The organism is Streptomyces sp. NPDC057654 (assembly GCF_042800135.1).
GTDB lineage: Bacteria > Actinomycetota > Actinomycetes > Streptomycetales > Streptomycetaceae > Streptomyces.
The window spans coordinates 1-57671 of record NZ_JBHVHQ010000002.1; the positions used below are offsets into that span (position 1 = coordinate 1).

Genomic DNA, 57671 nt, shown 5'->3' on the forward strand with positions numbered 1-57671 from the left:
GGGCGGCGCCCCTCGCGCTGTCCGGACGTCAGTCGTCCTGGCGGGCCGGGTGGCGCGGGCCCTGTCCCGGGGGCGGGGTGAGCGTGGACCGGTACGTACCGGAGTCGCTCTCGTCGAGTGGGGTCTCCAGGGTGAGTCCGGCGGCGGCCATGCGGTCGTACTCGGCGAGGATCAGGTCCTTGGTGCGGTAGGTGCCGTGGGCCGCCTCGTCTTTGCGCTTCACGATGGGGAAGGTGTCGAGGATGTACGACACGTCGTCGCGAGTGATGCCGTAGAGGTGGAAGAAGAGGGCGTCTAGTTCGACGCGGATGATGGTGCGACGGTCCTCATCCCAGCGGAAGGGGATGCCGGTGTCGCCGATGTCCCGGGCAAAGGCCGTCATGTCAGTAGTTGTGTAGGTGAGTTCGAGGATGCGAGGAGTCAGAGAGCCAACGTGTTTAGCGATAATTTCTGGGGCGATGAAGGGCAGTTGTTCGAATAGGAAGTTGCTCAGGTTGGTGCCGCCGAGCTTCTGCCGCAGCACGTAGTCGAGAGCCATTGAGATGCTGTTGCTGTAGAGCAAGGGAGAGTGCTTGTAGTCCCGAGGTAGCAGGATGCTCCCGGAGTGTCCGAGGCCCGCACGAGGGAAGACGCAGGCAATTGCGGTGCGTTCATCTGATGCGCGGCAAATCTTTCGAAAGCCCAGCACCCAGCCCTGCTTCCACTCCTTTGCGACCAAGCGGCTGCGTACGCCCAGTGCCACGATGGGCTTGCCCTCCTCGTCGAGTACATCTGTGGGGACGTCTTGTTCCGGTACCCAGTAGCGGGGTCGGACAATAGATTCGGGGTCCTGCTTCTCTGCGAGGGGTAGGTCATGGATATCGCCCTCGTCTGTGAACGTCGCCCACCTGTGGTCGTAGTGGTGGAGCATCTTCGCTTCGTACAGCGGTAGTAGCCGCGCCTCTCCGTGGACCAGCACGTTTCCATCCAGTCGCCAGCCATCCGCGAGCATCGAGTCGAGGGTTTCGCCGTCGGCGGCGGAAGGACGGAAGAGATGGGAGTCGTGGGACATGTCGAACATGCGCAGGAACGACACGCCCCATGGGTCTCCGTTCGCCTTGTCCGACTCCTTGAGGAGGACCGGAACCCGGCGGTAGATGCCGAGGGTGATCTCGGCGTCGCGGCGGGTACGGAAGACCGGGCAGGTTCCGGTGTTGGGGTTGAGGAGGGTGATCTCCTCGGGGGTGAGGGTGAAGACCTTGTCGTGGGTCTCCAGCTCCGCCGGGTCATGGACGAAGAAGGCGAATCGGGCGGCTGGTTCACGCAGTGAGCGGCCTGCGAGGGACAGTACGCAGAACTTGAACGAGCGGTGTACGCCAGGGAAGAGCGGCTGTGCGTTCTCGAAGTCGAACAGCGCCACCAGCGATCCCGCCGACACCAAGTCCTTGAAGAAATACTGCGTCCGTGCGTCTGTCGCGATGCCCGTTGGCACGATGACACCGGTACGCCCCCGGACACCGGTCAGGATGCGGTCGGCCTCGGCGAACAGCGCGTACAGGTTGAGATTGCCCTGCCCCGTCAGGGGATAGCGACCGGAGATGCGCAGGTAGTGGCTCTCGCCGTACACGCGGCGCTTGGCGGCCTCGTACTCGTTGAACAGCCCGACGGTGTCGAGGTCGTCCCCGAGCGCCTGGATCTTCTTCTTCCGGGCCGCCGTGTTGTTGGTCGCCGCGATGCCCGGCGCGCGTACTGCGAAGAACTCCGTCTCGGGGAAGTTGATGCTGTCCCACGGCGGATTCCCCACCACCGCGTCGAATCCTCCGGCCCACCCTGTCGCCGGATCGACCCCCGCCCCCGACTCTGGAACGGCGAACACCTCCGGGAACTCCAGGTGCCAGTGGAAGAACCGGTACTGCTCGCTCAGGGCGAGCACCTCCGTCAGCGTCGCGTCGTTCACCCCCGCCGTGTCCCCGGCGAGCAGGCTCCGTACGACGTCGTGCGTCGGCGCCTCCGGCGCGCCCGTGTGCTTCGGCCAGACGAAGGCGGCACACCACGCGTCCGCCGTCTCACGGTCGCGCGTGTACGCGGCGGAGCTCACGTAAGCCTCGTACGCCGCCTCTTGAGCATGGACCTCAACCAGATCCTCGGCCGGCGCATGGGTGATCCGGCTGAGCTGCGCCGCGAGCCGCGCATTGCTCGGCACCGTGACCTCGGACTCGGCGAACAGATCGCCCTGGCCGCCGCGTTGGGCCTTGTTGCGCTTCTTGAGCGCGGCCGCGTACTTCTTGTCGTCGCCCTCGATCGCGTCGAACGCCTCGTCGGGGACGCCGCCCGCGAGGAGTGACGGCGTCGTACCGAGCAGTGCGTTGCCGTACCGCACATGCGCGTCCAGGAACCCCAGCGCCTTCCCCGGCTCCATCGCCTCCAGCCATAGCGACACCTTCGCCAGCTCCACCGCCATGGGGTTGAGGTCGACGCCGTAGATGCACCGCGCCACGACCTCCCGCAGTGCGTGCCGTACCGCGTCCACCGTCGGCTCCGGGTTGTGCTCGCGTACCGCCGCGACCCGCTTCGCGATCCGTCGCGCCGAGGCAACCAGGAAGTGCCCGGAACCACAGGCCGGGTCGCACACTGTCAGGCCCAACAACTCCTCGACGATGTCGTCCGCCGGGTCGGGGCGTCCACCCGCCGAGGCCCGCTGCTCGCCGCGCTTGACCGCGTCGTCGATGACCGGGTCGAGGGTCGTGTCGAGCAGGCACTCGATCAGCGACGACGGGGTGTAGTAACTGCCCGTCGTCTTACGGCTGTTGCCCGCCACCTCGACCAGTTCGAACGACCGGTCCGCCGCCGAGTGCTTCGGCTCCAGTTCGAGGAGTGACTCGTACACCGAGCCGAGCTCCTCCGCGTCCAGGTGCCGGTAGTCGACGGCCCGCCACCGCCGCGCTCCCGGGTCATGAACCTGAGCCAGGTACCCGACGGCCTTGAGCAGCGCCTCGTTGGAGAGCCTCAGTCCCTCCAGCGGCGCGTCCGCCTCCGTACGCGAGAAGAGCCCGCCGAGACCGGGCAGCCCCAGTTCGGGCCGCCCGCCCTCCGTACCCAGCGCGTCGAGTACGAGCCGCAGCGCCTCGTACTGGTCACCGTGCGCCGTGCCCTGGCGCCGCCGGGCCCGTCTGCGCAGCCGGCCCGAGGAGAAGTACTGGGCGTACGCCTCCCGAGCCCGGTCGTCCGCCGCCGGGTCGAGGAGCGCGTCCCGGTCCTCGGCGACGAAGACGAAAAGGAGCCGGTAGACGAGCCGGAGGAGCGCCTTCTGCAGCGCCTTCGGGTCGGTGTCCTCGCGCAGCCGCCCGTTCTCCGGGTGCCGCAGGAACCCCGTACCGAGCACCGTCAACGCCTGCTGGACGCCGAGCCGCAGCTGGTCCAGTGCACGCGCACCGGAGGTGACGGCCTCCGTCCGCCACTTCTCCAGCCAGCACCCGGAGGGCGCCGCCCCCTCCGCCACCTCGAACCGCGACGCGTGCAGCACGCAGTACAACAGCACGAAGTCGCTGAACAGCTCCCCGTCGAAGATCGCCTCCAGGTCGAACTCGACGTACGCGGCCGTCGCGAACGACGACGAGTCGCGCAGCAGCCGCAGCGTCCGTCCGTTGGTGAGGACGGCCCACAGGTGCGCCTCGGTCCGGTTGAGGCAGTCCTGGACCAGGGACTGCGGCGGCACCTGCCCGGCGGCCGGCCGCTTGTCCGGTTCCTGGTTCCAGGGGATCAGGTGGAGCAGCGCGGGCCCGTGCCGGTGTGAGATGCGGAACCGGGTCTCGGTGTCGGAATCGGCGCGGATTCCGTCCGGGCCGACCTCCGTCAGCGCCCCGAAGTCCAGCTTGCGGAAGAGCTGGGAGAGCCAGTCGGAGGAGGCCCGGCCCGTCGGGTCGGCGGCGGGCGCACCGGTCTTGGGATCGGCGGGCAGCACGGCGCGCAGTTCGCGCCAGAGCGGCTTGAGGTACTCCCAGGCGCGCTCGGCCTCGTCGCGGACGGCGACCGAGCCCGGCAAACCGTAATCGGCGGACTTGGTGCCCGGCAGGTTCCGCGCCTCGGCGATACGGACGAGCATGTCGCCGGGGAGCAGCCCGCCGACGGTGGTGACGGCGGTGAAGACCGGTGCGGTGCGGGTGGCGGCGGACATCAGGCTTCGGCTCCGGTCACGAGAGGGGCGGATACGGTGGCGGGCTGCTGCGGCAGGTACACGTACACGCCGAGGACGTCGGCGGGCTCCTGCGGTACGACCTTCAGGCCGCGGACGATCTCGGCACGGTCGCTGGTGTCGGCCTTCCGTACCCGCCGGTGCGAGGCGTCGAGGTCGGCGGCGAGGGCGACACCGTACTCGGCGATGTGGCCGGACAGTTCGGGGAGTCCGTCCAGGGTGCGGGTGATCTGGTTGCGTGCCAGCTGCTCGTGGGTGTTGGCGGCGGCCCGCGCGCCCAGGAGCGCCGACGCCGCGTCGTCGTCGAGCCAGCGGGCCCGGGACGGCAGGCCCTCGAAGGCGAGGAGCCGGGCGTCCTCGGCGACGATCTGCCGCTCCCCGGTGCGGGACGGCAGCGTCAGGTGGAAGCGGTAGCGGACCAGGAGCAGGGTGGTGCGGATGGTGACCGCGTCCGTGGTGACGACGCCGCAGCGGCGGGCCGGGCGCGGGCCCGGAGTGTTCGCGTCGAGGGCCGAGTCGAGGACGTACGAGGCGAGCGCGCCGACCGCCGGGTCGGTGCGGACCAGGGCCGCCTCGCCGCGCCCGATCGCCGGGCTGGTACGGAACGGGATCTCCCGGTCCTCCTCCACGATCCGCCCGCCGAGCACCGCCGCGAGACCGTCGCGCACTCCGGCCGGCGTACCGCCGACCTGCGCGGCGAAGTCGCCGGAGCCGTCGCGGGGGTCGCGGACCTGGGCGTCGAGGTCGCGCAGCGCCTCCAGGACGAAGTCGCGGACCTCCCCGGAGCCGCCGAGCGCGGCCCGTACGGCGGTGACTTCGCGGGCCACCTGCTCCGGGTGGATGGCGCGCTGCGCGTACTTCGAACGGGAGGTCCGCTCGCGCTCGGCGGCCGAGTTCCACTCCCGTTCCATCCGGTCGAATGACTCCTGGTGGCTGTCGAGGTCGAAGAGGCCCTCCTGGGTGCCCTGCCTGCCGTGCAGCAGCAGCCATTCGACCACCGCGTCGGTGACGCCCGAAGCCGTCTCGTCCGGGACGGAGACTGAGATGCCGAGGTCCTTCTTGATCTGCCGGTGCTTGGCGAAGAGGACTTCGAGAACTTTGCCGTCGATGCCGTTGTCCTCGCCGAACATGGTGATCACGCGGACCTGGTCGCGCTTCTGCCCGTACCGGTCGACGCGGCCTTCCCGCTGGTCGTGCCGGGTCGGGTTCCACGCCAGGTCGTAGTGGATCACCGCGTCGAAGGCGTGCTGGAGGTTGACGCCCTCGGAGAGGCAGTCGGTGGCGATCAGGACGCGTCGGACAGCCGGGTCGTCGGCGTCCTCGGCGGCCAGCTTCTCGATGCGCTCCAGGCGCTGCTGCGGGGAGAGCGTGCCGGTGACGGCGGCGATCCGCGTCTTCGTCCCCAGCTTCTTCTCCAGGTGTGTCGCCAGGTACTCGGCGGTGGGGATGTAGCGGCAGAAGACGATCGGGCTGTAGCCGTCCGCGATCAGCGACTTGAGATGCGCGGTCAGCGCCTTGAGCTTGGCGTCGGACGCCGGACCGTACAACTCGGCCGCACGTGAGGCGAGTTCACGCAGTCGCGGGTCACCCTGCTCGCTCTCCGCCGCGCCCGGCGCGACGTCCATGCCCTCCAGCCGGTCACTGTCCGAGGAGTCACGGGTCAGCGGCGCACCGAGGGCGTCCGCCTCGACGGCGGTCCGGGCGGCGGCGGACTCGGAACGGGTTTCCAGGGTGCGGGCCGCGGCGGCCGGCGAGGACACCATGGACCGGAGCAGCGCGATCACCGACCACCAGGCGATCCGGGCCTCCCGCTTGCCCTGGCGACCGGCGGTCTCCACCCGGTCCGCGGCGTAGGCGATCGCGTCGTCGAGCAGCGCTCGGTAGACGGGTGTCAGCTTGTACGGCTCGTCCTTGGTCCACCGGTCGGAGGGGAACGCGGTCCGCTCGACGAGGGAGTCGTCGGCGAGACCGTCCTCCTTGGTGAGGTACTGGCGCACGTCGGCCCGCTTACGGGCGACGAAGTGCTCGGCGAGCCGGGCCCGGCCCGCCGGGCTCTCCAGATCGACCGTGGCCAGGTCGGGGCGGACGAGACCGAGCAGGTTGCGGAACGCGGACTCCTTGCCGGAGTGCGGGGTGGCCGTGAGCAGCAGCAGATGCCGGTCCTCGTCAGCGGCGATCCGCCTCAGCAGCTCGTAGCGGAGCTGGCTGGTGGACGAGGAGGCCGGGCCCTGCGCGTCGTCGGCCGCGACGCACGTGTGCGCCTCGTCCACCACCACCAGGTCCGGACAGTTCCGTACGAAGTCCTCGCGGTGCCGCGTCGACTTGATGAAGTCCGTCGAGATGATCGTGAACGGGTGCCGGTCGAAGAGCGACTGCCCCAGCTCCAGGCCGCGCTCCAGACGCGACACGGTGGAGGCGAGGACCAGCTCGGCGTCGATGCCGAACTTCTCCCGCAGCTCCCCCTGCCACTGCTCGGCGAGTGAGGGGGAGCAGAGCACCGCGAGGCGGCTCGCCTCGCCCTGCGCGAGGAGCTCCTTGACGATCAGGCCGGCCTCGACGGTCTTGCCGATACCGACGTCGTCCGAGATCAGCAACCGTACGGTGCGCTGCCGCAGTGCCATGAGCAGCGGTACCAGCTGGTAGGCGCGCGGCTCCACGGCGATCGACGCCAGCGCGCGGAAGGGCCCGGCCCCGGAACGGAAACCGATCCGCAGCGCGGTCCGCAGCAGGCCGGCCGCCCGCTGGTCACCCAGGTCGGACGGGCTCGGCGCCGCGAACTGGGCGCACCGCACCTCCTCGAAGGCGGGAAAGACCGCCGTGACGTCGTCCTCGCCGCCACCCAGCGGGCGCAGCACCAGCATGCCGGAGGCGCTCTCGGGGAGCACCACCCATTCCCGGCCGCGGGCGTTCACCAGCGAACCAGCCGTGTACGTGGGGCTCATGGGTCTCTCAGTTCCTTAGAGGGCGGTGTGGTGGTGGGGACGGGTGGGGCCGGGGCGATGAGCGTAAGGATCGGCGGGGACAATGTCACGGTCAACGGGTCTGGAAATACATCGCGTTGTCGTCCGCCACGGCGTCCCAGTCGGATCCGGCCCGGAAGCGCAGCACGTCCCAGCCCGCCTCCTCCAGGCGGTAGCCGGCCTCGCGGTCCCGGGTGGAATCGGCGCCGTGGTCGGGAAGGTCGACGAAGACCGCGAGTTGGGCACCGTCCATACGGAACACCAGATCCGGCTTGGCGGCGGCCTCCGGAACCAGGACGTCGACCTCGTCCGGCAGCCGGTAGCCCTTGGCCTTCAACCAGCCGAGGAGATCACCCGAGGCGATCAGGGCTTCGAGGTCGGCCTCCAGCGGAGTGGGCGCGGCGGGGCCATCGGTGCCGGTCAGGGCGGGGCCGCCGGACCCGGTCGCGGCGGGTGCTGCCAGCCGGTGGAACTGCTCGCTCCGGGACTCTCCCCGGTCCTCGCGTTCGGTCTGCGAGCCCATGAGGCGCAGCAGCAGCGGGCGGGCCGCGTGGCGGCTCAGCAGGCGGTGGTGGGTCTGGTTTCCGTACGTCAGGAGACAGGCGTAGCAGCCGCGGGCGCACTCCTCGCCGCCCTCCGGACCGCCCAGGTCCTCGCCGGTGTCCGGGTCGAAGTGGCAGATCTCCAGGGCCGCGCGGGCCGCCTTCGCCAGCGCCCCTCGTTCCTGGCGCAGCCGGCGCAGCACACCGGCCCCGCCCTCCGCGGCCTCGGTGAAGAGCAGCCGGCGGCGCGGTCCCTCGGGCGGCGGCAGGAGTTCGGCCGTCAGCTCGGAATCCTCCAGCTCGAAGGCGGCCTCGATGCCCCGCTCCAGGGCGTACAGGACGGAGAACGCGACCGGCTCGGGCAGCGGCTCGTCCAGCGTCGCCACCAGGATGTTCCGCCGGTCCTCCACGTACGGCAGGACCCGCTTCCGGCGGCGCTTCTCGTTGCCGTCCTCGTCGACCACCGGCATCCCAGTGCCCTCCACGGCGTCCGCCGCGGCCCGGTCGTTGAGCCAGCGGCCGTCGCCCAGGTCCAGCCAGTAGCCGTCCTGCACGTCCTCCTTGTCGCGGACCCGGCCCAGGTTGGTGATCCGGACCGTGGCCGAATCGCCGTAGTCGAGCGCGAGGACGGCGGCTCCTTCTCCGTCCGTCACCTGTGAGGTGAGACGGCCCTTGCGGACCCCGTGGTCCTGGAAGGCGTACGAGGTCTCCAGCCGGAAACCGGCCCGGCGCCGCTCCTCCTCGTCGGAGGAGATCCGCTCGCGGGGGGTGGTGTACACGGTGTGGAGATGGATCAGGCCGGTGCGCTTCCCGGTCAGCTCCGTACGGCACATCGCGCAGCGGTCGAGGCCGGGACGGACCGGGTGGTGGTAACCGCAGGTGTCGCAGCGGCGTGCCTCCGCCGTCGCCAGATCGCCGGAGGCGTCCGGCGGCAGCTGGATCCGGGTCACCTGGTAGCGGGCGCCCTCGTGGTAGATCAGCGCACCCGGACCGAACTCGCGGATCGCCAGGAACCGTGGCCGCTGAAGATAGTCGCCGTCGGCGTTGCGCCGGTTGCCCGAACGCGGGATGTACGCGGCCAACGGCAGGCGCGGGAAGCTGTAGCCGGGGAGGAAGCCCTCGGAGGCCAGATAGCGGTAAGGGTTGAAGTCGCTCATCACCGACTTGTTGTCGGTTGAGCGGTTGAGCAGCAGATTGGTCTGTGTCTCGGCCTCCCGGCGGCGGGTGCGGGCGCGGCCCTGCTCGCCCTGGCTGAGCGTGTGGTCCACCACCCGCTTGTTCTGCTCGTACTGGTCGAGCACGGCGGCCCGGAACAGCTCACGCCACCGGTCGAAGGACTCGTCGAACCTGTCCGCGGCCCGCTCGACACGGTCCTCGATCCACTCGTCGTACCACCAGGTCGTGTCCTGGAAGTCCGAGATCAACGGCGCGAGCACGCTGTGCGCGGCGGTGACCGCGCGGCGCCGGGCCCCCTCGTCGAGCGACCTGTCACGGATGTGCGTGTGCAGCGGCAGCGCCATCCGGGGATCGGGCCGGTCCCCGCTCTCCGGGTCGTACGCCACGTCGACGACGTCAGGTACGGCCGTACCGAGCTTCATCTCGGTCTCCGCCAGCCAGATGCTCTGGACGTGCGAGCGGACCAGGTCCTCGTTGGCGAGATCGAGGCGGGGCGGCGCGACCTGGCCGGAGACCATCGCCTCGGAGCGGCGGAAGTAGTACTGGTCGTGGCTGTTGCCCGTCGCGCAGTACGTGGTCACCAGCGCCGGCTGCCCCGAACGGCCCGCACGGCCGGAACGCTGGGCGTAGTTGGCCGGGGTCGGCGGCACGTTGCGCATCATCACCGCGTTGAGCGAGGAGATGTCGACGCCCAGCTCCATCGTCGGCGAGCAGTAGAGCAGCGGCAGTTCGGCCGTGCGGAACTCCTCCTCACGCAGCAGCCGATCCTCCGGCGGCACCTGCGCGGTGTGCTCGCGGGCGTAGAGCCCCGCCAGCTCGGTTGCGGCGTCGCGGTACAGATCGCGGAAGAAGGGGTTGACGCGCGGCCCTTCGCCGTGGCTGTAGGTGCGGGTCAGCGGGTCGATCGCTCCCGTCTCCCCGGTACCGGCCCGCCACACGATCGCGGCGGCCGACACCCGGTACCCGGTGCGCTTCTCCGTCGAACGCCGACGGAACGCCGGCCCCGAACGCTCCGGGGCCGCCTCCACCTCGCGCACCAGGTCGGCGTCGCGGAGCACGGTGAGCAGGGTCTCGATCACCCCCTGCACATCGTCCTGCGGGGCCTCACGCAGTGCGGGGATGTTCCGGCGCAGATACTTGCCGAACTTCCCGCGCGGCGACAGGAACAGAGCGGTCCGTTCCATACCGGGCTTGGAACCGTACGGGTAGGCCGTGCCGACATTCGGCTTGTCGCTCTCACTGAGGACCCAGGGGCCCGTCAGCCGCTCCTCGCTGGCGCCCTTCAGCGCGTCGAAGTCGTCCCGGAAGTACTGCACATCGATGGCCAGGCCCCGACGGAGGAAGTCCAGGAGGGTGCGGGCGATCTCGGCACGCAACTCGGCGTCGATCTCGCGGAGCACCGGGTGTGCCGATTCCCAGCGCTCGGCGCGGGCAGCCACCCAATCCAGGTCTTCGTAGTCGATGCGCAGCAGGCCCGTCTGCTCCAGGTTGGGCATGGTGATCCGCCAGCCGCGCTCCAAGTCGCGGTAGAGACGGTAGCCGACGACGTCCCGGAAGGTCTTCGTCGCCCGGCGCTCCATGGACGGCGGCTGGTCGGCGACACCGGTGTACTCGCGTGGTGCAAGGCCCATCACCTCTGTCACCGCCAGAGTCAGATCGTCGTGGCGCACACCTTCCTCACCGGAGCGCACGACCGCCGCGTACAGCGCCCCGCGCAACTGGGTGACCTGCGCGAAGTCGTTGAAGTGGCCGGCCTGCAACGAGGCGTCCTGACGGTTGTCGACGAAGGTGAGGAGCTTGCGGGCCTCCTTGTCCAGGCTCTTCTCCGGCACCGCGCGCAGCGACTTGAGGATGGAGGCCGAGATCAGGGAGGTGGCGGAGGAACGGCCCTCCTGGTCGAGCGTCGCCAGCTTGGCGAAGTCACGGCCGCGGGTCTGCTCGTACGACACCTGGCAGTGCACACAGAACAGGAACGGCGCCGGAATGAACGCGGCCTCCAGGCCCTCGCCACCCTCCACGCCCGCCGCACTCTCCGTGCCGAGGGGGTCGACGACGACGCGCTTGGGCACACGCTCCCGGTAGGACTTCTTCACCACCGTCAGGCCGTTCGCGTCCTGCTCCAGCCAGGACTCCGGGAGCCGCCGGTCGTCCACGGCCCGCTGGGGATCGGGGGGCCAGACGTAGTCCTCGCCCGGCACTCCGACGTACAGACAGCCCTCGCCCTCGCGGCCACCGGAAGCCGAGGTGCCACGCCGGGGCTCGTAACGGAAGACGCCGTCACGGCCCTCGGTGCGCCACACCGTGAGGTACTCCTGACCGCACTCCCGGCAGAACGACAACGGGTACAGCGGCATGCCGCCGCTGCCCGGCTGCTCCAGCTGGAAGGTGCGGGTCAGCGGGCGGGTGAGCGGGTTCTCCAGGGTTGTGTACACGGTGTCGCCCTTGGAGAGGAACTGGTGCAGGCGGAAGGCGAAGAGGGGCCGCTCGGTCACCGGGTGCTTGGCCTGGGAACCGGCCTCCAGGGTGGCGCGGATCGCTTCCCGGACCTGGTCGGCGGGGACCCCGGAGCCGGTGGACAGCTCCTCGGCGGCCGACTCGATGGTCCGTGGCGCACAGCGGCGCAGCCGCCCGGTGCCCGGCTCCTCCTCAAGGCCGAAGCGGGACTCCACCCAGCGGGCGAGGGGGTCCTGGGTGAGTGCCTCGTACGCGCGGGGCGCCGCGGGCATTCGCAGCCGCTCGGGGGGAACGGCCGCCGGGGGCTGAGCGGTGGCCCGGACCAGCGTCTCGCCGATCACCCGGGTGGGTAGCACCGTGGTGCCGAAGAGCCGGCCCGCGACCCGGGCGACCTCCCGCCGCTGGTTCTCCCAGGTGCCCTCGGTGGACATGGTCGCCGAGGTACCGATGCACTGCAGGTCCTGCCCTGCACGGCATGCCTCGCGGACCCGGCGGATCAGCAGCGCGACGTCCGCGCCCTGGCGTCCCCGGTAGGTGTGCAACTCGTCGAAGACGAGGAACTGCAGGCCTTCGGCGTTACGGATCAGACCGTCGCGGTCGTCCGGCCGGGTGAGCATCAGCTCCAGCATCACGTAGTTGGTGAGCAGGATGTCCGGCGGATTTCGGCGCAGCTCCTTGCGTCGCTCATCGTCCTCCTGCCCCGTGTACCGGGCGAAGGCAACGGGCTCGCGCCCCTCCCCGAAGCCGTGCCGCAGGTACTTCTCCAGCTCCTTGAGCTGGGAGTTGGCCAATGCGTTCATCGGGTAGACGACGATCGCCCGTACCCGCCGCGGAGCACCCGGAGCGGCCGCGTCCCGCTCTTTCAGCACCTGGTTCACGATCGGCACGATGTAGGAGAGCGACTTGCCGGAACCCGTGCCGGTGGTGAGAACGTACGAGTCGCCTTCCTGGGCCGCCTCGATCGCCTCGCGCTGATGGCGGTGGAAGGTGAGCGGCCGACCGTCCGGACGGCGGGCGTCCTCCTTCTTGCCGGCCTGGAAGATCTCGGCACAGCGGGGATGCAGCAGTCCGTCCCTGACCAGATCGGTGACCTGGCCGCCGTCGGCGAAGAACGGATTCAGCGAGAGCCAGGGGTCGGGCCATTGCGACTTCGAGGCCAGGTCGTCCTCGACGAAGTTCTCGATCCGGGCGTCACGGATGACGGAGGCGCTCCGCGTGAAGCTCTCGTACTCCTCGATCAGATTCTTGTGGATGCCGAAGACGTCCATGGTCTCCGGCAGGCGGGGCGAACGGCGCGGTACCCGGGCCGGCTTCACGGCAGCGGGCCGCGGCAGTTCGGCGCGGAGCCGGGCCACCGGGTCCATGGCTGTCCACTCCGGCGCCAGCAGGTCGACCGTCGCGTCGGGGGCGAGCGCGTGCGGGATGAGGGCCTCGCGGACCAGGGTGGCGTTCTCCGGCCGGTTCTCCGGCTCCTTCTCCAGCAGCCGGGAGACCAGGCGCACCAGGGCCTGCGGCAGATCGGGCCGGACGATGGTCAGTCGCGGCGGCAGGTCGTACTGGTGCTGCACGGACAGCTCGTAGGCGGTCCGCGCGGAGAACGGGGGGCGGCCGATCAGCATCTCGTAGAGGACGCAGCCGAGCGCGTACAGATCGGCCGCGGCGGAGGCCGGTTCGGCGCGGAACTGCTCGGGAGCCATGTACCGTGCCGTGCCGACGCTCACGCCGGTGCTGGTCAGCCGCGTCTGGTCGGGGTCGTCGACGATCGAGCCCATGCCGAAGTCGAGGATCTTCACGGTGCCGTCACGGAGCAGCATCGCGTTGGCCGGCTTCAGATCGCGGTGGACGATGCCGGCCGTGTGCGCGGCGGCGAGGCCGGAAGCGATCTGCGCGCCGATCGCGGCGACCCAGGAGACCGGGAGCTGCGGCTCTTCGTCCATCAGCAGGCCCAGGGTGTGGCCGTCGAGCAACTCCATTGCCAGATAAGGGAGACCGCTGGCACCCGGAGCGTCGTCGACTCCGCCTGCGATCAGATGGGTGAGGTTGGGGTGACCCTGGGAAAGCATGCGCATGATCTTCACCTCACGGTGGAAGCGCTGTGTCTCCTTGTTCCCCTCCGCTGCCTCGACCAGCAGGCCGGTGCGGTTGCGCAGCACCGTCTTGAGCGCCACCTCGTAATGCGTCGAAGCGGGTGCGGCTTCCAGGTCCACGGCCCGGTGCACCTCGCCCATGTTTCCGCGCCCCAGTTGACCGGTGATTCGGAAACGTCCACCGACCTGCTCCAGTGCCACTGCTGCTCCCCGTCACTCTCGTGGTGGAAGGTAAGTATCTCGCGGGGAGTGTACACCAGGAGGGGCGATACGGTCTGTGAAACTCCGTTGACTACGTCAACATGCTCCGGCTCCGGCTCCGGCAATGAATGGAGGGTCGGTGGTGGCGATTCGGTCCATGACCGGCAACGGTGTGCCAGATGGCTTGGCGGGCCATGGCGACGCTTCTGGTCGGCCTGCGGCAGGCGGCGGTAGGTGGAGCGGTGCCCGAGACGGCGCTCCGGGTGCAGGCGGGAGCACTGGTCCTCGGCGGGCGTGCTCGGTAGGGGGAGCGGGCGGCGAAGGCTGGATGCCGGTACGGCAGGCGATGGTGCATACCAAAGCCGACCCTTCAGCCTCTAAAAGAGTTGCACGGCCTCATGAGGGAATGTGTGCGGCCGAGCGAACAGTCGGCGAAAAGGTGCTGCATCGCGGGCGAGGGCAGTGGCGCAGAGCGTCGCGTCGATGGCGTACCTGTGGCCGTGCAGCCCGGCGGTACGCAGCAGGGTGGCGGCGGACTGGGCGATGGCCTGGGCGGCCGACTCGACCCGCAGTCGGGACGGCGTCCACTTCAGTGCGGCGTCGTTGATCCTGGGGTGGATTGCCTCGACGAGCGCCGCGGCGGAGGTGACGACGGGCCATGGCGCGAATATGGCATTTTTAATGCCATGCGGCGCCCCTCGGGGCTTGGGGTGTGCGTCAAGAGACCGCACGTAGCGCCCATAGCGCACACAGTGCACATCGGCACCGGGTCCCTTTTGTTCCTAATGTGCCGCTGACCTGCGGGTTTGATGGATGTGCGTTATATGCCGTGTGGCCGGGTCTGCCGTCCATCGTCCGGGATGTTTTCCTGAGGCTTCGTCATCCGGCTGGGCTGGAGAACTGGAGAAGATGTCTCCGAACGGCAGGAACGGCGAACTGCCGACGGAGTGCCAGGGCCTGTCCGGAAGTCTCCGTCGTCACCCGAGATCGGGCATGTCCCTGAGCTGCCTGCGCGAGGTGATATCGAGCTTGCGGAAGATGTTGCGCAGGTGGGCGTCTATCGTGCGCGGGCTGAGGAACAGGCGCCCGGCCACCTCCTTCGTCGTCGCTCCCGCCGCGACCTGGCGCGCGATATGCATTTCCTGCATGGTCAGGCGGTCGTAGGTGTGCCCGGAGCGGCTGCGGGCAACTTCTCCGGTCGCGCGCAGCTCGTCCGCGGCCCGCCGGGCGAATGCCTCAAGGCCGATGTCCGACAGCTGTTCGTGCGCGACACGCAGGTGCCGGCGTGCGTCGCGACGGCGGCCCGTACGGCGCAGCCACTCCCCGTACCGCAGGTGTGCCCGTGCGAGGTGCAGGACCAGTGGGCTGCCCGCCAGGAGCTCAAGTGCCTCCCGGTAGTCGTCCTCCAGGTCGCTGACCAGTGCTCGTGTGCCTGCCGCCACACCGAGGGCGATGCTGGTTCCCGCGGGCTCCGTGCGCTCGACCAGGGACTCCAGCGCCGAGCGTGCCACGGTGGTCTCGTCGCACCGGACGGCGGCCTCCACCAGTTCGGACAGCGCGAAGCCGGTCAGGAAGAGGTCGCCGCCCGCCACGGCGCGCGTGGCCGCGTCCAGCGCGGCCGGGTAGTCGGCCAGGCCGTTGTACAGCACGGCCGTCGCCCAGTGGGCGTTCGCGGTCAGGTGTCCGGCAGGACGGCCCGTCACCTCGGCGAAGAGGTCGAGCACTTCGCGGCGGCGGCCGCGCATCGCCGCCAGGTGCACTCTCGGGTAGAGCTGCGGCAGATCGCCGACGGCGTCGGCGATCGCCTCCTCCTCGGCGATCGCGGCCATCGCCCGCCCGAAGTCGCCGTTGAGCACCCTGGACAAGGCCGCTTGCGACAGGCCGAGCCGGATGGTCATCGGTGATCCGGTGTCCCGCCCCGTCCGCACCAGCCAATCAACGATCTTCGCGTGGAGGTCGAAGTCCCATAGTTCGCCCGCGAGTACCGTGGCCAATGCCGGTGCCTTGGTCCACCCGGCGGTGCCGTCGGGGTTGTCGGCGGCGAGAGCCCGTCGCAGGGCCGGTACCCCGGCATGGTGTCCCTCGGTGGTCAACAGCACCAGCGCATCGAGAAGATCCGGCGGTCCCGGTGCCGGAGGCGCCGATCGGGCCGCGTCGAGCACTTGGTCCATCACCCCCGCGGCCCGCCCGACGAGGAGACCCATCTCCAGCGCCGCCACGAAGTACTCACGCGAGCGTTCCGGGTCGTCGACGGCGATCCGCCGTGCTGCCCGCAGGATGAACTCCGGCCCCCGGATAGCTCCTTCGGCGCCTTGTGCGAAGGCGATCTGCCCGTGCAGCAGGTCCACGGGCGCGCGCTGGAGATCGTCGAGTGACTCGATGTCGATGCTGGTCAGCAGGGACGCCGCCGCGTCCGCCCGGCCTGCCGCGAGCGTGGCTCGCGCGGCCGCGAGCGTACGTTCGCCCTGTTTGCCGGAATCGAGTGACAGCTCCGCCGCACGTTCGAGGAACGCGGCGGTGGCCGCTACCCCTCCACGTGCCTGCGCGCGCATCGCCGACGACTCCAACTCCGCCGCGACCTGTTCGTCCGGTCCGGCGGTGGCTTGCGCGTGGTGCCATGCCTGCCGGTCCGGAGCGGCGACGGGGTCCGTGGCATCGGCCAGTGCCCGATGCGCCGATCGTCGCCGCTCCGGCTCGGCCGCGCGGTAGGCGGCCGAGCGTGCCAGCGGGTGGCAGAACCGCGCGCGCGTGCCGAAGCGCACGAGCCCGGACGCCTCGGCGGCCGCGCTCGCGGCGGGCACGTCGATATCCAGGAGCCGCGCGGCCGTCCACAGCAGACCTGGGTCGCCCGTGGGATCGGCACTGGCGAGAATCAGCAACAGCCGTGCGTCCAGGGGGAGTTGCGCCATCCTGGAGTGGTAGCTCCGCTCGATCCGGCTCACGACCGGTGACGGCGTCGGCAGCGTGAAGCCGCCGGCCTTCGGCAACTCGATCAGGGCCAGTGGGTTTCCGCGCGCCTCGGCGAGCAGGCGATCGCGCACCCGCTCGTCGAGCGTCACGGTCTTCTCCTCGGACAGCAAGGCGCGCGCGTGCGCGTCGCTCAGTCCGCCGACCGTCAACCCGGGCAGTCCGTCCAGTCCAGGGGCATCGACGGAATCGCGGGCCGCGAACACCATCGCGATCGGCTCGGCCGCGACGCGTCTCGCCAGGAATGTCAACGCCCCCGCCGAGGCGGCGTCCATCCAGTGCGCGTCGTCGATGACGCACAGCAGCGGGCGTTCCGTCGCGGCGGTCGCCAGCAGCTCCAGCGCGGCCAGGCCGACGCGGAACGGGTCCGGCGTGCCGTCGGCCAACCCGAACGCGACCAGCAGCGAGTCCCGGTAGGGGGCCGCGAGCGAATCGAGGCGCGTCAGCACCGGCAGGCACAGCTGATGCAGTGCCGCGAACGGCAGTTCCCCCTCGAACTCCGCCCCGGACGCGCGGATGACCTGGAAATTCTCCGGCGCCGTGTGCCGGATGTGATCCAGCAGCGCGCTCTTGCCGATGCCCGGCTCGCCGTGGAGGACGAGCACGCCGCCCTCGCCCCGTTCCGCTGCGTCGACGAGAGCGCGGAGGCGGGTGATCTCGTCGTGTCGGCCGACGAGCGGGCGGCAGAACCTCGTGAGCATGGCCCGACCATAGTCGTGATGCCGCCCCGCGACAGCAGGCCCCCACCGCAGGACGCCCGGACACCTAGGTAATTGTCACCGACGCGAGCGCGGCCGGTTCACGGGATCGTCATGGCATCCACGATGCGGAACCGAGCACCGGATCAAAACCCCCTGTGGAAGGACGCAAGGATGAGCGACGACACCGCACCCGCGATGGTGCGCACCCGCCCGCGGGCACCACGCGGCGTGGCGATGGCAGGGGCGGCGACCGCCATGTTCCTGGTCATTCTCGACAGCGCCATGGTGAACCTCGCCGGGTCGTCGGTCCGCGCCGGCCTCGGGCTCACATCCGCCCAGCTCACGGTCGTCGTGGACAGCTATCTGGTGACGTTCGCCGGTCTGCTGCTGCTCGGCGGCCGGATCGCCGATGTGCTCGGGGGCCGGAGGGTGTTCCTGGCCGGGATGGCCGTCTACCTCGCGGCATCGGCGTTCTGCGCGCTGGCGACCAGTGGCACGATGTTGATCGCCGGGCGGATCGGGCAGGGGGCCGGGGCCGCGGCGGTGATGCCGGCCGCGCTGTCGCTGGTGCTCGCCATCTATCCGTCTCCCGCGGAACGTACCCGTGCGATGGGCGTCTGGGGCGCGGTCGCGGGTTTCGGCAGTCTCGTCGGCGTCTTCCTCGGCGGCACGCTGACGGAGACGCTGGGCTGGCCGTCGGTATTCCTGACGCCGGTGCCGTTCGGCGTCATCGGAGCGGTCCTCGTGTGGCGTTCGGCGCCGTCCGTCCCCGGCAGGCCCGGCGCGTTCGACGTACCCGGCGCCCTCACCATCACCGTGGGGATCTCCGCCCTCGCGCTCGGCATGGTCTCCGCCTCCGACACCGGATGGGGCGCGCCCGGCACGCTCCTCGGGCTCGCGGTCGGCCTCGCTTCCCTGATGACGTTCGTGTACGTCGAGCGGCGGTCCGCGCACCCCTTGGTCCCGCTCGACGTCTTCCGCAGGAAGCCGGTGGTCACGGCGAACCTGGTGGTACTGCTGATCGGAGCCACGCTCACAAGCCTGTTCTTCTTCCTGCCCCAGTATCAGCAGGACGTCCTCGGGATGAGCGCACTGGCCACCGGTATGGCACAGATCCCCATCGCCGGCATGATCATCGTGGGCAGTGCCGTCGCACCGCTGCTGGCGAGGCGCGTCGGGTCGGCCAGTGCGCTGCCGGTCGCTCTCGCCGTACTGCTCGCCGGCTTCCTGTGGCTGGTGCTGGACCCGACGACCAGCGGTTTCTCCATCAGCCTGCTCGGCGCGTTCCTGCTGATCGGTACCGGTCTCGGACTGGCCCTCGTCAATGGCATCGCCATGGGGGTGCGCGACAGCGCGGAAGGCGAGTCGGGCCTGCTCAGCGGACTCATCAACGCGGCACAGCAGTTGGGCGGCGCGGTAGGGCTCGCCGCCCTCGCCGGGATCGCCATCGGCGCCTCGGGGACCCACGGGGACATCTCGTTCACCACCGCGTTCCTCGGCGAGGCCGCTCTCGTCCTTATCGCTCTCGCGCTCTCGCTCGTCCCCGCCGCCCGGCCCCAGCCGGTCTCGGCCGCAGCGGGTACGCGCTGAACCCGCCGACTTCACACGGCGTACGCCGACTTCACACGGCATGCACCGACTTCACACGGCATACGCCGACTTCAGAAAGGCACACAACGATGAACACACCCACCGTGCTCGTGACCGGTGCGACCGGAACCGTCGGCTCCGATCTGGTCTCCGCCCTACAAGCCCGCGGGGCCGCCGTCCGCGCCATGATCCGCGACCCCGGCCGCCCCCTCCCCGGTGTCGAGAACGTCGTCGCCGACCTGCGGGACCCCGCCTCGGTCACCGCCGCGCTGAACGGCGTCGACGCGGCCTTCCTCAACAGCCCCTCGGCACCCGACGCCGCCGAGCTCCAGATCCGGTTCGCCGACCTCGCCCGCGACGCCGATGTGCACCGGCTCGTACTGCTCTCCCAGTACGCGGCCCGCGCCGACTCGCCGGTGCGGTTCCTGCGCTGGCACGCCGAAGTCGAAACACATGTGGCCCGCCTCGGGCTCGACCACACCGTGCTGCGCCCCAACCTCTACTTGCAGGCGCTGCTCGGCTCCGCGGCCACCATCGCTCAAGGCTTCCTCGCCGCGCCCATCGGCGGCGCGGCCGTCAGCGCCCTCGACACCAGGGACATCGCGGACGCCGCCGCAGCCGTGCTCACCAGCACGGGCCACTCCGGCCGCACCTACACGCTGACCGGACCGCGCGCCGTGACCCACGACCAGATCGCCCAGGCGCTGTCGTACGCCACCGGACAGGACATCACCTTCCGCGACGCGCCCACCGACCAATTCATCGCCGCGCTCACCGGCATTCTCCCGCCGTGGCAACTCGAAGGCCTCATCGAGGACTACGCCCACTACGCCAGAGGCGAGGCCGCCGACGTGCACACGTCCGTCACCGACCTCACCGGACAACCCGCACGCGACCTCACCGACTTCGCCCGCGATTACGCCACCGCTTTCACCCGAGCGGTGCACACCAATGGAAAGGAAGCCCGATGATTTTCCACTGCACCCGCTTCACCCTCAAGCCCGGTGTCTCGGCGGAGGACAAAGCTGCCGGTCTCGCGAGGATGAGCGAACACATCAACGCCATCCCGTCCATCACGGCACGCGTCGTCGGCCCCGAATTCGGTGGGGACTTCGAGTACGGCGCCGTCACCACGGTCGAGAACATCGAAGCCTACGAGGAGTACATGAACCACCCGGCACACCTCGAAATGGACCGAGTCGGATTGCCGCTGGTCGACAAGTTCATGTCCTACGACATCACGGACGACCCGGATCCGGAGATCGGCGCGAAAATCGCCGAGGTCCACCGACGCCGGTTCGAGAACGTGCCGGAGGTCGCCGAACTGGTCTCCGATCTCAACGAATACACCGGCAGCGCGGCACCCGGCCGACACGGAAACTGACGACCACGGCGTCCGCGGATCGGGCCGCGGCACGCCGCCGCGCCCGGCCGCCGACGTCTTCGCATGGACCCAGTAATGGACCCAGTACTGGACCCAGTGCGAGGGCCACGGCCCCGGCGCCGAACTGAGGGCAAGCCCAAGAGGACCGTCAAGGCCCCCTGGACGGCGAATTGGATCGTGGCCCCAGCGATCTGTCAGAGCCAGCCGCGTCGGGCCGCCTGGACGCCGGCCTGGAAGCGGGTAGTGGCGCCCAGTCTGGTGAGGAGGCCGGAGACGCGGCGTACGACGGTGCGGCGGCCGAGTCCCAGGCGGCGAGCGATCGCGTCGTCGGTGGCGCCGCTGGCCATGAGGGTGAGGATCTGGCGGTCCCGGGCGTCGAGTTGGGGGCCGGCGCCCGTCGCCGAGACCGGGACGGCGAGTCTCCACAGGGATTCGAACGTATTGGACAGCGCCTGGAAGAGACTGGAGGGACGAATGAGGAGGGAGACGACGCCGGGGTGGTCGTCGGCGTCGAGGGTGACCACCGCCAATTCGCTGTCGGTGATGGCGAGTTTCATGGGCGGGTCGTCCAGTGCCCGTGCCTGTTCCCCGGCTGTGATCATGCGGGTCATGTTGGGGCCCGCGATGGGGTCGTCGAATGCGGACCCGTCGTAGATGGTGCGGTAGGCGACCCCGGCGGTCATGCGCTCGCGTTGGAGCGCCTCCTGTCCGAGGTAGTGGTCGACCGTGCCGGAGTACGGCGGTGTGTCGATCGTCCGGAGCTGGTGGCGCGCGGAGCGCTGAAGCTGCCGGCTCACGTCGAGGACCCGGGCGGCGTCCTCGACGACCTCCAGTGCGCCGTAGTGGCCGGCGTCCCGTCTGGCGAAGCGGTAGAGCTGTTCCAGTTCCGCTCCGGTCCGGCGCAGGGCCGTCCACTGGGCGGCGTCGCGCTGCGACAGGGCCTCGACGACCTGGGTGGGCGGCAGCGCCTCCCACCGCTCCTCGCCGCCGGCGTCCGTCGCGATGACGATGTCCTGGGCGGCGAGTTCCCCCAGCACCGCTCGCGCGACGGCCTCGCTCAGCCCGGTCCGGGCCGCCAGCCGGCCGACGGGCTCACGGGGGTGGCCGACCAGGGACCGGTACACGCGCCCGCGGTCGGAGCCCGGGTCCAACACGTCGTGCACGGCGGCCCTTTCGCCCGTACCAGGCCGGTCCGCCCGGTCGCCGCAGCATACTGCGCGGGCGGCGCACTTGCGCCAGTGGCTCAATCGGGCCACCGCCTTGTATGGCGCTGGGCGCATCACTGCGGTGAGACTTCCGGTGTCCGATCGCACCATCGGCCCCATGGCACCCAGCCGACCCCGAGGACATCCGATGAGATCAGCTCTGTCCGTCCGGCTCCCGCGCGTGAATGCAGCGGTCGCCGTCGTGGCCGCCGCCCTCCTCCTCGTACTGGGGCAACTCGGGCTACCGGGCGCGCCGGCCGCGCACGCGCAGCCCACGAGCCCGCCCACGATGGCCGACGGCTTCGGGCTGACCCAGACCGGTTCCGCGTCCGGCTCCGCCACCAACTTCGTGATCACCGTGAAGACCGCCCAGGTCGCAGGCGAGCACCGCATCCGCATCCTGCTGCCCGCCGACTACGCGGCCGACCCGGCCAAGCGCTACCCGGTGCTGTACTTCCTGCACGGCGCATCCGACGATCCGGGCAATCCGCGGCTCGCCTACCCCGCGCTCCTCGCGGCCCGTTCGATGATCACGGTCATTCCGGACGGGGGCCGCCGGGGCTGGTACAGCGACTGGCTCGACCAGCAGACCGCCGCCGGCGCCCAGAACTGGGAGAGCTTCCACATCAAGCAGGTGATCCCGTTCATCGACGCCAACCTGCGCACCATCGCCGCCAAGAAGGGCCGGGCCATAACCGGCCTCTCGATGGGCGGCTTCGGCTCCCTGCACTACGCCCAGGCGCACCCGGAACTGTTCAGCCAGGTCGGGGCGTTCTCGGGGGCGGTCGACCTCTCGCGGGACCATGCCGTCATGCGGGCCGCCGTGGTCGCCACGCTCACCAACATCGGCGCACCGCTCTGCGGCGCCGGCGCCCCCGACTGCCCGCTCGACTTCGGGCCCGCGGTCTCCAGCGACGCGGTCTTCGGCACGCCGTACCCGGTCCTCGACGCCGACTGGCGCTGGAACGCGGCGGACCCGTCCACGCACATGGACCGGCTGGCCGGCATGGGCATCTCGCTCTATACCGGCGACGGCCGGGGCGATCCCGCCAACCCCGAGTTCTGGGTCCGGTCGGCGGCGCAGCACGCCAAGGAGCACCTGGACGCACTCGGCTACCCCTACCACTACGTGGACTACGGCAACGGCTCCGGCTGGGGCACATGCGACGGCGGCCACACCTACGACTGCTGGGCGCAGGACTTCGCCGACTTCGTACCACGCCTGGAAGCGGCCTTCGCGTCCGCCTGACCTCTCGCGCCGCACCGGTCCCCGCTCCCTCTTCGTTCCGGCTTCGTTCCGGCTTCGTTCCGATCTTTGTTCCGACAGAACAGGGTTACGTACATGATCAAGCGACTGTGCACCCTCCTGCTGAGCCTGACGGTGCTCTGCACCGTGGGGGCCGCCGCCGCCCATGCCCAGCCGGCCAAGCGGGTCTACAACGCGATGCAGATCATCTTCAGCCCGTCGATGCCCGACGTGTTCTGCACGCTCGGCGCGGTGGGCAACGACAAGTACCAGCACAAGATCGCCATCACGGCGGGCCACTGCCTCAACGATCCTCCGTACGCGGACCGCGAGATCCACGACGACATCGCCCCCGTGTACGACCGGGCGGACCCGGACTTCGGCCCGATCGGATACGTGCGCTACTTCAAGGACGCGGAGGGTTCCCAGACCGGTCATGTGACCAAGGACTACATGGTCATCGAGCTCGTCCCGCAGGTGACGCTCTCCTCGCAGGGGCCGTACCTGAAGCAGACGGGCGAGGTGAAGGTCCCCGGCGGGACGCCCAGCCCGAACGCCCCGCAGCCCGCGCTCGACAACGAGCGGCTGCTCGCCACCGGCAGCAACGAGATCATCACGTCAGGGCAGACGGGAGTCTGGTACGGGACCGTCATGGACAACGCCGCGGGTGTCTACCGGGCGCCGGCCGCGAACATCCACGGCGACTCGGGCGGCCCGGTGATCTGGCACGTTCCGGGGACCGATCTCCCCTCCCAGGCCAACGGCTTCCAGGCGTCCGGTCCTTGGGCCGGGATCACCAAGGGAATCACCCTCGATATTCCGCCCTTCCTGTACACCAGCTCGGCCAACATCCTCGCCGACCTGCGCGCCCGTGACACCGCCGCCGCCCCCGCAGGCGTGTTCGGCGCGGGCTTCGAGGTGACCGCCAATCCGTAAGACCGGCCCAATCCGTAAGACCGGCCGCGGAGAACGCCCGAGGGCATCGGAACCGTCTCCTTCCGCGTCCGCAAGGAGGAAACCTTGTCCATCGGGAAGTCAGTCAGGAAGCCCGTCACGAATCCGGTCACGAATCCAGTCACGAAACTTGTCACGAATCCAGTCACGAAGCTCGTCACGAATCCAGTCAGGAGGCCCGTCGGGAAGCTGCCGAAGCGGATGAGAACGGCCCTGCTCGGCCTGCTCGCGCTGGTGGCCGCGACCCTCGTCGCCGCGTCTCCGGCACGGGCCGACGCGCCCGCCTACGAACTCGCTCCGCTGGTCCCGGCCGGCGCGGACCACCAGCAGTTGCCTACGGGTGAGGGGGAGATGACCACGAACTCCCCGAACGAGGTGCCGAGTTAAGGTGGTCGGGCAGTCTCCGCTGCCCCGGCCGCACCATCCTGCAAGTCTTTTCTTTCCGGGCGCGTCCGAGTGAGCAGACCCGATTGACCGCTGGGTGATCTGAGATGGGGGACCAGTGTCCGATACAGAAATGCGGTTGGCTCAGGAGCGCAGGTTCGTCGAGCGCAGGATCGAGGCGCTGCGTGAGGCGATCGAGCAGGGCCGGGCGGAGCCCGGCGACGCGGGACGGCTGGCGACGGCCATGTACGAGCTCAGGTCGATGACGCTGAGCCCGGTCACCGACGAGGAGTTGCTCGACACCGTGCGCTGGGCTCACGCCGCCGACCCCAGCGATCCGAAGCCGCTGGAGGTTCTGGTCGGGGCGCTCTGTGTGGCCCGGGTGCGAGCCGGGGACTCCCGATGGGACGCCGAACTGGACGCGGCTACACGGGAGCTGGAGGTGCTGATGCCGGATGCACCCGTTCTGGACATGGTCCGCCGGGCACGGAGCGATCTTCAGTCTCTGCTGGGAGAGAATCGCGGGAGGCCCGGGGAATCCAGTGCATGAAAGCCCCCGCCGAGCGCCTGGTCGATGAACTCCTCGCCGCCACGTCGCTCCTCCAGGCGGAGTCCCTGCTTTTCGACAATGCCGGCGTCTGCGCGTGGGACGAACTGTGGGGCGTGCTCCTGCTGCGCAGGGACCGGCTCCGTGCTGCCGGGCGCCGGGCCGCCGAGCAGGCCGCTCTCCAGGTGGTGCGGCTGGTGGAGGAGAACCGGGGCAACTGGGAGTTCACCGCGCGTCGGCGCGGGCAGCGCAACCGAATCGACGAGGTCTTCCCGGTCGCCCCCACGGAACCGCGCATGGTCCTGGAACGGATGGTGCTGGAACGCCTCGACCACGGTGACCTGGAGGCCGCGCTCGTCAACGCTCGGAAAGCAGAGGCCCTACCCTGCACGGACCGGGACGAGCGGGCGCGAATCGCCGAGGTACGGGTGCATCTCGCCGACGCGCTGCAACGTGTGCACCGCAACCGCGAGGCGCTGGACATCATGGAGTCCTTCGATGCCGACCCGGAGGGCCCGGATCTGATGCCGCACGGTGGCCCGGCCTACCTTGCCGCCGCCCATCTCCACCTCAGGCGGGGGTCGTTGTACCAGAGCCTCGGGCTGCACGGCCGCGCGCGGAACGCCTTCACGAGCGCCTGCCGGCTGGCCGAACCGATCGGCGACGACCTGGTGGAGGCGCTCGCTCGGACGGGGCTGGCCGATGCCTTCTCCGCAGTGGGCAGGCACCGCGACGCGGTGCGCGAACACCGACGGGTCATCGGCCTCGTCCGGACCCGGCGCCCGGATGAGGACCTGGCGCTGGCCCACGCGCTGAACCACCTCGGTGAGGCTCTGCGCCTGGCCGGCGACGCGGCGGGGGCCCGCTCCTGCCACCAGCGCGCGCTGGGACTGGTGGGCGACCAAGAGGGCCGGGCTCGCGTCGAGTCAGCGGCGCGGTTCGGGCTGAGCGACGCGGCCCTGGAGTCCGGCGACGGGGAGGAGATGGTCGAGAATCTCTTTCAGGGCTTCATCGTTACGATCAGCCCCGAGCGGGGGGCGATCGGCGCCGGCCTGAGCCGGCTCGCCGCCCGGCTGACCCGAGACGCCCCGGAGACAGACCTGCTGATCTCGGTCGCTGAGATCTTTCGCGACGGCTTCGTTCGCCCGAAAGGCCCTCCCTCGCCCGAGTACCGGCAGGTCTCGCTGCTCTTCGACCGCGCGCTGGCCCTCCAGCACCGGCGACGGGGGCTACGACAGGAAGCAGTGACCCTGCTCAGCCGTCTTCGCCGGCAGGCACAGGACGATCCGGAGCAGTTTCAGTACCATGAGGTGACAGCAGACCTGGTCGAGACGCTGGCAGCCGGTTCGCCCGCAGACCGCCAACTCGCCCTCGATCTGCTGTGGCAGTCGCGCGCAGCGCTCCTGCGCCGCCTCGACGCGGCAGCGGCCACGGCCACGGTCACGGCCACGGTCACGGTCACGGATGCCGGCGTCGCGGACCCGCAGAGCATGCGGGCAGCCGTCCAGCAGCACCGGGCGCTCCACCACCTCCTCGCGGACCTGCTGCTCGACCACGGACGGGAACTGCGCCTGCCCGGCACCCGATCCCCGGAAGAGCTGGCCTTCGACATCCACGAGGAGATCGCGCAGCCCGGACGCCGCACCGGGTTCGAGTCCATTCGCGAGCGCCTGCGGGGTATGCGTTCGGCCGGGCAATGCGCGTTTTCGGCGTTCTTCCCCGGCGAGGACCAGACCACGGTCTTCACGTACGTCCTGGCCACGGACACGCTCCGCGTGAACCGGGTGCCCATCGGACGCAAGCAGCTCACCGACGCGGTCGCCGACCTGCACCGCGCCTTCGACGGCGACCCGCACACCTTCCCGCCGCTGCCGCCACTGCATCCGCGCCGGCCGTGGCGCCGGCCTACCCCATTCCTCGACTCGCTCACGCCCCTGGTCGCGGCCTTCCTGCCGTACGTGCGAGACCGGGGACTCCTGCTCGTCACCGGGGACGGGCCGATGCAGAGGATCCCTCTGCACGCCGTCCCGATGCCGGACGGCCGACCGCTCGCCGCTGCCCACGCCGTCGTCCGGGTGCCGCACCCTCAAGCTCTGGTCACCGGCGGCAGGCCCCGGGCCACGGCGATCGGGACCCGGCCGGTGTTCTGCGCGGGCGTGGCCGCGCGGGAGGACCCCGTCCCGGAGCGTTTCGAGAACGACGCCGACCTGCTGGCCGTTCCCTCCTGGTCGGTGGACCGGCTGACCGGGACGGCCGCGGACCGGCAAGAGGTCCTCCGGCGCCTGGCCACAGCCCGGATCGCCCACCTCACCTGCCACGGATACTTCGACCGGCGCGAACCTCTGGACTCCGGACTCCTGGTCTCCCATGACGGGAAACTCCCGAGCAAGGCCCCCGGCCGGCTCTCGGTCCGCGCGCGCCTCGACCACCTGATCACGGTCCGGGATTTCGTCCACCACGTACTGGACCTGGACCTCCTCACCCTGCGTGCCTGCGCCACCGGCTACGACGAGTTCGCCGCCGGCGACGTCGAAGACCTGGTGGAGGCACTGCTGGGGTCGGGCGTCGGCACCGTGGTGGCCGCCATGTGGAACGTCGACGAGACGAGCTCCCGACGCTTGCTCACGGACTTCTACCAGCACCTGGCCACCGCCCCGCACCGGCCCGTCTGGCACGCCTTTTGGCAGGCACAACGCAACATGCTCGCGCGGCCGGACCACGACTGGCAGGTCCATCCCTACCACTGGGCCGCGCTGTCCCTCTCCGGCGATTGGAGCCGACTGTGACCACTCCGCTCGAACATCTGGCGGTGGCAAACATGCTGACCGGCCGTTCGGTGCAGCTGTCCCTCCAGGAGATCGCCGAGGACCTCGGCGGCTCCGACCCGGCCCACACCCCCCTGGACGCCTCCGAGGCCCACGCTTTGATCGAGGCCCTGCTCCGCGCGGGCGGCCGATCGTCCGAGGCCGCGGCCGCGGCGCTGGAGGGCGTACACGATCCTGCCGCCGCACGTCGACTGCTTGCCGAACTGTCCCAGGACGCCGAGACGGCGCAGCTCACAGCTGCCGTCCTGGCGGATCCGCCTACGGACGAGCAGATGAGCGTGGAGCATGCCGTCGCCGCCGCAGTGCTGTTGGGCGCCCTGGTGTCCTGGCTTCAGACGAAGGTGGACATCGAGATCAAGCGCACCGAGGGCAAAACGGAGTTCCGCTTCCGGCTGACCAAACAGCCGGCGTCTGCCGGCCTGCTCCGAGACCTGGCCCGCCTGGTCTCCCGAATCCTCAGCGGCCCTCCCCAGTGACGCCGCCGGGCCTGGCCGGCCCGATCCGGTTCTCCAGGCCCGAGGGCGTCGCCTCCGGCAGGATTCACGTAGCCGAAGGCCAGGCCGGAGCAGGTGAGTTGGATTCGGAGCGGTGGCGGCGAAGGTGTACGACCCGCACGACTCGTCGCCGTAGCAGCGGGACGCCGGGGCCGTCCATGACCTGCTCCTGGAGTTTCACGCCTGTGATGTGCCCTTCGCCGACTCCCGAGCCCGACCCGTCCGGGGACCATGCCTTGAGCCAGCGCTGCACCGACCGGATGCTGCCCCGCAACTCGTGATCATCCCACCATGACGACATCACACTTCGAAAGTCAGTAGAGCCCTCTGTAGGTCACGGTCCTGCTCGGACCGAGCTCGTGCGCGAGGCGGTCGGCCAATTTCGCCCCGTCGCCCCGCAGGCGCTCGTACGCGGCTTCCTGCGCGGCGTCATCGCGGTCCCGCAGCCATGTCTCCATGACCGTGTCGATGTCTGCCGCCCACGCGTACAGGTCGGCCACCAGTTGGTCGGACAGGTCGAGCGCGGCGGCGGGGTCGTCCGGGGCGAAGTCTTCGCACTTGTCCACACGGAGCGGATACCAGCGGTATTCGCCCTCGACGATGATGTGGAGCGGGTGCGGTGGGTTGCCGTGAGCATCGATTGTCCAGTGCAGGCGTTGGCATCCCCAGCACACGAACTTCACTGTCTTGTGCCGTTCATCCCAGTAGCGCACTACCCACGCGGGTCCCAGGTGTCTGGCCAGCGACTGGGCGGTCTCCAGACCGTTCTTGACGTGTTTGCGCAGCTCCGGGCGTGAAGCGAACCCGCTCGGCGGGCGGGCCTCGGACCACGAGGCCAACTGACGTGCCAGTTTGTCCGGAAGGCCCAGGGCGCGATCGTCGACGGGCACGCCGCGGGTGAAGCTGTCGGTTTCCGCGTTGAACCCGTCGTCCGACTCGTACAGCGGTGAGCGGTCCCCCCGGGCCCGTACGAGAAGGTGACGAGGTTCGTCGTTGTCGTGGGTCATGCAGAATTCGCTCCTACCGGGAAACCGTCGTCTCCCATGGCGATGCCGAGACGGTGGGTCCGACCATTGAACACGGTTTCGTACGTCGGCCCTCGAACGCAGGGGCGCACGCAGATGTCCTTCGCTTCCTCCGCCCGGCCCGCCGCGGAGATGCGGAGCCAGCCGGACCGTTCGTCGTATTCCGTGTGCCAGCTCTCTCCCTGGTCCAGCGCTGCCGGGATGCCCGGCACGAATGGTTTGTCGGGAGTGACGAAGACCTGGCCGGGGGACATACGCTGCTCCTTGAAGCTTGCCGGGTGCCAGGAGGTCCGTGGGTTGTACCCGTGGAGGTGCAGCAGCTGATGCGTCGTGATGCCTAATTCGAGGCGCAGGCGGCCGATGCAGATGCTCATGGATCCATCGGCACCGGCGCGGGCCGGCTTTTCGGCTCGGCTGTCGGCATGGCAGAGGAAGTCGATGGCACCCGGATCCTGGTATAGCGGTTGCCCCCGCAGCGGTATTCCGGGTTGTGATCGAGCTGCTACCACGGTGGAGCTTCGCTCTCCGAGTTCGCTCGCACCCTGCGTTCCTTCGCGCTGGGCGATGATGCTGCCCGCCGTGTGCGCGAGGGACTTGGCGCGCGCGATGAAGATCTCCGGGTAATCCATCGCGGATGTCCTGCTCGGAGGGTAGATCGCCGAATTCACATATACGGGCAGTTCATCACGGAGTGCCAGCAGGACCGCGTGCAGGGCTGATTCCGGGAGCTCGACCAGGAACAGGTGTCCCGATGCCGCTCCCGCGGTCACCTCTTGTTCGGCGTGCGCGGTAAGCGGCCACGCGATGGTCGCCTACCGACGGGCGGCGGTGCCGGTTCACTGTCGGATCGCCGGGCGGTACGTCAACCATGCTCCAACCCCACGGACGTGCCCGGTCTGCCGGTGTACCGATGCACCGCCGACTGATCCGTATCGGGCTCGGCGCGACGAGGTTTCGTATACAACTTTCGGTGTGCTGGCCCAGGCGGAGAGGGCTGGCTGTGGCCAAACTGAGCGGCAATTTCCTCGGTGGAAGCCTGTCAGGCCGATGCAGCGCTGATGCCACGCCGAGTTGGACCGCTGCCGCCACCCACCGCCACCATTGTTCATCTCGCCACTTTTGTATACGGTCTTGGCTGCATGGCGGCCGTAGTGGCAGGACCGAGCGGCAGCCCGCTACGAGTGAGGTGAGCCTGATGAGTACCGAGAGGACTGTTCCGGGGCGGCGGCACGGGGTCGGGGCGCGGGAGCCTCGGCGTGAGGATGCGCGCCACTTGGCGGGGCGGGGCTGCTTCGTGGCTGATATGCGGCTTCCCGGGTTGCGGGAGATCGCGTTCGTACGGAGTCAGGCCGCGCACGGACGCATTCGCGCGATCTCCGTCCCGGAGACGGATCGCGAGGCGGTGTGGACCGCCGAGCGGCTCGCGCCCTTCGCCGAGCCCTTGACGGCGACGTCGACGCTGGAGGGGTTCCGCGAGGCGCCGCTGCCCAACCTGGCTTTGGGGAAGGTGCGTTACGTCGGAGAGCCGGTCGCCCTGGCCATCGCCGACAGCCGGGCGGAGGCGGAGGACGTGGCCGGCCGGATCAGGGTGGATCTCGAAGCGCTCCCCGCCGTGGTCGGCTTCGACGCGGCTCTGGCGCCCGGCGCGCCGAGGGTGCACGAGGACTGGCCGGACAACGTCTTCGCCACCACCTCCGGCGAAGTGGGCGACGTGGACGCGGCGGCCCGCGAGGCGGCGGTCGCGATCACCCGCGAGTACACGATGAACCGGCAGGCCGTCGTGCCGCTGGAGACCAGAGGGGTGATCGCGCACTACAACCGGTCGGCCGACGAACTCGTGGTGTGGTCCTCGACGCAGACGCCGCACATGATCCGCGACATGATCGCGCTCCAACTCGGCATGCAGGCCCGGCGGGTACGAGTGATCGCCCCCGACATGGGAGGCGGGTTCGGCAGCAAGTGCTCCGTCTACCCGGAAGAGATCGCGCTCGCCGCCATCGCGACCCAGGTCGACCACCCGGTGCGCTGGGTGGAGGACCGCTGGGAGGCCCAGGTCGCCTCCACGCAGGCCCGTGACCACCGGCACCGGATCACCGCGTACGCGGCGGCCGACGGAACGCTGCTGGGAGTGGACGCGGACATCGTCGTCAACAGCGGGGCGTACTCGGTGCACCCGTGGACGGCGACGATGGACGCCACCATGGCCTCGGCGATGATCCCCGGCCCCTACCGGCTGCCGAACTACCGCTTCCGCACCCGCAGCCTGGCCAGCAACAAGACCCCTTCGGGCCCCTACCGCGGCGTCGCCCGGCCCTCCGCCGCCTTCTCCATCGAGCGCACCATCGACGAACTCGCCCACGCGCTCGGCATGGAGCCGTACGAGATGCGCGTCAAGAACATGGTGCGCAGCGAGGACATGCCCTTCACCTCAGTCGCGAACAAGGTCTACGACAGCGGCGACTACCCCGAAGCCGTACGCCGCGCCACCGCCCTCATCGGGCACGACACGTGGCGCGCGCGTCAACAGGCCCTGCCCACCACGGCCCGGCGGCGCATCGGCGTCGGCTACGCCTCCTTCACCGAGCAGACCGCGCACGGCTGCATCGAATGGGCCGCCCGCGGACTGGCCGTCACCATCGGAACCGAAGGCGCCCGGCTCGCCATGGACGCCACCGGGAGTTTCGTCCTGAGCGTCGGGATCAAGAGCCATGGGCAGGGCCTGGAGACCACCCTCTCGCAGGTCGTCAGCGAGACCTTCGACGTCGAGCCCGACCGGGTCACCGTGCTGCACGGCGACACGGCGCTCACCCCGCGCGGAGACGGCACCTTCGCCTCCCGGTCCATGGTGATGTCGGGCGGGGCCACGCACCGTGCCGCCCAGGCGCTCGCGGAGAAGGTCCTGCGCATCGGCGCCGTACTCCTGGACGAGCCCGTCGAGGACCTGACCCTCAGCGACCACGCCGTGGTGGGGAAGAAGGGTTCGGTCGGCTACGCACGGCTGGCGAAGGAGTTCCTCTTCACCCCCGACCACGTACCGGGTGTCGAGGCCGGCCTGGAAGTCACCTGCCACTACCGGCCGGACGTGCAGACCGGCGCGTTCACCTACGCCACGCAGGCGGCCGTGGTCGAAGTCGACCTGGACACCGGATACGTACGGCTCCTCGACTACGCGGTGGTCGAGGACTGCGGCACGGTGGTGAACCCCCTCATCGTCGACGGCCAGATCCTCGGCGGTATCGCCCAGGGCATCGGCAACGCCCTCCTGGAGGAGATCGTGCACGACGCCGACGGGCAGCCGAAGGCGACGAGTTTCCTGGACTATCTGCTGCCGGGGGCCACCGAGGTGCCGCGGATCAGGATCGAGCACATGTCGACGCCGTCCCCGCACACCACGTTCGGCGTCAAGGGCGCGGGCGAGGGCGGAGCCATCCCGCCGCCCGCCGCCATCGCCAACGCCATACGGGACGCGCTGCGCGAGTTCGGCACGGAGGTCAACGAGACCCCCATGACCCCGGAGCGCGTGTGGACGGCGCTCCAGGCGAGCCGGCCGGCCGCCGAGGCCGGAGCGATACAGGAGGCGGTCCGATGAAGGCGCCGGCGTTTCGCTACCGCCGGCCCGCCACCCTGGACGAGGCGGTCCAACTGCTCGCCGATGCCGGTGATGACGGTAAGGTCATCGCCGGCGGCCAGAGTCTCGTACCGATCATGAACATGCGGCTGGCCGAGCCGGAGACGCTCGTCGACCTCACCGGCGTCGACGCGCTGCGCACCAGCCGGGAGACGCCCTCCGGCGCCCGTTACGGCGCGACCACCACGCACATGCGATTCGAGTACGAGCTCGTGCCGGACGTCACCCGCGGCCTGCTGCCGTACGCCGCCGCCGGCATCGGCTACCCGGCGATCCGCAACCGCGGCACCGTGGGCGGCAGCCTCGCGCACAGCGACTCCTCCGCCGAGTGGCCCACGGTCATGTCCGCCCTGGACGCCACCGTGCACACCCGTTCCGTACGCGGCACGCGCGCCATCCCCGTACGGGAGCTCCTGCTCGGCTTCTTCACCACCGCGCTGGCACCCGATGAGCTGATCACTGAGGTGGAGGTGCGCCGCCTCGCCGCCTCGACGCGCTGGGGCATGTACAAGATGTGCCGCAAGCCCGGCGAGTTCGCGGAGTCGTTGGCTGTCGTCCTCGGCGAACGGGACCTTGGCGGACGGGGCGTCGGCGAACGGGGCGTCGGCGAATGGGACGACCCGAACGGGCCGTGGCAGGAGATCGAGCTGTGGCTCGGCGCGGCGACCGACCGCCCGCTGCGGCTGCGCACCACCGAAGCGGCCGTCCGCGGCGGAACATCAGCGGATCTGGAGCCCGCCCGTCTCGTGGAGCCCCTCGCAGAGGACATGGGTCAGGACCTGTCGGGCCTCGATTCCACCGCGCGGTACGCGCTGCAACTGCACGCGGTCACGGTCCACCGCGCGCTACGAGCCGCGGAAGGGACGACAGGATGAAGGGAGGACACCGGATGCATGAGATCACCGTTCGGATGACCGTGAACGGCCGCCCGTACACGGTGCGTACGGCCGGCCGTACCACCCTCGCCGACCTGCTGCGCGACCAACTCGGCCTCACCGGGCTGCATCTGGGCTGCGAACAGGGGGTGTGCGGGGCCTGCACCGTCACGGTGGACGGGCTGCCGACGCGCGCCTGCCTCACCCTGGCCGGGGCCTGCGAAGGCAGCGAAGTGGTCACGGTCGAGGGCCTCGAAGGCCCCGACGCGGACAGGCTGCGGGACGCCTTCTCCCGGAACGGCGCACTCCAGTGCGGCTTCTGCACACCCGGGATGCTCCTGTCCGGACACCATCTCGTCTGCGCGCGGCAGGCGCTCACCCGGGAGGAGATCGGCGTCGCCATGGCCGGCAACCTCTGCCGCTGCACGGGTTACAACGGCGTCGTCAGCGCTGTGGGGGAGGCGTTGGAGAGCGGTATCGCGGCCGAGGCCACAGCGCCCGCCGTCCACCGGAAAGACGCGGCGGCGGCCACCTGTCGGCACAACGAGGAGTAGAGCGGAGCAGAGCATGGAGTTCACCAACGATTTCGTCGTCCCGGCCGCGCCCGAAGAAGCCTGGGCCCTGCTGACCGACGTCCCGAGGATCGCCCCCTGCATGCCGGGCGCGAGCGTGCTCCCCAAGGACGACGGTTCCTACGAGGGCACGGTGACGGTCAAAGTCGGACCGATCAAGGTCAGTTACGGAGGTACGGCGGCCTTCCGCGAACGCGACGCGGGCAAACGGCGCATGGTGCTCGACGCGGGCGGCAGCGAGAGCAGCGGAAAGGGGTCGGCCGAAGCCGTCGTCACCGTCGACCTGACGCCCGAGGGCGCCGCCTCCACCCGCGTCTCGGTGGCGACCCAGCTTCAGATCACCGGCAAGGTGGCCCAGTTCGGGCGCAATGCGATGGCGGATGTGGGGGCGCGGCTGATCGGGCAGTTCGCGGCGAATCTTGAGGCGATGCTGGTCGCTGAGGAGCGGTCGGCCGTGGCTTCCGCCCCCGCTGAGCAGGGCAGTACGGAGCTGAACGCCCTGGCTTTCGTGGGCCCTGTAGCCCGCCGCTACGCGCCCGTGGCCGGGGCGTTCGTGACCGGCGCCCTGTCGGCGTGGCTCGTCAACCGTCTGCGTCTGCGTCCGCGCCCGCGTCTGCGGGGGCGGCGTGCTCCTGCCGTTCCAGTACCGACTGCTGGGCAGCCCTGAGATGAACCTTCATGATCATCTCGGCTGAGATCGCGTCCCTGCTGCGCAGCGCCTCGATGAGCTCCCTGTGGTGCTCGGCGCTGCGCGCGAGGTCGCGGTCTGTGTACTGCAAAAACGTACGCCGTACCAGCGGCAGCCCGAGCACCCCCGTGAGCAGATGGACGAGGCCGTCGTTGCCGGTGGCCGCCAGCAGCATCGCGTGGAAGTCGTTGTTCAGCCCGACGGCCCGCTGCCTGCCCGCGCTGCCGCCCTCCGCGATGGCCAGCTCGTACTCGGCGAGGTTCGCTTCGAGCGCGGCCAGATCCTCCGGCCCGATCTTCCGGGCGGCCACCGCCGCCACATATCCCTCGATCACGGTGCGCAGCCCGTAAACCTCCGCCACCTGCTCGGAACTCCAGGCCACGACCTGTGCGCCCCGGTGGCGTTCGATCCGGACCAGCCCCTCGGAGTGCAGCTTGCGCAACGCCTCGCGTACGGGCGTACGGCTGATCCCCATCGAGGCGGCCAGGGTTTCCTCCCGCAGCCAGATCCCGGGGCGCAGCTCTCCCGAGGCCATGCGCTCGGCGATCTCGGCATAGGCACGCTGGGCCGCTGTCGACTCCGCCCCACGGCCGTCTGCCACGGCGGACCTCCTCATCCTCGGTGCGGGAACCGCGTTTCCGTCTCGTCCCGTCTCGTTCCGCAAGATAGCCCAGGGAACCGGCGGGACTCGCCTTCGGGTGCCGCCGCATCGTGCCTGGCTGTACGCGCAGTGGGCGCCGCCGGTGTCACCGCACGATGGACGCGGAGGCCGCTGTGGCTTCGAGCGCGAGTTCCGCCGCGCCGGTGAGTTGGAGTTCGTCGGCGTCGACGGGGGCGAGGCAGGGGCCGAGGCGCGGGGGACGAGGGGGATGCGGCCCTGGAGGCGGGATCCGATGGCGGGGAGCAGGAGGTCTGCGCCGAGTTGGAAGGTCCGTCCGCCCTGTGCGACGACATCCGGGCTGATGGGGACGGCAGTGCAGGCGACGACGAGGGCGAAGTCGTCACCCCGTCGACGTTCCTGCTCATCGCTTCCCTTCGGAGGCGGCGGCGGTCGGACGGTCGCTTTCGGCATTCGTAGGGCGAGGGGCTCCAGGCATGCCCCCTTATCGCTCACAGTGAAATTAAAGTCTACCCAACTCCGTCAGACCCCTTGACGGCTAGAAGCGGCTGGTGGAACTCTGCGGAATTACTTACCTCTCACATCGAGTGAAAAGCGCGAGGAACGCCATGGCGGCCATCACACCTGCATCCGATGGAGACGATGGAGACGGCGGGCACTCCCGGCGCGATGTCCTGCGGTTCGGCGGCGCGGGCGTCCATCGGTACGCGGGGGAGAGAAAGCGATCCATCCGGTGCCGCACAGGGATGCGGATCTGGGGGAGTTGTGGGGGCTGGATTACTGGAACGGGTCGGCAGTGGTCACGTCGGGCGCCGGGTTCGTCGGCGAGCACGCTGATGTGTTTCGCACCGGACACCTTCGCCGCCAGCACCGTGGTGGACGGCCTGGGTGGGGAGTGGTAGGGCATACCCGACCTCGCCATCGTTGAGCGGGGACGGCTTCACACCTTCCGCGGACGCAGCCACATCCAAACCTCATCCAAGTGAGCGCCCGACCCCCGCCGTGCGCGGGGGAGTCCAGGCAGCGCCCCCGTATGCCGCCGGTAAGGACGAACCTCACGGGGCCGAGCACCAGGCAGGAAGAGCACTCGGTCAGCCCCTGCTTCTCCGCCGCCCGCGCGCGCGACGTGGACGCCCTTCTCACTCTTCTCGCCCTGCTCTGCCTCGCCCCGCCGCTCTGCCCGAAACAAAGGAACTCCCCCCGATGCCGTCACCGACCCCCGCCCGCCCCCGAGTCCCTCTCACCATCTACATCTTCGGCGCCCTCGCCGAGCTGCTGTTCGGCTACGACACGGGGATCATCGGCGTCTCGATGCTCTCCATCAAGAAGGAGTTCGACTTCGGCACCGGCATCGAGGGGCTGATCGTCAGCTCGCTGCTGCTCGGCGCGGCCGTCGGCGTCGCCGCGGGGGGCCGGCTCGCCGACCGGTACGGGCGCCGCCGCGTCATCTTCGGCACCGGCATCGTCTTCGCCCTGGGCGGCGCGGTGGCGTTCATGGCCCCCGGAGTCTGGACGCTGATCGCGGCGCGTTTCGTGATGGGCCTCGGTGTCGGGGCGAGCGCATCCGTAGTGTCGGTGTATCTCGTGGAGGTGGCACCGACCCGGCATCGCGGAAAGGTCGGCTCCATGGGACAACTCATGGTCGTAATAGGTGTGTTGCTTGCCTATGGCGTCGGATACCTGTTGCAGTCATACGATTCCTGGCGCTGGCTTCTCGGCCTGTCCGTAGTGCCCGCCCTGGTACTCGGCGCCGGTGTCATAGTGCTTCCGGAGACGCCGCGCTGGCTGCTGCTGAAGGGGCGCGAGGACGAGGCCCGGCGCGCGCTGCAACGCCTCGGGCGCGGCGGGTCCGCGGAAGCGGAACTCGCGACGATCCGCGACGACGTCAGCGCTGCCCCCGCCTCCTCGGCCGGACGGGCCGTGCTGCGCCGGATGGCATCGCCGTCGCTGCGCCCGTCCCTCTACGGGGCCGTGGGCCTCGCCCTCCTGGCCCAGCTCGTCGGCACCAACTCGATCATGTACTTCGCACCGTCGACACTCGTGCACGCCGGATTCGGAAACTCCGCCGCGGTAGCCGCCAATCTCGGTGTGGGAACGGCCAACGTCGTGTTCACCCTGGTCGGCATGGCGATCGTGGACCGCGTCGGACGCCGCCCGCTCCTGATGGCCGGCTGCGCGGGCATGGCGGCATCGATGATCGCCCTCGCCGTCATCACCGCCCTGGGACTCCCCAGAGACTCGACGGCCTGGCTCACCCTCCTCTGCATGATCGGCTTCCTCGCCTCCTTCGCCGCCTCATGGGGCGTATGCGTCCGCGTCGTGATCTCCGAACTGTTCCCGGCAGAAATCCGCGGCTCGGCCACCGGCTTCGTCCTGGTCCTGAACTGGCTGTCCAACTTCGCCGTCAGCCAGCTGTTCCCCACCCTGATGGCCACGAGCGCCGTGCTGTCCTTCTCGATATTCGGGGCCTTCTGCCTGGTCGCCTTGGCCTTCGTCCGAGCCCTTCTCCCCGAAACCGGCCAGGGCCGCGACCTGGAGACCCGCCACCGCGAATCCGTCAGGGCGGCCTGAGCCGACTGCCGCGGGCGCGTTGACACGGTGCTCAGCGGGGCGACTCCCACAGCACGGAGACCGCCGCGCCGTAGAACCCACGGCGGGCAGGAGCCGGTAGAGGCGGAACGCCACCGTGTCACCGTGGCAGGTAACACCATCCGGGAACTCTCGTACACCGAACAAAGTCGCTGGGCCAGTTCGCGCAGGGCCGTGCGGCCCCATGGCCAGTGCCACGGGACCGCACGGTGAACGGGGAGGACGAGGCCCCTCTTCCTCCTGGTCAGAAACCAGTTCCAGGACTGTCCGCGTCCAGTTGTAGGTCCATGCTGTACAGCGGACGGTCCTCGATCCCCAAGGCGTGCATCAGTCCGTTGGTCGGAATCCTGTACCTGCCTCCGACGCGGAGGACGGAGCAGGGGAATTCGTCCTCGCGGATCAGCCGGTACGCGGTCGTCGACGCGATCCCGAGCGCTCGGGCCGCCGTTCGCAGATCCACTGCGACGGGCAGGTCGAACATCTCGGTGAAACTGAGTCGGCCCTCTGCCGGTTCCTTCATGCTCGCCTCCTCGCGGGGCGGACCGGTCGGGTGCCCACACGGCACCTGGACCGTCGAGTCTTCCGGGGGCCATGGCACGTCGAACGCTCGCTCTTCCCGTCGTCGGTTCCGCCGCAGGCATCCTTGCGCAGATGCTCCGGGCGTACCTGGAACCGCAGTGGGGCGCGCAGCCCGTCCGGGCCGTCGGGACGGTCGACCCGCACGTCCAGAACCTCCTCGGCCGGAGCGCCCGCCTCCCCGTCGGGCACGGCGAGAGCGCGGTCTTGGGCGATGCGCTCGACCTGGGCGGAGGGGAGCTCCCGCAGGCCGTCGCGGGCGAAGCGCCACGCTCTGGTGCGCGCCGCCGCGTAGATCGGGGAGGGGTCGGAGAGGCGCCTTGCGGCGTCCGGGGCCGCCAGTTCCTCCAGGAGGGCCAGGACCATCTCGGCCTCCACGTCCGATCGATCGGCATGAAGGCGCGTGCACACGCGGTGGACCGTCCCGGTCAACTGCGGCAGGGCCAACCAGATCACCAGGAGTTTCCCGGTGCTGCGGGTAGAGAAGTCACTCAGCGCGGTGTGGAGTACCTCCTTCCAGACCTCGGCGGCGAACTGCGGGTCGGAGTCCGGCCCGTACAAGGCATTGTGTGTCTCGGCGGCGGTCAGCCGGATCGGCATCGCCCCCTCGGTGTCCGTGGGAACGGTCACGAGGATCGCGTCACTGCCCCAGGGCTCGTCGAAATGGCGCCTCACCGAGGCGAACATACTGCTTGATAGCGGATGCATCAGGAATTGTCCTCTCGCCGGGCTGAGGGCTCCGGAGGTGTCGAGCTACTGGACGGGCTGAAGAGCTGTGGGGCGGTCACATCGCCCCAGGTGCACATGGAACGGGAAGCAGTCCCAGGTGCCTCACTTTGATGCGTACGTATGCGGTTTTGGTCTTGCCGGCCGGGAACCGCCGCCTTCGACCATGAGCGTGTGACTGGTGCGGACAGGCCGCGGGCTCGTCGGTTGAAGGAGACCGGAGGAGGACGGAGGAGTCCGGGGGCCGAGATGGGGGCCCGCTCGGGGCGGGCACCCACGGGCTGTGGAGCTCAGGCGGTCTCGGAGGGCGAGTTGTCCGGCACCTCGGTGCGCGGGGTCGCCGGCGTGGTGCCCTCGGTCCGGTCGGCCGCGCGTCGGCGGTGGCTCGGCGGCCAGTCGGGGGACTGACGCAGACGGCTCGCTCGACGATTTCGCTGACGGTTGTTCATAAAGCCTGCGGTTCCTTTCTGGTGGGTCGATGGGTGACTATGCGGCCGTCTCACGCTTCTGCGGGCGGCTGGTGCCATCGTGCCCGGGGACGGGAGGAGGCCGCGGAGCGAAAACTGAGGGAAAACTGAGACCGGGGGCGTGAAGGAGCAAGCGCGTGTGAAGCGGCATACCGCAGCGCACAGATGAAGGGGGGCGTTGAGGGGCTGGGCCACTGCTTCCGGGCGGGGGAGAGGGGGAGGGCGATGGAGGGGTACGTGCTGGGCCCGGTCAGAGCCGAAGGGGACGGCGGAGGACGGGTGTTCGGAAGCGCGAAGGCCAGTGCGCTGTTCGCACTTCTGGTGACATCGCCGAGCTGTCGATGTACCAGGAGGGAGGTCGCCGAAGTCCTCTGGGAGGGTGATGAGAACGCCGGTGACCGGGTGGACCGCGCCGTTTCCGACCTGCGGAAGCAACTGGGCCTGGAGGTCGTGCCCCATGGAGGCAGGTCAGGTTACTGCACGCTCCGCCTGCCGGAGGGCAGCGTCGATCTGCTCCGCTTCCGCGACGGGGTGGCGAGGGCCGCCGGGTTGAGCCCTCCGGCGCGGTTCGAGCGACTCGGCGCGGCTCTGGGCGAGTGGGACGACGACGAACCGCTGCGCGGGCTGACCGAGAGCGGCTTCCAGCGGCGCCGGGAGGAATTGCGGGCGGAGTTGATGGCCGCCGTGTGCGACCGACTGGACGCCGCGTGGAAGTCCAGGGAGGAGAAATGGCTCCGGGAGGAGACGGAGAAATGGTTCGAGCGCTCGCCGGAACTGCCTCAGGTTTTCCGGTTCTACCTGCTTGCCCATCACGACCTGCCGGAGCACCGGCGCGAACGGCTCATCAAGGAGTGGACGAAGCGCAACGGAAAGCCGGACGCCGGCCTGCAGAGCGCCATCGACGCGGTCCGGGGAACCGCTCACCGGTCGGTCGGGACGCTTCTGCCGCCCGTCCCCGACCAGTTGCCCGGCAACAGACGCAAGCCGGTCGGGCAGGACGAACTGATCCGCGGCCTCGTCGAGGCCGTGTGCCAGGAACAGGACGCCGGCAACCTGGCACTGGTCCTCATCAGCGGCATGGCGGGTGTCGGGAAGAGCACGGTGGCTCACCACCTGGCCCGTCGACTCCGGGGGCGGTTCCCCGACGGGGTGCTCTACGCCGGACTGAACGGGTTCGCCGCCGGAGACACGCGGCCCGCCGAACCGGACGAGATCCTGGACGGGTTCCTGGCCGCGCTGCCGCCGTACACCACGGTGACCGGACCGGCGAGCAAGAGCAGTGCGCTGCGGTCGGCACTGGCCCACCGCTCGGTACTCATGGTCCTCGACGACGCGCTCGACGCCCAGCAGGTGCTGCCGCTGTTTCCCGGAGACGGCACCTGCGCCGTGATCGTCACCAGCCGCAACGACCTCCTGCGCTTGCAGTCCGAGAGCAAGGTGCTGTTCCGCAAGATGGAGCCGCTGGATGAGGCGGCTGCCCTGGAGGTGCTTCAAGAGAAGGTGTCGGTCGAGGGCCGGGCGAAGTACGCACAGGCCTTCAGCGATCTGGTCCACCTCTGCGGCCGGCTGCCGTTGGCCCTCGCCGTGGTGGCCCGGCTCCTGGAAGGCGGTGCGCGTCCGCTGCATACCATCCCTGCCCTGGTACGGGAGATGAAGGAGGAGCGGGAGCGGGCGAAGCTGGACACCCTGCACCTGCCGGAACACGAACTGTCGGTCCGTGCCGCACTGAACTGTTCCGTTCGCGTGCTCGGCGAGGAGGCCCGGCTGCTGTTGTGGCAGCTCGCCGTCCACCCCGGGCCCACCGCCTCATGGGAGGCGGTGATGGATCTCGGGAGGGTGGCGGGCGAAGGGGCGCGCACCGATCGGGCTCTGGTGGAGCTGGTGGCCGCGAACCTGGTGGAGCTCCGTGGTGACCGCTATGGGCTGCACGACCTCGTACGGGCCTTCGCCCGTCGGCATGTGCAGCCAGGGCCGGACGGGGATACGGCGGACATCGAGCGGGCGACCCTACGGCAGGTGTTGGAGCACCAGTTGCACAACGTCCGCGCTTGCGACCGAGTGCTCGACCACGAGCGCGCCCTGCCCATCGGCGAACCCGAAGGGGTCACGGTCACTGACGCTGTGGAACCGGGGCAGGCGATGGCGTACTTGGACGAGGAGTACGCCACCGTCCAGCGAGGCATCCGATCAGCCATCAGCCAGGGCATCGAACGGTACCAGTGGCTGCTTCCGATGGCCTTGGTCACCTATCAGTGGCGCCGCCGTCTCCTCGACGACGCGCTGAAGAACCTCCGGTACGCAGCCGAAGCGGCGGAATCCTCTGCCGCCCCGGTCGATTGCGCCATGGTCCACCGGATGCTGGCGGGGACGCAGTGGCGGCTCGGCAAGTACGACGCGGCTGTGGGCCATCTCCGCCGGGCCGTCCGGCTCAGCGAGGAGGGCCACGGAGTGGAAGGCCGGCTGAGCCTGGCCCGGTCGCTGCACCGGCTCGGACTCACCCTGCGCAAGCAGGACGACCGGACAGGGGCGGAGGAAGCGCTCTGCCGGGCACTGGAGTTGTGCCGGGAGGTATCCGATCCGGTCGGGGAGGCGGCTGTCCTGAACGCACTCGGCGCGCTTCACCTCGACCGGGGCGAGTATGAGCAGGCGCTCCGTCGGTGCGCCGACGCCCTCGGCGCGGTGGAGCGCACGGTGGAGCGCAGCGGGCTGGCCGACGTGCTGTTCACCCTGGCCAAGGTGCACCTGGCCCGCTCCGAGCGGGACGAGTCGATCTCCTTGTACCGGCAGGCTTGCGATATCTACCGCGAACAGGAGAACCGGCCCAACGAGGACAAGGTGCGGCTGCTCTACGCGGATGTCTTGGTGTCGGCCGGTAGGACTGAAGAAGCGGTAGGGGAGCTGGAGAGAGTCATCGTGCTGCGCGAGTTGATGGGCGGCGAAGGCGTACGTGAGGTCCGGGAGCTGCTGGAAGGGCTGAGGTGAGCCGCCCGGCCGGCGACCGTCGGGGCACCGTCACAGCCGCGGCGGATAGGTGCGGTAGTACTCGGTCGGGTCGGGGCGCAGCCGTTTCGACGGCCGCCGCGAGCCCAGCCGCGGCAGATACGGGCGGAGCCGGTCGAACACGTCACGGACATCCGCCGGGCGCTCCTCGGCCTCCCATCGGACCATCCACAGCGCGAGGGCGGCGAACTCCGTGGGCAGCTCGGCGAGCTTGTCGGCCGGCAGGACCGGACCACCTGGTTCCGCCCGCTCCTCCAGTCCGCCGTAGGGCAGCCGCATGACGGTCATCTCCAGCAGGATGCACCCGAGCCCGAAGATGTCCGCCCGCCGCGTCAGACCTGAGGGGCATGCGTCGGACTGCTCGGGGGAGGCCCAGCCTCGGGTGCCGCGCTCGTGGGATGTCTCCTCGCCCGCCATGATCGCGTGGCCCATGTCGATGAGACGGAGACGGCCGTCCGGTTGCACGATGACGTTCTCGGGTTTGAGGTCGCAGTGCACCAGATTCCGGTCGTGCACTTCCCGCAGAATTTCGCACAGCTGGCCGATGATTGACGCGACGGCCCCGGGGTGCTTGACGGGTCGTCCCGCCAGCAGGACGTTCTGCAACTGGCATCCCGCCACGAATTCCATGACCAGACATCGGCGCCCACGGTGCGTCCCTGTGGCGATGATCTCTGGAATCGCCTGAATTCCCGTCAGCATCATCATACGGGAGCCCTCTTCGAGAAGGTTTCTGCCGGCCCAGTGGAAATCGCTCTCGGGACCGAGATCCCGGGCCTTCTGAAGCTTGAGCGCCACCCTCCCTCCGCTGCTGCGATCGCGACCGAGGAAAAGGTCGCCCTGACCGCCGTCACCCACCATGTCCAGCACTTCGTAGCGCTTCTCCACATTGCCGATCTCTTCGATCTCCCTCATGGCCACCCTTCCTTCCTCCGCACAGAAATGGAGCAGAAAATGACACAGTCGTGGCTGCCCCCCGACGGGGTGACCCGCGCCTCCGAAGTCATCACGGTATCCGCCGGAATGTTCAAGGGAGAAGAGTTCCGATGTCCCGCCGCCGACGCCCTCAAGACTCGCGGCTACCAAACCGCCGACCCCGTACCGCGCCGCCGCGAGCGGTTGGAGGACTTCGCGCTCGGCCCCTTCATGGCGGCCTGCGACGCTCGCTTCCGGCCCTCCGGAAGCCGACCTCGGACACGTACCGCGCCTCTGCACGACGGCCTGAGGACCTGGTCGGACCATGGCGTGAAGATGTACGAGGCGGCCTTCCCCGCCGACCCGGAGCACCCCCTGCGCGAGGTCCCCGAGCCGTGGGCGTACTGCTATCGGCCGTCCGGCCCCGACCCACGGAACGCCGGGGAGTACCGCCTCACCGTGTGGGGACGCTGCCTGGCCTCCGCCGACGGCGCCTACCGTGAACTCCGTCTGCCCGTATACCGCTTGAACCGGAACCTGCCGCCCGACGGGTTCATCGCCGCCGCCGCGCTGGTGCTGGCCGAGGGCGCCCCCGGGCCGCCGCCGGAGTACGTACGTATCGTGGAGTTCGCGCTGTTCGACGGCCGTACGCGGGAGCTCTTCGCCGGCAGTCGGGCACAGGCGCTCGCCCGGTACCGTGAGCACGGCCCCGGCGCCCTGGCCGGCGTACTGGACGGACGGGAGTACCGCCCCGGAGCCGCTTGCGGCGGATGTTCCTACCTGCCGGTCTGTCCGGCGCTGCGCTCGGCGCCCGGGCTGCTGGGCATCGAGGCAGCGGGCCGGCCCCGCCGCACCTGGTCGGTGACCAACGGACGCAACTACCGGGCCTGCCCGGCCCGCGACCACATGCGCCGGCTGCACCTGCCCGCTGCCGACTCCGTCGAGCGCGAGGTGACAGCCGAACGCGGCCGGGCCCTGCACGCCTACCTAGCCGACCGCCATGGCCATGGATCGCCTCGGCCGTGCACGGCAGAGGTCCCCGAGGAGTGGGTGCCGGACGGGTTCGACCTGCCCGACCACGAACGCAGGCTCGGCGCTCTCCTGCTGCGGCGGCACGCAGCGGTCTGCCCGCTGCGGTGCGTCGAGGACGGGACGGACGTACGGACCGAGCCCCGGGTGGTGCGGCACGACACCGCCGCCGACGTGATCGTGATTGCCGCACCCGACCTGCTCTACCGGGACGTCGACTCATGGGTGTGGCGCGAGACCAAGACCTCCGCCGCCGACCGGCGGTCCAACCGCCCCTTGCTGGAGGTCTACCCCCAACTGGCCCTGGCGGTCGCTCTGATCGCGCGCGGTGACCTCGGTGGAGCTCCGTCCCGTGCCCGGGTGGAGCTGGAGGTGCTACGCCCAGGCGGAGCCGACCTGGAGATCATCGACCCCTTCGCCTCAAGAAACCGGACCGCAGCCGAGGGCGTCCTGCGGGCGATGGTGGCCGACTGGCACGGGGACGACGGCTACACGGCCGTGCCCGGACGCTCATGCGAACGGTGCGAAGTGGCCCGCTGGTGCTCGGTGTCGCACGCCGATGGGACCGCGGCATGAGGGCGAGGTCCGCTCGCCGGGCCGACCGGTCGGACACCGGGGAGGCGCCCGAGGGCGTGGGCGGCGAACTGTTCCTGGAGCTCGCCCGCATGGTGGCGGCCCTCGCCGAGGTCCAGGGGCTCCGCTCGTTCGCCCTGCCCTACCCCCGGATCGCTCACCGTGCGCTGGACCGTACGGTGATGCGCTGTCTGGACGTCGGGGAGACACCGCCGAGGAGCCTTCCGGAGCTGTGGGAGTGGTGCCGGACCCGGCCGGCGGACGATCCGCTCTTCGCGGTCTCCGCCTCCCTGGTCACTCCGGGTACGACGCTGGTGCACCCGGTCGGCATGATGCCGACCCGATCGTGCCTCGAAGTCGCCTCGAAGTCGCCTCGCACGGCCCGGACGGGGGTGTGGCGGCGCAGGCTCGCGGGCTCCTGGGCGAGCTGGAAACGCGGTGCGGAACGGGCGAGCGCTACCGGCAGTGCCGGAGGTTCCTGGCCCGTCACCCGGTGGTTCACCAGCAGGATCGCTTCGGGCTCAGCTGGAGCAAGGCCGTCTGGAGCCGGGTCAAGGACCTCTACGGGCCGCTGCCAGAATCGCTGCTCGTCGACGACGTCTTCCTGCGCTGTGCCTCGTGCGGGCTCCCCGCGCTGACCCGGGACGGGGCCATGCCCGTACCCGGACCGTCCGCCACCGACGCGGACCTCTGGTGCGAGGGGGAGGAATGCCCGCGCGACGCCCCTCCGGCACTGATCCGTGAGCCGGACCAGGCGTGGATCCTGCGGCGTTCGCTGCGAGCGTTCCTCGCCCTGCCGTACCGGACCGAGGATGCCGCACGGGACGCGCTGGACCGCGCGGGGATCGACCACGAGCCCTTGCCGGGTTCGCTGTCCGCCTACCGACTGGGGGACACCGATCCCGTCGTCGTGGACATAGAGGTGTACGACCGCCTGCAGCCGGCTCTCCTCGCCGCGCATCTCGCCGACAGTGCCCCCCTCGCGGACCGCACGCTCATCGTGATCCCTGACGCGCTCGCCGGGCGGAATGGCTACCAGGAGGCCTTCACCGCCGCCCTCTTCCCCTTCCTGCGGGACCGCCTGACGCTCACCACACCCGTGAACCTCGTGCCCGACCTGCGACGGGCCCGGAGAGAAGAGAAGGACGATGCGTAGCATCACCCCGCCCCTGAACGACGTACTTCACACACTCGGGGGGTTCCTGGGGCCATCCGCCCCCAAGCCCGCCGTAGAAGCCCTCTGTCAGGTGGAACTCGGCCTGTACCTTCAGCAGAAACTGATGCCGGGCAGTCCCGCGGGCAGTGCCTGGGTGCTGTTCAGCGGATACGGGTTCGCCGAGGCGTATGGAGCGCCGCTGCCACCGGACACCGAACAGACACTGCGGGTCGCCCGGTACTCGCTCTGGACGCTGCGCAGGAGCCGTACCTGGCGCGAGGCGCTGGAGAGCTACCAGCTGTTCGACCCCAGGGTGCGCGGCTACGACGTCCCGGACACCGAGGCGCCCGCCATCCGCCGCGAACTCTCTGTCGCCGGCGACCGCTTCCCCGTCTACGAGCAACTGCTCCGTACCGCGCCACCGCTGGCTGGCAAACGCATGCTGGTCGCGGGCGAGGGCCCGCACGCCTTCCCCGTCAGCCGCACCCTGGCCGTCGTCGACCTGCCGCCCGTTCCTCACACCCCTCTCGTCGCGCACGACATGGACCTGGAACCGGCCGGCGGCGGAGAACCCCTGATCTTCACCAGGAAGAGCCTGGAGCGCACAGCGGCGGAGATGGACGCCACACACGCCCGCTTCGGCGAGGGAAGGCCGCCGCGCTGGCTGGAGCGGCTGCGGGACTTCGACCTGTCCACCAAGGAGAACGGCACGTTTCGCAAGGCCGGCAAGGACGAGGACTTCACGTTCACCGTCGACGGGATCCAGCATCTGCTCGGCATCGTCGGCGCGGGCAAGAGCACGCTGCGCGACATCATCGCCGTTCATCTCGCCAAGCTCGGCCGGCGCACCACCATCGTGGTCACCGACGTCCCGGAAGTGCTGAAGCTCGTCCGGCTCTACAACCTCCACACGGACAGTGCCGCCGCACCCGTGCTCGGCTCCTCCGGCCGGGAGCGGCACGCCCAGCGGCTGCACCGCCGGCTGGCGGGCCGGGGCGAGCACCGGCTGCTCGCCCATGACGACCCCGCCTTCGCCTATCTCGGTACCTCATGCGTACTCAACATCAGGCGGCAGGATGCCACTTCGTTCCCCGAGCCGCTCGCCTTCGGCGAGGCGCCCTGCTCCAAGCTCCGGCCACCATCGGGCCCACGGCGCGACAAGGGCGCTGTGCGGGCCTCCGAATGGCAGAAGAGGGTGATGGGCTGCCCGTACTGGTCAGCTTGTCCTCGACATCACGGAGCCCGCACTTTGGTCGACGCCCTCATCTGGGTGGCCACACCGCCCGGCCTGATCGACGCCGCGCCGCCCCGCCCCCAGAACGGCGAGCGCATCCGCTACCTCGAACTCGCCTGCCGGCGCAGCGACCTCGTGATCATCGACGAGGCGGACCGTGTGCAGATGCAGCTCGACCAGACCTTCGCGCCCGCCGTCCTCCTCGCCAGCGACGAGGACAAGGGCCTCATCGACCAGCTGAGCAGGCACAAGATCCGGGAACTCGCGGCGAGCGGGCGCACCCAGCTTTCCGAACGGGACGTGGAGACCTTCGCCGCAGCCCTCAGCACCGCCGGATTGGCCACGGACCGGCTGTACGCGATGCTCGTCGCCCGGTACGAGCTGCGCGACTGGGTGCGGACGGGCTACTTCAGCGCTTGGACGCTCCAGCTCGGGCTGCTCGACGAACGTTACGAACTTCCCGACGGCAGCGGGCCGGAACACCGGAACCACGCCCCCAGACAAGCCCTCGGCAAGCTTCTCGACGCTTTCCGCGACAACCCCTTCGGCGACCGCCGCCGTAGGACGGATGAGGACTTCAGCCGGCTGACCGTCCTCCTCAATGAACTGCTCCACACCGGCAACCCGGAGAACACCCGGCGTTACCTGACCGAGGTCATGGATGAGGCCTTCGGCATCGATCCGCGGTACATGGCCGCCCGGGAGCAGGAGTACAAGGAGAAGTACGACGAATGGCAGCGCGAGGAGGAGCAGCAGAAGAAGAGGCGCGGCCGTCGCCGGAAGCCCAAGCCCCCGCCCCAGACCCCCGAGCAGTGGCGGCAGGAGCTCGCCGAGCGCTTCGAGTTCACGCTGCTGCTCAGCGCCCTGGAACCCCGGCTCGCGATGATCAACGCCATGTGGCCCCGCGTCGAGGCCGCCCTCAGCCTGGGCTACAACACGATGTACCGTCGGCCGCTCGACTACGGCCCGATGGTGCCCGAGGCCCCGATGGGCAACGTACTCGGTTTCCAGTTCCGGGTCCCGGGTGAGGACGAAGGCGGAGTCCGCAGCGGCGAGCTGACCTTCTTCCGCTGCAGCGGCGTCGGTCGTGAACTGCTGCGCGCCATGCCCCACCTCGCCTCCGTCGACGGCAGGCCCGGCGCCCATCTGCTGCTCATGTCCGGCAGCAGCTGGGCGGGCGCGTCCAGCCGCTACCACGTCTGCGTCCCGGTCGGCGTGATCATCGAGCCCCCGGCCGAGGTGACCGAACGCATCGCGGACGAGAGCCTGATGCGCTTCGAGTTCATCGCCGACGGCGACGAGAAGCTGCGCCTGTCGGGAACCCACCCGGACGAACGCCCCGAGAAACTGCGCCGCATCGCCGCCTACCTCGGCGCGGGGGAGTACGACGCTCCCGAAGGAGGCCCGCTGGAGCTCGAACTGCTCTCTCTTCCCGCCGGGCGCGACCAGATCCTCCTGCTGGTCGGCAGCTATGCCGAGGCGCGCATCGTGGCCGACACCCTGCACAACCTCAATTCCCGCTGGCGTGACAGCGTGCTGTGTCTGGTCTCGGACGACGAGGAGATCGCCCCGGAGGACGAGGCGCCGTCCGCCTACCGCGCCCAGTCGCTGCGCCGGGGCGACGTCGAGCGTCTGAAGGACCTCGACGCGGACATTCTCGTGGCGCCCCTGCTGGCCGTGGAACGGGGCCACAACATCCTCAACGAGGACGACGAGGCGGCCATCGGGACAGTCTACTTTCTGGCACGGCCCAATCCGCACCCAGAAGACCTGTCCCTGGCCGTCCACGCCGTCAACGACTGGATCGTCCGCGCCATCACCGGCGGCGACTTCGACACATGGGTACAGGGGCAGGCCACCGTCGAGGAAGGCGCCGACGAGGTCCGCCGCCTCGCCCGTTCGCGCTGGTACGAGGTGCTCGCCCGCTCGATGGCCTGGAGCCGCCTCGGCGACGAGGCGCGGGAGCAGGTCACCTGGGACATGCTGGTCCTGATGTGGCAGGTGATCGGGCGGCTGGTGCGCGGCGGCGTACCAGCCCGGGTGGTCTTCGTCGACGCCGCCTTCGCCCCGAACCGCGGGGCCGAACCACCGCGAACCGACACTCCGGCGTCCAGCCTGCTGCACAGCATGCTCGCCGTGCTGGACCCGTACTTCGACGTCGGCGCGAAGAGCGCGGAGGAGCAGTTCATCGTCCGTGCCCTGTACGGACCGCTCCGACGCATGCTCACCCGCCTGCTCGCCCCTGCTCCAGTCCACCCGTAATCGCCTGATTCCAGCTTCCCGGAGGCAATTTCGTGTACCACACCATTCGCGTCGCGGCCTACGAACCCGACCCGCTCCACGGGCCGTGGCGGGAGAAGATGAGGGTGCTGCGGCTGGGCGAGGAGTTGCACACTGAGCTCACCAGGATGCACGCCGAGGCCGACAACGGCTCCGTCCACCCCGACCGACTTCCCGTACGAAGGCTCAACTCCCTGCTCCAGGCGATGGCCCCGGGCGTCATCGCGACAGGCCGCAACGCCGGCGCGGACGCCCGCCTGCCGTGGCTCTACGCACGGGAAGCCGTCCCTCCGGAGGTGCTGCTCCCGGTGATCGGCACGTGGGCGGCGGGCATGTACCGGGAGGAGGACGACACCGACGGCGCCGATTTGGAGGAGAGGCTCCGCTCCGATGGCCCGGCCGCCGTCCAACTGCCGCGTTGGGAGAACGAATCAGTCGACCTCGCCGAGACCGTGACCTCGGCGGGCGGAACCGCTGAACCCGCCGCGCGGCTCTACAGTCTGTTGCCCGAGTGCGTAGCCTTCCGGCTTGCCGCCCGGACGTTCCGTACCGGGGGTGCCACACTCCACTTCCGTGTCGAGAGCTCGGGCAACGGTGCGCGGCTCGTCTCCTGGCCGCCGCAGCGGTACGAGCGTCGCGGGCAGACCTGGTACTACTCGGCCTGCCTCAACATCACCGTCCACACAGTGCCGTTCGCCCCACGGTTCCGCGTCCATGTGTCCACCCAGGTACGCCGGTGGGCTACCCGGTTCGACGTGCGCCCCCATCAGCTCGGCGGCACGACCGTCCTGCTCGACGCACCGCTGCCATGGCCGGGAGGGCCGGACCGGGGTCACCGGATGATGGTGAACACCCTCGGCTACGACCGACGGCTGAAGGAACTGGCCTGGCGCCGCCACAGCCCGGCCCCGCTCGTGCCCGAACTGGATATCGTACGCAGCTACCCGGAGCCCGCGGAGCTCTTCACCCACCCGGAACGCTGGATCAACGGATCCGGGGACGTGGCCGCCGGCATCGTCTACCACCCCTCGATCGGCCCGCACAAGGTAGGCCCCGGACTGATGCCACAGGAACGGGCGGATCTGGACGCCTGGGTGGAGGAAGGGCTGTGCCCCATGCTGACTCGGGTGTGTGATCTCACGCGGGTTACCAGGAGCAACACCCCCTCTTTGATGCCTCGTTCGGGTGCCGGACGCGATCCGGGCTTCCGTGAGGCGCAGCTGACCTTGCAGCGGCGGGCGGCGCTGGCGCGCGCGCTGAACAGTCGTCCCCTGGAGATCGACCTCTTCTGGCAGTCCCCGGAGACCCGTGCCGCACTGCTCGCGGAGCTGCCGAAACTCATCGGCTTTCCTCCGGGGGAACGAGTGGGCCCCGCTGCCGACGACACCTGGCAATGGCGGAGCGAGGGGGTCGAGATCCGCGTACGAGCCCGGCGCGCGGGGCCCCTTGCGGATGCCCTGCCGGTCTCTCGGGAACGCAGGCGCCCCAGGGCAGTCCGGCTGGCCGAAGCCATCGAAGACCGCTGCCGGCTCGTGGCGGACCGGATGACCCCGTGTCCTGACGGAGTTGGAGTAGTGATCGCGGAGATCGCCGGCAAGGAGCGCTTCGCGGCCGTCCCGAACTCCGACCCCAAGCACGCGCTGCGCATCGCCTGGGCGCGGCAGGGCCGACCGAGCCAGTTCGTCAACCTGCCCGACGACACCGACGGCGGCCTTGAGCACCGGGCCAGGTGGACCTGGCTGGACGCCTTCCGGCAACTCGGCGCGATCAGCCCGCCCGCACACCGGGTGGGAGCCGGACTTCCGGGGGACCTCCAGTACGCGGCGCTCTGGTTCGTACGCCACACCAGGAAGGGGCCCACGCGATGCCCCGTCCGCCGGCTGGTCGCGGTGCGGGTCCGCCCCGGGGACGGACCGGGCGCCATCGAAGGGTGGGATGCCGAGCGCGCCGAATGGGTTCCGTACCCGAAGCTGTTGCTGCTGCTTTCCCGGACGGAGAAGCCGGTGACGGATGCGGGAGAGGAGGCGGATGCGGGGGGTCCTGCTGACAGTGCGACCGGCCGTGGAGGGCTCCGGCCTGCCGCCCGGCCGGGCATGCGGCAGCACAGTCAGCGGGAGACCGAGCGGCAGATCCGCGCGCTGCTCTTCCAGCTCCGCGACCGCCCGACGCTCCTGCTGGCGGACGCCGGTAATCTGCGCCAGTGCTGGCCCGGTCTGCGCAACGGCGAACTTCATCGCGACATGCTCGGTTTCGGCGCCGAACCCGCCCAGCGCCACACGCTCTACGGCGACGACCTGCGGGTGGTGCTCGTGCGGGACGCCAACGCGCGGGAGGAAGTGGCGGAGTGGTACGCCCACGACAGCAAGGACAAGGTCGGCTTCGCCGAGGGAGTGTGGGGGACGGCGGAGGCGGAGAGCCGTGTCTTCGCGAGTACTGCCTCGACCCCGCACACGGTGGTGAAACTACCCAGGGGACTCATGAAGCTGGCGCCCACGGCACAGGGCCGGACAGCACCCGGGAAGACCGCCTGGAACCCCGGGCAGCTGGAGATCACCGTGCTCGGCTGCCTGTCGGAGAAGGTGCTGGCGGACTCGGGGCGTGAAGGGGACGTGCCCGACCGGCCCGCGGAGTGGGCGACGCTCACGCACCAGCTGCGTTACCACGACGACTATCCGCCGCTCGCCCGGCCCCTCCCGCTGCACCTGGCGCGTCTCGCCGGTCAGTACGTGCTTCCGATGGCCGGAACGAAGGAGGAGAAGAGCACGCCATCCGTTTCATGAGGGTGAGCCGGGTCGGCACATGCGGGCCTCGGCGTGATCTTGTGCGTCCAGGGTGGGCCCCCGGCCCGAGTGACCTCAGTGCGCCCGCACCGAGGAGAGAAAGCGGCTCGGCTCCCCGTGCCACGACACCCGCAGCGCCTCCCGGGCCCGGGTGCAGGCCACGAACAACAGGCTGAGTTCGCCCAGCAGGTCCTCACGGTGCTGTTGGGCGTCGGTCTCCTCGGCTGTCACGGCGTTGCGCAGCGGAACCGTGCCCTCCTTGACGCCGGCCACCGCGACGCAGCGGAACTCCAGGCCCTTCATGCGGTGCATCGTGCCGATCCGGATTCCGTGACCGGTCGCCGACGCGCCGCCGAGCACCACGGCCGGGACGCCCGACTGTTCCAGCGCCTGCCTGATCTCCCTACCGAGCTGGGTGTAGCGCACCGCGATGCCGATCTCGTGCGGGGCGACGCCGGCATGCGTCCATTCGAGGATCTGACCCACCAGCCCGGCAAGCTCCTCCGGTTTGCCCTCGGCACCCGAAGTCCGGGGCAGCGCACCATGAAAGGCGGAGCGGTAGCCATTCAGCGACTCGGTCCCCTCGTCCATGTCGTCGACGGATTCACCGGTGAGCAGCGCCGTGGACCAGGCCAGGATCTCCTGCGTGGTGCGATAGTTGATGCGCAGCCGGGTGGAGCGGCCGGTCACCGAGATGCCGAGGCTGCGCAGCGAGACCTTGTTGCCGTAGATCCGCTGGTAGGTGTCGCCGGCGATGAACAAGTCATCTGGTCCGGGGGCCGTCAGGGCGCGCAGCAGCCGCCATTGGGCCGGATGCAGATCCTGCGCCTCGTCGATCACCACATGGCGGAACGGGCGCTCGCCGCCCTTCGCGTCGAGCAATCGGGCGGCCTCCGCGCAGACCTGGAGGAACGTCCACTCCCGCGCCAGCGCCAGTTCCTTGGTGAAGGCCTCGACGGCACGCCACACCTGGGCCCGCTTGAGCGGCCCGAGCGCGGTCCCGCGTCCGGAGCGCGCCGCCTTGAGGTAGGCCTCGGGCGTCCGCAGGTTTTGGGCGAGTACGACCTGTCGCCACTCCTGGTCGAGGAAGACATCGGTGAAGTCGACGCCGGTCCGGCGAGCGATCCGGGCCCAGCGCGCGGTGATCTCCTTGTGGTCGGAGACCAGCGTGAGAGGAGCGCCGCGGTCCTCGCGTACGAGCTGGTGGGCGAGCGCGTCCACGTTGACCACTCTGATCTTCGTCCGCAACGCCGGGTCGGGGATGAGGATTTCGAGACTGTGCCGGAGGTCGGCGGCGAGGTCCCTGGTGTACGTGGTCAGCAGGATGGACTCGTCCGGGGCGTCGGCGGGAAGCTGCCGCGCGAGGTGCAGGGCGCGGTGCAACGCGACGACGGTCTTGCCCGTGCCGGGGCCGCCCACGACACGCGCCGGCCCCTTGTACGACGGCCGGTAGGCGACCCGGTGCTGACTGGGGTGCAGGAACACTCGCCAGGCGTCGAACGGCCGCTCCAGGATCTCCATCAGCTCGTCGGGACCGGTGACGAGGGCGATACGTCCTCGGGAGCGGGCCATCGCGGTCGACAGGTCGTCCGGGGCGGCGGGCGACGGGGACACGTCGCCGCTCGGTACGACGTTGACCTCCTGGGACGCCGACGGCGAGGCGTGCTCCAGTTGGACCGCCACTACTTCACGCCAGACGTCCTCCGGCGTCATCCCGGCCGCGAGCCCGGCGAGCACGTCGTACTGCTGCTCCGGGAGGATCTTCTGCAGCGCGTCGAGATGGGCCTCGTCGGCGAGGTGCCGGACCAGCGGCAGCAGATCGGCGTCGATGCCGAGCCGGACGAGATCCTTGTCGCCGACCCCGTCGAACAGCCGCCGGTCGACTTCGCCGGCCAGCGCTCGTACGCCCGCCGTCGCGCGTTCCAGGGCCACGTCGTTACGCAGCTCGATGCCCTGGGTCGCCGAGTTGACCGTCGCCCGGTGCTTGACGGCCCAGGCGATCGCGGCGTCGTGCGGCATGACCTTGAGCAGCAGGAAACTGTCGCCGGACGCGGGGGCGAGGACGACGCCGCGCATGAACTTGTCGATGCGGATGGTCCGGATCCGCGGGTCGCGCGGCTTCTCCAGCTTCTCCAGGTGCAGGCCGGCGTGCCGGTGTGCCTGGAACTTGTCGAAGACCTCCTGGACCCGCCTCTGAACGGGTTTCTCCAGCCGGGCGAACTCCATCAGGAAGTCCTTGTGGATGCCCAGCGTCGCCATAAGTTCCTCCGCGCCTGCGGCCGGTGGGCCGGCCCTTCGGTTTTCCTGATCACCGTACCCGGATGGGGAAGAATGACGGGCAGTCTTGCCAGACCTCGCCGGAGAGGGACGCCCGTGCACGCTCAGGAGACCACGTTCAGCAAGCTCGTCCAGGGGGAGATGCAGTTCCAAGTCCCCCTGTACCAGCGCACTTACAGCTGGCAGCAGGCGGAGCTGAGGCAGCTCTGGGACGACGTCCTGGAGCTGGTCGAGGAGCGGCTGGCGGACCGTCCGGTCGCCGGGCACTTCCTGGGCTCGGTGGTGCTCGCCCCGAGCGCCGTCGCCGCCGGTGTGATGCAGCGCTGGCTGGTCGTCGACGGGCAGCAGCGGCTCACCACCCTGATGCTCGCCTTCACCGCCCTGCGCGACCACTACCGGGAGCAGGGCACGCACAAGAAGGCCGCGCGCATCAACGACCTCCTGCTGGTCAACAGCTACCGCGAGGGCGACGAGCACTACCGGCTGCTGCCCACCCAGGCGGACCGGGACGCCTTCACCGCCTGCGTCGAGAACACACCGCGCGCGGGCGGCCCGGGCAACATCGGGGCCGCCTACCGCTTCTTCCTCGGCGCGCTGGCCGAGGGCGCCGAGAGCGGCGGAGAGCAGTGGACCGAGGCGGTGGAGACCGTACTGGGCGGGCAGTTGTCCATCGTCGCGATCACCGCGGCGGAGGGCGACAACGTCTACCGCATCTTCGAGTCGATCAACAACACCGGCGTCGGGCTCAGCCAGAGCGACCTGCTGCGCAACTACGTCTTCATGCGCCTGCCGACCCGCGGCCAGGCCGTCTACCGCAACCGCTGGCTGCCCATGCAGGAGCTGCTCGGCCCGGAGAACCTCGAACTCCTCGTCTGGCTGGACCTGGTGGTCAGCGGCAACAGCCGGGCCAAGCAGAGCGAGACCTACCGCGACCAGAAGAAGCGCCTGGAGGCCCTGAACGGCGACGAGTCCACGCTGGAACGGGAGGTGGCCGCCCTGGCGGAGCGCGCGGAGCGGCTGATGCGGATTCTGAAGCCCGGACGCGAGCGGGACCCCGGCCTGCGGCTGGCGCTGGAGCGGCTCGACCGATGGGGCGGCATGACCCACTACCCGCTGGCCCTCCACCTCCTGGACCGGGTCGACGCCGGGCAGGCATCCGCGAAGGACGCGGCCCAGGCCCTTGCCTACGCGGAGAGCTATCTGGTCCGCCGCTTGTTCGCCGGCCTGTCCACGACGGGCAACAACCGGGTCTTCATGGAGCTCCCCAAGGAACTGGACAAGGACCTGCCGCCCGCCGAAGCCGTACGCGGCCATCTCTCGCGCAGCACCGCCGGGCCCCGCCTCTGGCCTCGCGACGAGGCCGTCCGCGAGGCGATCCGTACCCGCGCCTTCTACAAGTCGGGCCGCGGCGGACAGCGCTTCCAGGTGCTGCGCAGACTGGAGGAGAGCTACGAGGCCAGCGAGCCGGTCGACTATGCCAAGGCGCGGCTCACCGTGGAGCACGTCCTGCCGCAGAATCCCGCCCAGGACTGGTTCGACCTGCTGGCGGAGGAAGCCGAGGACGCCCAGAGCCCCGCCGAACTGCTGGCCATGCTCGTGCACACCCTCGGCAACCTCACCCTGTCGGCCGACAACGCGCGTCTGTCGAACCACCCCTTCCGCCGTAAGCAGGAGATCCTCGACGCCAGCGCCCTGCGGATGAACCAGAAGATCGCCGCCCAGGCTCGCTGGGGCCGGGCCGAAATCCTCGCCCGCTCCGACGAACTGGCCGACCGCGCAATGGTGTTGTGGCCGGGACCGATCGAGGACCTGGCCCCCGCCGACGCGGAGTCGCCGGTCTGGGCGGAGCTGCGCGCGGCCTTGCGGGCCATGCCCGCCGGCTCCTGGACGACGTACGGCGAGCTCGGCGCCCTCGTCGGTACGCACGCCATCGCCGTCGGCAACCACCTGATGTCCAAGGCGGGGATATACGGGGCCCACCGAGTACTGACCGCCGACGGCCGGGTCGCCGAAGGATTCCGCTGGTCCGACGACCAGGACAAGCGCGATCCGCGTGACCTCCTGGAGTCCGAGGGCATCTCCTTCGACGACGCGGGCCGGGCTCACCGCTCCCAGCGGCTGACAGCCACCGATCTGGCAGCCCTCCTCGGCAAGGACCCCGACGACCTCGCCATGCCGTCCTCCCCGGGGTACGAACAACTGCCGGCCGCAGCCCGCTTCGAAGCCCAGCTGAGTGACAACCAGACACCGGAGACCGCCCAGGGCGTACGCGCCGCGCTGTCCACTTGGGAAGAGCTGGGCGGCTATCGCGACTATGGCAAGGCGAGCGAGACCAGCTGCTATCCCGCGATCCAGGTGGGTGAGGAACCGCACTCGCGCGTTCTGTGGCCGATCACGCTCTATCCCGTGACCGGCGTGGTCGAGGTGGTCTTCCAGCACCTGAAGCGCCGTCCGCCCTTCGACGACGAACCGCTGCGCCGTGAATTGATGACCCGTCTGAACAAGATCGACGGCATAGAGCTGGCCGAGGCGAAGCTGGATCTGCGCCCCTCCTTCCCGCTGGAGGCATTCGCCGACCATGGGGAGGAGATCCGTGCCGTACTGGAGTGGTTCGTCCACGTCGTCGCGTTGGCCGAGGCAAGGCGCCCGGTGGACGGCGGTGACGAAGACGGGAACATGAACACGATGTTCTGACGGAGGCGGGTGCTCCCTGACTCGAATCGATCTTCTGGGTTGAACGGGGCGCAGGCAGGCAGCAGCGCCAGGTCCATATA

The 57671-nt window shown here is 69.9% G+C and carries 34 protein-coding genes and 1 pseudogene; 21 read left to right on the forward strand and 14 right to left on the reverse strand.

The window, feature by feature from the left end; genetic code table 11:
* Nucleotides 1–28: 28 nt before the first annotated feature.
* The 5 genes from ACFU99_RS00345 to ACFU99_RS00365 all read right to left on the reverse strand — a co-directional run bounded on the left by ACFU99_RS00345 (nt 29) and on the right by ACFU99_RS00365 (nt 17259).
* Nucleotides 29–4153: an Eco57I restriction-modification methylase domain-containing protein gene (locus tag ACFU99_RS00345; protein WP_384383553.1), complete on the reverse strand. Its 4125-nt coding sequence runs from the start codon at nt 4151–4153 to the stop codon at nt 29–31.
* The gene (locus ACFU99_RS00350) at nt 4153–7113 is read right to left on the reverse strand and encodes a DEAD/DEAH box helicase (protein WP_384383556.1); all 2961 of its coding nucleotides are present in this window, start codon (nt 7111–7113) and stop codon (nt 4153–4155) included. Before ACFU99_RS00350 ends, ACFU99_RS00345 begins: the two co-directional genes overlap by 1 nt.
* Nucleotides 7114–7204: 91 nt before the next feature.
* On the reverse strand, nt 7205–13531 hold the full coding sequence (locus ACFU99_RS00355; RefSeq protein ID WP_384383670.1) for a protein kinase: 6327 nt from the start codon (nt 13529–13531) through the stop codon (nt 7205–7207).
* A 437-nt stretch (nt 13532–13968) separates the two neighbouring features.
* On the reverse strand, nt 13969–14274 hold the full coding sequence (locus tag ACFU99_RS00360) for a hypothetical protein (protein ID WP_384383673.1): 306 nt from the start codon (nt 14272–14274) through the stop codon (nt 13969–13971).
* 294 nt (nt 14275–14568) lie between these two features.
* On the reverse strand, nt 14569–17259 hold the full coding sequence (locus ACFU99_RS00365; RefSeq protein ID WP_384383558.1) for an AAA family ATPase: 2691 nt from the start codon (nt 17257–17259) through the stop codon (nt 14569–14571).
* Between the two features lie 171 nt (nt 17260–17430).
* Between ACFU99_RS00365 and ACFU99_RS00370 the strand changes: the two genes are divergently transcribed.
* The 3 genes from ACFU99_RS00370 (at nt 17431) to ACFU99_RS00380 (ending at nt 20233) form a co-directional block, all read left to right on the forward strand.
* Nucleotides 17431–18849 carry an MFS transporter gene (locus tag ACFU99_RS00370; protein WP_384383561.1) on the forward strand — a complete coding sequence of 473 codons (1419 nt, stop codon included), beginning with the start codon at nt 17431–17433 and terminating at the stop codon, nt 18847–18849.
* 89 nt (nt 18850–18938) lie between these two features.
* Nucleotides 18939–19820 carry an SDR family oxidoreductase gene (locus ACFU99_RS00375; RefSeq protein WP_384383564.1) on the forward strand — a complete coding sequence of 294 codons (882 nt, stop codon included), beginning with the start codon at nt 18939–18941 and terminating at the stop codon, nt 19818–19820.
* Complete coding sequence (locus tag ACFU99_RS00380) at nt 19817–20233, forward strand: Dabb family protein (RefSeq protein ID WP_384383567.1); 417 nt, start codon at nt 19817–19819, stop codon at nt 20231–20233. The genes ACFU99_RS00375 and ACFU99_RS00380 overlap by 4 nt, the downstream gene beginning before the upstream one ends.
* Before the next feature lie 194 nt (nt 20234–20427).
* Here the strand turns inward: ACFU99_RS00380 and ACFU99_RS00385 are convergent, their stop codons facing one another.
* On the reverse strand, nt 20428–21396 hold the full coding sequence (locus ACFU99_RS00385) for a response regulator transcription factor (protein WP_384383569.1): 969 nt from the start codon (nt 21394–21396) through the stop codon (nt 20428–20430).
* A 190-nt stretch (nt 21397–21586) separates the two neighbouring features.
* Here ACFU99_RS00385 and ACFU99_RS00390 point away from each other — a divergent pair, with 190 nt between their 5' ends.
* The 6 genes from ACFU99_RS00390 to ACFU99_RS00415 all read left to right on the forward strand — a co-directional run bounded on the left by ACFU99_RS00390 (nt 21587) and on the right by ACFU99_RS00415 (nt 27870).
* The gene (locus ACFU99_RS00390) at nt 21587–22687 is read left to right on the forward strand and encodes an alpha/beta hydrolase (protein ID WP_384383572.1); all 1101 of its coding nucleotides are present in this window, start codon (nt 21587–21589) and stop codon (nt 22685–22687) included.
* 93 nt (nt 22688–22780) lie between these two features.
* Nucleotides 22781–23620: a hypothetical protein gene (locus ACFU99_RS00395; RefSeq protein ID WP_384383575.1), complete on the forward strand. Its 840-nt coding sequence runs from the start codon at nt 22781–22783 to the stop codon at nt 23618–23620.
* Nucleotides 23621–23839: 219 nt separating this feature from the next.
* On the forward strand, nt 23840–24025 hold the full coding sequence (locus tag ACFU99_RS00400; protein ID WP_384383577.1) for a hypothetical protein: 186 nt from the start codon (nt 23840–23842) through the stop codon (nt 24023–24025).
* A gap of 130 nt (nt 24026–24155) precedes the next feature.
* On the forward strand, nt 24156–24572 hold the full coding sequence (locus ACFU99_RS00405; RefSeq protein WP_384383580.1) for a hypothetical protein: 417 nt from the start codon (nt 24156–24158) through the stop codon (nt 24570–24572).
* Nucleotides 24569–27355 (forward strand): CHAT domain-containing protein, encoded by a 2787-nt coding sequence (locus tag ACFU99_RS00410; protein ID WP_384383582.1) that lies wholly within the window; start codon nt 24569–24571, stop codon nt 27353–27355. The genes ACFU99_RS00405 and ACFU99_RS00410 overlap by 4 nt, the downstream gene beginning before the upstream one ends.
* Nucleotides 27352–27870, forward strand: a complete 519-nt coding sequence (locus tag ACFU99_RS00415) for a hypothetical protein (protein WP_384383585.1) — start codon at nt 27352–27354, stop codon at nt 27868–27870. The genes ACFU99_RS00410 and ACFU99_RS00415 overlap by 4 nt, the downstream gene beginning before the upstream one ends.
* A gap of 332 nt (nt 27871–28202) precedes the next feature.
* Here ACFU99_RS00415 and ACFU99_RS00420 read toward each other — a convergent pair whose 3' ends face one another.
* Together ACFU99_RS00420 and ACFU99_RS00425 are read right to left on the reverse strand one after the other, a co-directional pair.
* Entirely contained in the window at nt 28203–28895 is a 693-nt protein-coding gene (locus ACFU99_RS00420; RefSeq protein WP_384383588.1) for a hypothetical protein, read from the reverse strand.
* Nucleotides 28892–29542: a hypothetical protein gene (locus ACFU99_RS00425; RefSeq protein ID WP_384383591.1), complete on the reverse strand. Its 651-nt coding sequence runs from the start codon at nt 29540–29542 to the stop codon at nt 28892–28894. Before ACFU99_RS00425 ends, ACFU99_RS00420 begins: the two co-directional genes overlap by 4 nt.
* 644 nt (nt 29543–30186) lie before the next feature.
* Between ACFU99_RS00425 and ACFU99_RS00430 the strand changes: the two genes are divergently transcribed.
* From ACFU99_RS00430 to ACFU99_RS00445, 4 genes are read left to right on the forward strand one after another with little or no spacing between them, the layout of a single operon-like run.
* Nucleotides 30187–32502 (forward strand): xanthine dehydrogenase family protein molybdopterin-binding subunit, encoded by a 2316-nt coding sequence (locus ACFU99_RS00430; RefSeq protein ID WP_384383676.1) that lies wholly within the window; start codon nt 30187–30189, stop codon nt 32500–32502.
* The gene (locus tag ACFU99_RS00435; RefSeq protein ID WP_384383594.1) at nt 32499–33416 is read left to right on the forward strand and encodes an FAD binding domain-containing protein; all 918 of its coding nucleotides are present in this window, start codon (nt 32499–32501) and stop codon (nt 33414–33416) included. Before ACFU99_RS00430 ends, ACFU99_RS00435 begins: the two co-directional genes overlap by 4 nt.
* 14 nt (nt 33417–33430) lie before the next feature.
* Complete coding sequence (locus ACFU99_RS00440) at nt 33431–33970, forward strand: (2Fe-2S)-binding protein (RefSeq protein ID WP_384383597.1); 540 nt, start codon at nt 33431–33433, stop codon at nt 33968–33970.
* 13 nt (nt 33971–33983) lie between these two features.
* Nucleotides 33984–34655 carry an SRPBCC family protein gene (locus ACFU99_RS00445; protein WP_384383600.1) on the forward strand — a complete coding sequence of 224 codons (672 nt, stop codon included), beginning with the start codon at nt 33984–33986 and terminating at the stop codon, nt 34653–34655.
* Here the strand turns inward: ACFU99_RS00445 and ACFU99_RS00450 are convergent.
* Complete coding sequence (locus ACFU99_RS00450; protein WP_384383603.1) at nt 34570–35277, reverse strand: GntR family transcriptional regulator; 708 nt, start codon at nt 35275–35277, stop codon at nt 34570–34572. The two genes, ACFU99_RS00445 and ACFU99_RS00450, sit on opposite strands and share 86 nt — an antisense overlap.
* A gap of 1221 nt (nt 35278–36498) precedes the next feature.
* Here ACFU99_RS00450 and ACFU99_RS00455 point away from each other — a divergent pair.
* Nucleotides 36499–37866, forward strand: a complete 1368-nt coding sequence (locus ACFU99_RS00455) for a sugar porter family MFS transporter (protein ID WP_384383606.1) — start codon at nt 36499–36501, stop codon at nt 37864–37866.
* A gap of 262 nt (nt 37867–38128) precedes the next feature.
* Here the strand turns inward: ACFU99_RS00455 and ACFU99_RS00460 are convergent, their stop codons facing one another.
* The 3 genes from ACFU99_RS00460 to ACFU99_RS00470 all read right to left on the reverse strand — a co-directional run bounded on the left by ACFU99_RS00460 (nt 38129) and on the right by ACFU99_RS00470 (nt 39635).
* On the reverse strand, nt 38129–38404 hold the full coding sequence (locus tag ACFU99_RS00460) for a helix-turn-helix domain-containing protein (RefSeq protein ID WP_384383609.1): 276 nt from the start codon (nt 38402–38404) through the stop codon (nt 38129–38131).
* Complete coding sequence (locus ACFU99_RS00465) at nt 38401–39135, reverse strand: hypothetical protein (RefSeq protein WP_384383612.1); 735 nt, start codon at nt 39133–39135, stop codon at nt 38401–38403. The genes ACFU99_RS00460 and ACFU99_RS00465 overlap by 4 nt, the downstream gene beginning before the upstream one ends.
* Nucleotides 39136–39476: 341 nt before the next feature.
* Entirely contained in the window at nt 39477–39635 is a 159-nt protein-coding gene (locus ACFU99_RS00470) for a hypothetical protein (protein ID WP_384383615.1), read from the reverse strand.
* A 420-nt stretch (nt 39636–40055) separates the two neighbouring features.
* On the opposite strand from ACFU99_RS00470, the gene ACFU99_RS00475 reads away from it, so the two are divergent.
* Nucleotides 40056–42635: a tetratricopeptide repeat protein gene (locus tag ACFU99_RS00475; protein WP_384383617.1), complete on the forward strand. Its 2580-nt coding sequence runs from the start codon at nt 40056–40058 to the stop codon at nt 42633–42635.
* 30 nt (nt 42636–42665) lie between these two features.
* On the opposite strand, the gene ACFU99_RS00480 is transcribed toward ACFU99_RS00475, so the two are convergent.
* On the reverse strand, nt 42666–43568 hold the full coding sequence (locus ACFU99_RS00480; protein ID WP_384383619.1) for a serine/threonine protein kinase: 903 nt from the start codon (nt 43566–43568) through the stop codon (nt 42666–42668).
* 39 nt (nt 43569–43607) lie between these two features.
* Here ACFU99_RS00480 and ACFU99_RS00485 point away from each other — a divergent pair, with 39 nt between their 5' ends.
* The 5 genes and pseudogenes from ACFU99_RS00485 to ACFU99_RS00505 all read left to right on the forward strand — a co-directional run bounded on the left by ACFU99_RS00485 (nt 43608) and on the right by ACFU99_RS00505 (nt 52620).
* Nucleotides 43608–45173 carry a PD-(D/E)XK nuclease family protein gene (locus ACFU99_RS00485; RefSeq protein WP_384383621.1) on the forward strand — a complete coding sequence of 522 codons (1566 nt, stop codon included), beginning with the start codon at nt 43608–43610 and terminating at the stop codon, nt 45171–45173.
* A gap of 89 nt (nt 45174–45262) precedes the next feature.
* Nucleotides 45263–45487, forward strand: a pseudogene (locus ACFU99_RS00490) (Fis family transcriptional regulator); the annotation flags it as partial.
* Nucleotides 45488–45516: 29 nt separating this feature from the next.
* Nucleotides 45517–46326, forward strand: coding sequence for a hypothetical protein (locus tag ACFU99_RS00495; protein WP_384383681.1), 810 nt, complete (start codon nt 45517–45519; stop codon nt 46324–46326).
* Nucleotides 46319–49822, forward strand: a complete 3504-nt coding sequence (locus ACFU99_RS00500) for a hypothetical protein (protein ID WP_384383624.1) — start codon at nt 46319–46321, stop codon at nt 49820–49822. Before ACFU99_RS00495 ends, ACFU99_RS00500 begins: the two co-directional genes overlap by 8 nt.
* A 32-nt stretch (nt 49823–49854) precedes the next feature.
* On the forward strand, nt 49855–52620 hold the full coding sequence (locus ACFU99_RS00505; protein WP_384383627.1) for a pPIWI_RE module domain-containing protein: 2766 nt from the start codon (nt 49855–49857) through the stop codon (nt 52618–52620).
* Between the two features lie 75 nt (nt 52621–52695).
* Here the strand turns inward: ACFU99_RS00505 and ACFU99_RS00510 are convergent, their stop codons facing one another.
* Nucleotides 52696–54879 carry a UvrD-helicase domain-containing protein gene (locus ACFU99_RS00510; protein ID WP_384383629.1) on the reverse strand — a complete coding sequence of 728 codons (2184 nt, stop codon included), beginning with the start codon at nt 54877–54879 and terminating at the stop codon, nt 52696–52698.
* A 114-nt stretch (nt 54880–54993) separates the two neighbouring features.
* Here ACFU99_RS00510 and ACFU99_RS00515 point away from each other — a divergent pair, with 114 nt between their 5' ends.
* Nucleotides 54994–57591, forward strand: a complete 2598-nt coding sequence (locus ACFU99_RS00515) for a DUF262 domain-containing protein (RefSeq protein ID WP_384383632.1) — start codon at nt 54994–54996, stop codon at nt 57589–57591.
* Nucleotides 57592–57671: the final 80 nt, after the last annotated feature.

What these genes read in the sequence shown, in the direction of transcription:
- ACFU99_RS00435 (WP_384383594.1), top strand. Translation starts at nt 32,499, where the DNA reads ATGAAGGCGCCGGCGTTTCGCTACCGCCGGCCCGCCACCCTGGACGAG.
- ACFU99_RS00355 (WP_384383670.1), bottom strand. Translation starts at nt 13,531, where the DNA reads ATGGGCGAGGTGCACCGGGCCGTGGACCTGGAAGCCGCACCCGCTTCG.
- ACFU99_RS00390 (WP_384383572.1), top strand. Translation starts at nt 21,587, where the DNA reads ATGAGATCAGCTCTGTCCGTCCGGCTCCCGCGCGTGAATGCAGCGGTC.
- ACFU99_RS00440 (WP_384383597.1), top strand. Translation starts at nt 33,431, where the DNA reads ATGCATGAGATCACCGTTCGGATGACCGTGAACGGCCGCCCGTACACG.
- ACFU99_RS00445 (WP_384383600.1), top strand. Translation starts at nt 33,984, where the DNA reads ATGGAGTTCACCAACGATTTCGTCGTCCCGGCCGCGCCCGAAGAAGCC.
- ACFU99_RS00405 (WP_384383580.1), top strand. Translation starts at nt 24,156, where the DNA reads ATGCGGTTGGCTCAGGAGCGCAGGTTCGTCGAGCGCAGGATCGAGGCG.
- ACFU99_RS00420 (WP_384383588.1), bottom strand. Translation starts at nt 28,895, where the DNA reads ATGACCCACGACAACGACGAACCTCGTCACCTTCTCGTACGGGCCCGG.
- ACFU99_RS00400 (WP_384383577.1), top strand. Translation starts at nt 23,840, where the DNA reads ATGAGAACGGCCCTGCTCGGCCTGCTCGCGCTGGTGGCCGCGACCCTC.
- ACFU99_RS00470 (WP_384383615.1), bottom strand. Translation starts at nt 39,635, where the DNA reads ATGAACAACCGTCAGCGAAATCGTCGAGCGAGCCGTCTGCGTCAGTCC.
- ACFU99_RS00395 (WP_384383575.1), top strand. Translation starts at nt 22,781, where the DNA reads ATGATCAAGCGACTGTGCACCCTCCTGCTGAGCCTGACGGTGCTCTGC.
- ACFU99_RS00425 (WP_384383591.1), bottom strand. Translation starts at nt 29,542, where the DNA reads ATGGATTACCCGGAGATCTTCATCGCGCGCGCCAAGTCCCTCGCGCAC.
- ACFU99_RS00485 (WP_384383621.1), top strand. Translation starts at nt 43,608, where the DNA reads ATGACACAGTCGTGGCTGCCCCCCGACGGGGTGACCCGCGCCTCCGAA.
- ACFU99_RS00365 (WP_384383558.1), bottom strand. Translation starts at nt 17,259, where the DNA reads ATGCTCACGAGGTTCTGCCGCCCGCTCGTCGGCCGACACGACGAGATC.
- ACFU99_RS00480 (WP_384383619.1), bottom strand. Translation starts at nt 43,568, where the DNA reads ATGAGGGAGATCGAAGAGATCGGCAATGTGGAGAAGCGCTACGAAGTG.
- ACFU99_RS00410 (WP_384383582.1), top strand. Translation starts at nt 24,569, where the DNA reads ATGAAAGCCCCCGCCGAGCGCCTGGTCGATGAACTCCTCGCCGCCACG.
- ACFU99_RS00350 (WP_384383556.1), bottom strand. Translation starts at nt 7,113, where the DNA reads ATGAGCCCCACGTACACGGCTGGTTCGCTGGTGAACGCCCGCGGCCGG.
- ACFU99_RS00510 (WP_384383629.1), bottom strand. Translation starts at nt 54,879, where the DNA reads ATGGCGACGCTGGGCATCCACAAGGACTTCCTGATGGAGTTCGCCCGG.
- ACFU99_RS00500 (WP_384383624.1), top strand. Translation starts at nt 46,319, where the DNA reads ATGCGTAGCATCACCCCGCCCCTGAACGACGTACTTCACACACTCGGG.
- ACFU99_RS00345 (WP_384383553.1), bottom strand. Translation starts at nt 4,153, where the DNA reads ATGTCCGCCGCCACCCGCACCGCACCGGTCTTCACCGCCGTCACCACC.
- ACFU99_RS00375 (WP_384383564.1), top strand. Translation starts at nt 18,939, where the DNA reads ATGAACACACCCACCGTGCTCGTGACCGGTGCGACCGGAACCGTCGGC.
- ACFU99_RS00460 (WP_384383609.1), bottom strand. Translation starts at nt 38,404, where the DNA reads ATGAAGGAACCGGCAGAGGGCCGACTCAGTTTCACCGAGATGTTCGAC.
- ACFU99_RS00370 (WP_384383561.1), top strand. Translation starts at nt 17,431, where the DNA reads ATGAGCGACGACACCGCACCCGCGATGGTGCGCACCCGCCCGCGGGCA.
- ACFU99_RS00455 (WP_384383606.1), top strand. Translation starts at nt 36,499, where the DNA reads ATGCCGTCACCGACCCCCGCCCGCCCCCGAGTCCCTCTCACCATCTAC.
- ACFU99_RS00380 (WP_384383567.1), top strand. Translation starts at nt 19,817, where the DNA reads ATGATTTTCCACTGCACCCGCTTCACCCTCAAGCCCGGTGTCTCGGCG.